The 57671-nt window shown below is 63.4% G+C and carries 53 protein-coding genes, 1 tRNA gene and 2 pseudogenes (1 of these 56 running past the window's edge); 36 read left to right on the forward strand and 20 right to left on the reverse strand.

The features are described from left to right. Positions 1 to 229 precede the first annotated feature (229 nt). The 24 genes from Q0A27_RS06175 to Q0A27_RS06290 all read left to right on the forward strand — a co-directional run bounded on the left by Q0A27_RS06175 (position 230) and on the right by Q0A27_RS06290 (position 26768). Positions 230 to 754: a bifunctional DNA primase/polymerase gene (locus Q0A27_RS06175; RefSeq protein ID WP_291474191.1), complete on the forward strand. Its 525-nt coding sequence runs from the start codon at positions 230 to 232 to the stop codon at positions 752 to 754. Between the two features lie 581 nt (positions 755 to 1335). Beyond that, positions 1336 to 1626: an HNH endonuclease gene (locus Q0A27_RS06180; protein ID WP_291474192.1), complete on the forward strand. Its 291-nt coding sequence runs from the start codon at positions 1336 to 1338 to the stop codon at positions 1624 to 1626. A 76-nt stretch (positions 1627 to 1702) separates the two neighbouring features. Then, a complete protein-coding gene (locus tag Q0A27_RS06185) occupies positions 1703 to 2083 on the forward strand; it encodes a hypothetical protein (RefSeq protein WP_291474193.1) in 381 nt (126 codons plus the stop codon). Between the two features lie 9 nt (positions 2084 to 2092). Next, on the forward strand, positions 2093 to 3778 hold the full coding sequence (locus tag Q0A27_RS06190; protein WP_291474194.1) for a hypothetical protein: 1686 nt from the start codon (positions 2093 to 2095) through the stop codon (positions 3776 to 3778). A gap of 10 nt (positions 3779 to 3788) precedes the next feature. Then, a complete protein-coding gene (locus Q0A27_RS06195; RefSeq protein WP_291474195.1) occupies positions 3789 to 5210 on the forward strand; it encodes a phage portal protein in 1422 nt (473 codons plus the stop codon). Between the two features lie 85 nt (positions 5211 to 5295). Continuing rightward, a complete protein-coding gene (locus Q0A27_RS06200) occupies positions 5296 to 6030 on the forward strand; it encodes a hypothetical protein (protein ID WP_291474196.1) in 735 nt (244 codons plus the stop codon). 123 nt (positions 6031 to 6153) lie between these two features. Continuing rightward, on the forward strand, positions 6154 to 6684 hold the full coding sequence (locus Q0A27_RS06205; protein ID WP_291474197.1) for a DUF4355 domain-containing protein: 531 nt from the start codon (positions 6154 to 6156) through the stop codon (positions 6682 to 6684). Positions 6685 to 6774: 90 nt separating this feature from the next. Beyond that, positions 6775 to 7668: a phage major capsid protein gene (locus tag Q0A27_RS06210; RefSeq protein WP_291474198.1), complete on the forward strand. Its 894-nt coding sequence runs from the start codon at positions 6775 to 6777 to the stop codon at positions 7666 to 7668. A gap of 667 nt (positions 7669 to 8335) precedes the next feature. Further along, positions 8336 to 8659 (forward strand): hypothetical protein, encoded by a 324-nt coding sequence (locus tag Q0A27_RS06215; protein ID WP_291474199.1) that lies wholly within the window; start codon positions 8336 to 8338, stop codon positions 8657 to 8659. Beyond that, on the forward strand, positions 8656 to 8835 hold the full coding sequence (locus Q0A27_RS06220) for a hypothetical protein (RefSeq protein ID WP_291474200.1): 180 nt from the start codon (positions 8656 to 8658) through the stop codon (positions 8833 to 8835). The genes Q0A27_RS06215 and Q0A27_RS06220 overlap by 4 nt, the downstream gene beginning before the upstream one ends. A gap of 304 nt (positions 8836 to 9139) precedes the next feature. After that, complete coding sequence (locus tag Q0A27_RS06225) at positions 9140 to 9430, forward strand: hypothetical protein (RefSeq protein WP_291474201.1); 291 nt, start codon at positions 9140 to 9142, stop codon at positions 9428 to 9430. 70 nt (positions 9431 to 9500) lie between these two features. Then, positions 9501 to 10124, forward strand: coding sequence for a hypothetical protein (locus Q0A27_RS06230; protein ID WP_291474202.1), 624 nt, complete (start codon positions 9501 to 9503; stop codon positions 10122 to 10124). Between the two features lie 358 nt (positions 10125 to 10482). Next, positions 10483 to 11625, forward strand: a complete 1143-nt coding sequence (locus tag Q0A27_RS06235; protein ID WP_291474203.1) for a hypothetical protein — start codon at positions 10483 to 10485, stop codon at positions 11623 to 11625. Between the two features lie 122 nt (positions 11626 to 11747). After that, positions 11748 to 12077, forward strand: coding sequence for a hypothetical protein (locus tag Q0A27_RS06240; protein WP_291474204.1), 330 nt, complete (start codon positions 11748 to 11750; stop codon positions 12075 to 12077). 398 nt (positions 12078 to 12475) lie between these two features. Continuing rightward, entirely contained in the window at positions 12476 to 17581 is a 5106-nt protein-coding gene (locus Q0A27_RS06245) for a tape measure protein (protein ID WP_291474205.1), read from the forward strand. Continuing rightward, positions 17578 to 18684: a hypothetical protein gene (locus Q0A27_RS06250; RefSeq protein WP_291474206.1), complete on the forward strand. Its 1107-nt coding sequence runs from the start codon at positions 17578 to 17580 to the stop codon at positions 18682 to 18684. The genes Q0A27_RS06245 and Q0A27_RS06250 overlap by 4 nt, the downstream gene beginning before the upstream one ends. A 14-nt stretch (positions 18685 to 18698) precedes the next feature. Then, positions 18699 to 20351: a phage tail protein gene (locus Q0A27_RS06255; RefSeq protein ID WP_291474207.1), complete on the forward strand. Its 1653-nt coding sequence runs from the start codon at positions 18699 to 18701 to the stop codon at positions 20349 to 20351. Continuing rightward, complete coding sequence (locus tag Q0A27_RS06260) at positions 20351 to 20734, forward strand: DUF2744 domain-containing protein (RefSeq protein ID WP_291474208.1); 384 nt, start codon at positions 20351 to 20353, stop codon at positions 20732 to 20734. Before Q0A27_RS06255 ends, Q0A27_RS06260 begins: the two co-directional genes overlap by 1 nt. Further along, on the forward strand, positions 20709 to 21521 hold the full coding sequence (locus tag Q0A27_RS06265; RefSeq protein WP_291474209.1) for a hypothetical protein: 813 nt from the start codon (positions 20709 to 20711) through the stop codon (positions 21519 to 21521). Before Q0A27_RS06260 ends, Q0A27_RS06265 begins: the two co-directional genes overlap by 26 nt. Before the next feature lie 15 nt (positions 21522 to 21536). Next, complete coding sequence (locus Q0A27_RS06270) at positions 21537 to 22883, forward strand: hypothetical protein (RefSeq protein ID WP_291474210.1); 1347 nt, start codon at positions 21537 to 21539, stop codon at positions 22881 to 22883. 2 nt (positions 22884 to 22885) lie between these two features. After that, a complete protein-coding gene (locus tag Q0A27_RS06275; RefSeq protein WP_291474211.1) occupies positions 22886 to 24298 on the forward strand; it encodes a BspA family leucine-rich repeat surface protein in 1413 nt (470 codons plus the stop codon). Positions 24299 to 24393: 95 nt separating this feature from the next. After that, positions 24394 to 25638 carry an N-acetylmuramoyl-L-alanine amidase gene (locus tag Q0A27_RS06280; RefSeq protein ID WP_291474212.1) on the forward strand — a complete coding sequence of 415 codons (1245 nt, stop codon included), beginning with the start codon at positions 24394 to 24396 and terminating at the stop codon, positions 25636 to 25638. Then, positions 25638 to 26009: a hypothetical protein gene (locus tag Q0A27_RS06285; protein ID WP_291474213.1), complete on the forward strand. Its 372-nt coding sequence runs from the start codon at positions 25638 to 25640 to the stop codon at positions 26007 to 26009. Before Q0A27_RS06280 ends, Q0A27_RS06285 begins: the two co-directional genes overlap by 1 nt. A 420-nt stretch (positions 26010 to 26429) precedes the next feature. Then, complete coding sequence (locus tag Q0A27_RS06290) at positions 26430 to 26768, forward strand: hypothetical protein (RefSeq protein ID WP_291474214.1); 339 nt, start codon at positions 26430 to 26432, stop codon at positions 26766 to 26768. Positions 26769 to 27116: 348 nt separating this feature from the next. On the opposite strand, the gene Q0A27_RS06295 is transcribed toward Q0A27_RS06290, so the two are convergent. After that, the gene (locus Q0A27_RS06295) at positions 27117 to 27737 is read right to left on the reverse strand and encodes a TetR/AcrR family transcriptional regulator (protein WP_291474215.1); all 621 of its coding nucleotides are present in this window, start codon (positions 27735 to 27737) and stop codon (positions 27117 to 27119) included. Between the two features lie 300 nt (positions 27738 to 28037). Here Q0A27_RS06295 and ctaD point away from each other — a divergent pair, with 300 nt between their 5' ends. Continuing rightward, complete coding sequence (gene ctaD / locus Q0A27_RS06300) at positions 28038 to 29741, forward strand: cytochrome c oxidase subunit I (RefSeq protein ID WP_367273307.1); 1704 nt, start codon at positions 28038 to 28040, stop codon at positions 29739 to 29741. Positions 29742 to 29775: 34 nt separating this feature from the next. On the opposite strand, the gene bcp is transcribed toward ctaD, so the two are convergent. Next, positions 29776 to 30243 (reverse strand): thioredoxin-dependent thiol peroxidase, encoded by a 468-nt coding sequence (gene bcp, locus Q0A27_RS06305; protein WP_291474216.1) that lies wholly within the window; start codon positions 30241 to 30243, stop codon positions 29776 to 29778. Between the two features lie 125 nt (positions 30244 to 30368). On the opposite strand from bcp, the gene Q0A27_RS06310 reads away from it, so the two are divergent. The 3 genes from Q0A27_RS06310 to Q0A27_RS06320 are packed head-to-tail and all read left to right on the forward strand — an operon-like array spanning position 30369 to position 32209. Beyond that, positions 30369 to 30647 (forward strand): DUF3618 domain-containing protein, encoded by a 279-nt coding sequence (locus Q0A27_RS06310; protein ID WP_014009284.1) that lies wholly within the window; start codon positions 30369 to 30371, stop codon positions 30645 to 30647. Then, positions 30648 to 31775: an AbrB family transcriptional regulator gene (locus tag Q0A27_RS06315; protein ID WP_291474217.1), complete on the forward strand. Its 1128-nt coding sequence runs from the start codon at positions 30648 to 30650 to the stop codon at positions 31773 to 31775. It abuts the gene before it with no gap. Positions 31776 to 31789: 14 nt separating this feature from the next. Further along, on the forward strand, positions 31790 to 32209 hold the full coding sequence (locus Q0A27_RS06320) for a phage holin family protein (protein WP_291474218.1): 420 nt from the start codon (positions 31790 to 31792) through the stop codon (positions 32207 to 32209). A 160-nt stretch (positions 32210 to 32369) separates the two neighbouring features. On the opposite strand, the gene Q0A27_RS06325 is transcribed toward Q0A27_RS06320, so the two are convergent. Further along, positions 32370 to 32442: transfer RNA gene (locus Q0A27_RS06325), tRNA-Lys, on the reverse strand. A gap of 345 nt (positions 32443 to 32787) precedes the next feature. Here Q0A27_RS06325 and Q0A27_RS06330 point away from each other — a divergent pair. Beyond that, positions 32788 to 33981, forward strand: coding sequence for an Ig-like domain-containing protein (locus Q0A27_RS06330; RefSeq protein WP_291474219.1), 1194 nt, complete (start codon positions 32788 to 32790; stop codon positions 33979 to 33981). Positions 33982 to 34028: 47 nt separating this feature from the next. Here the strand turns inward: Q0A27_RS06330 and Q0A27_RS06335 are convergent, their stop codons facing one another. After that, positions 34029 to 34565, reverse strand: coding sequence for a flavin reductase family protein (locus Q0A27_RS06335; protein ID WP_291474220.1), 537 nt, complete (start codon positions 34563 to 34565; stop codon positions 34029 to 34031). 67 nt (positions 34566 to 34632) lie between these two features. Here Q0A27_RS06335 and Q0A27_RS06340 point away from each other — a divergent pair, with 67 nt between their 5' ends. After that, on the forward strand, positions 34633 to 34947 hold the full coding sequence (locus Q0A27_RS06340) for a multidrug efflux SMR transporter (protein ID WP_291474221.1): 315 nt from the start codon (positions 34633 to 34635) through the stop codon (positions 34945 to 34947). Here Q0A27_RS06340 and Q0A27_RS06345 read toward each other — a convergent pair. The 10 genes and pseudogenes from Q0A27_RS06345 to Q0A27_RS06390 all read right to left on the reverse strand — a co-directional run bounded on the left by Q0A27_RS06345 (position 34944) and on the right by Q0A27_RS06390 (position 45131). Next, positions 34944 to 35942, reverse strand: coding sequence for an LLM class flavin-dependent oxidoreductase (locus Q0A27_RS06345; RefSeq protein ID WP_291474222.1), 999 nt, complete (start codon positions 35940 to 35942; stop codon positions 34944 to 34946). The genes Q0A27_RS06340 and Q0A27_RS06345 overlap by 4 nt on opposite strands. Before the next feature lie 36 nt (positions 35943 to 35978). Then, on the reverse strand, positions 35979 to 36584 hold the full coding sequence (locus Q0A27_RS06350) for an HdeD family acid-resistance protein (RefSeq protein ID WP_291474223.1): 606 nt from the start codon (positions 36582 to 36584) through the stop codon (positions 35979 to 35981). 87 nt (positions 36585 to 36671) lie between these two features. Beyond that, entirely contained in the window at positions 36672 to 37427 is a 756-nt protein-coding gene (locus tag Q0A27_RS06355) for an ABC transporter ATP-binding protein (RefSeq protein ID WP_291474224.1), read from the reverse strand. Further along, entirely contained in the window at positions 37424 to 38461 is a 1038-nt protein-coding gene (locus Q0A27_RS06360) for an iron chelate uptake ABC transporter family permease subunit (RefSeq protein ID WP_291474225.1), read from the reverse strand. Before Q0A27_RS06360 ends, Q0A27_RS06355 begins: the two co-directional genes overlap by 4 nt. Further along, positions 38451 to 39392: an iron chelate uptake ABC transporter family permease subunit gene (locus tag Q0A27_RS06365; RefSeq protein ID WP_291474251.1), complete on the reverse strand. Its 942-nt coding sequence runs from the start codon at positions 39390 to 39392 to the stop codon at positions 38451 to 38453. Before Q0A27_RS06365 ends, Q0A27_RS06360 begins: the two co-directional genes overlap by 11 nt. A 167-nt stretch (positions 39393 to 39559) precedes the next feature. Continuing rightward, complete coding sequence (locus tag Q0A27_RS06370) at positions 39560 to 40591, reverse strand: siderophore ABC transporter substrate-binding protein (RefSeq protein WP_291474226.1); 1032 nt, start codon at positions 40589 to 40591, stop codon at positions 39560 to 39562. A 310-nt stretch (positions 40592 to 40901) separates the two neighbouring features. Further along, entirely contained in the window at positions 40902 to 42305 is a 1404-nt protein-coding gene (locus Q0A27_RS06375; protein ID WP_291474227.1) for an ABC transporter ATP-binding protein, read from the reverse strand. 9 nt (positions 42306 to 42314) lie between these two features. Further along, positions 42315 to 42659, reverse strand: a complete 345-nt coding sequence (locus Q0A27_RS06380; RefSeq protein ID WP_291474228.1) for an ABC transporter transmembrane domain-containing protein — start codon at positions 42657 to 42659, stop codon at positions 42315 to 42317. Positions 42660 to 42664: 5 nt separating this feature from the next. Then, positions 42665 to 44401, reverse strand: coding sequence for an ABC transporter ATP-binding protein (locus Q0A27_RS06385; RefSeq protein WP_291474229.1), 1737 nt, complete (start codon positions 44399 to 44401; stop codon positions 42665 to 42667). A 386-nt stretch (positions 44402 to 44787) separates the two neighbouring features. Next, positions 44788 to 45131 (reverse strand): annotated as a pseudogene (locus Q0A27_RS06390) (PH domain-containing protein). A gap of 57 nt (positions 45132 to 45188) precedes the next feature. Here Q0A27_RS06390 and Q0A27_RS06395 point away from each other — a divergent pair. Genes Q0A27_RS06395 through Q0A27_RS06410 form a run of 4 tightly spaced genes read left to right on the forward strand, consistent with a single transcriptional unit; the run spans position 45189 to position 47801 of the window. Then, the gene (locus Q0A27_RS06395; protein ID WP_291474230.1) at positions 45189 to 45494 is read left to right on the forward strand and encodes a hypothetical protein; all 306 of its coding nucleotides are present in this window, start codon (positions 45189 to 45191) and stop codon (positions 45492 to 45494) included. 41 nt (positions 45495 to 45535) lie between these two features. Then, positions 45536 to 46360, forward strand: coding sequence for a MurR/RpiR family transcriptional regulator (locus Q0A27_RS06400; RefSeq protein ID WP_291474231.1), 825 nt, complete (start codon positions 45536 to 45538; stop codon positions 46358 to 46360). Next, positions 46357 to 47019: an ATP-binding cassette domain-containing protein gene (locus Q0A27_RS06405; RefSeq protein WP_291474232.1), complete on the forward strand. Its 663-nt coding sequence runs from the start codon at positions 46357 to 46359 to the stop codon at positions 47017 to 47019. Before Q0A27_RS06400 ends, Q0A27_RS06405 begins: the two co-directional genes overlap by 4 nt. After that, complete coding sequence (locus Q0A27_RS06410; protein WP_291474233.1) at positions 47016 to 47801, forward strand: ABC transporter permease; 786 nt, start codon at positions 47016 to 47018, stop codon at positions 47799 to 47801. The genes Q0A27_RS06405 and Q0A27_RS06410 overlap by 4 nt, the downstream gene beginning before the upstream one ends. 108 nt (positions 47802 to 47909) lie before the next feature. Here the strand turns inward: Q0A27_RS06410 and Q0A27_RS15020 are convergent. Both Q0A27_RS15020 and Q0A27_RS06415 read right to left on the reverse strand, forming a co-directional pair. Next, positions 47910 to 48176: pseudogene (locus Q0A27_RS15020) on the reverse strand (nucleotidyltransferase family protein); the annotation flags it as partial. A 264-nt stretch (positions 48177 to 48440) separates the two neighbouring features. Continuing rightward, positions 48441 to 49412: an iron-siderophore ABC transporter substrate-binding protein gene (locus Q0A27_RS06415; protein ID WP_291474234.1), complete on the reverse strand. Its 972-nt coding sequence runs from the start codon at positions 49410 to 49412 to the stop codon at positions 48441 to 48443. Between the two features lie 85 nt (positions 49413 to 49497). Between Q0A27_RS06415 and Q0A27_RS06420 the strand changes: the two genes are divergently transcribed. Then, positions 49498 to 51009: an AraC family transcriptional regulator gene (locus Q0A27_RS06420; RefSeq protein ID WP_291474235.1), complete on the forward strand. Its 1512-nt coding sequence runs from the start codon at positions 49498 to 49500 to the stop codon at positions 51007 to 51009. A 453-nt stretch (positions 51010 to 51462) separates the two neighbouring features. Then, complete coding sequence (locus Q0A27_RS06425; protein WP_291474236.1) at positions 51463 to 53139, forward strand: cytochrome b/b6 domain-containing protein; 1677 nt, start codon at positions 51463 to 51465, stop codon at positions 53137 to 53139. 249 nt (positions 53140 to 53388) lie between these two features. Here the strand turns inward: Q0A27_RS06425 and Q0A27_RS06430 are convergent, their stop codons facing one another. From Q0A27_RS06430 to Q0A27_RS06445, 4 genes are all read right to left on the reverse strand, one after another. Further along, positions 53389 to 54456 (reverse strand): biotin/lipoate A/B protein ligase family protein, encoded by a 1068-nt coding sequence (locus Q0A27_RS06430; RefSeq protein WP_291474237.1) that lies wholly within the window; start codon positions 54454 to 54456, stop codon positions 53389 to 53391. A 132-nt stretch (positions 54457 to 54588) separates the two neighbouring features. Further along, positions 54589 to 54933: a P-II family nitrogen regulator gene (locus tag Q0A27_RS06435; RefSeq protein ID WP_291474252.1), complete on the reverse strand. Its 345-nt coding sequence runs from the start codon at positions 54931 to 54933 to the stop codon at positions 54589 to 54591. A gap of 14 nt (positions 54934 to 54947) precedes the next feature. Beyond that, positions 54948 to 56171: an ammonium transporter gene (locus Q0A27_RS06440; protein ID WP_291474238.1), complete on the reverse strand. Its 1224-nt coding sequence runs from the start codon at positions 56169 to 56171 to the stop codon at positions 54948 to 54950. 232 nt (positions 56172 to 56403) lie between these two features. Further along, a protein-coding gene (locus Q0A27_RS06445; protein ID WP_291474239.1) for a RecQ family ATP-dependent DNA helicase crosses the window boundary here: on the reverse strand, positions 56404 to 57671 show its 3' portion. The gene runs 895 nt beyond the window's last position; only the last 1268 of its 2163 coding nucleotides appear in the window; the start codon falls outside the window, past its right edge; the stop codon is at positions 56404 to 56406.

The following is a 57671-nucleotide window of genomic DNA, read 5'->3' on the forward strand; positions in this document are numbered from 1 at the left end:
CACCCCATTCGAACACCGTTGGGGGATGCTCGAATAAAGGTGGGGGAACACCCCTCCCGCCGGGGGTTTTCGGCCACGGTTGGCATTGGCGCTACTCACGTGTACGAGTCTGGGCTAATTTTATGCACGATGTCCTGCTGGTTTGCCTGCATATTTCTCGGGCTTTATACGCTCCTTTCTTTATCGTGACAACTTGCAGGTCAGTGCCGTATCCGGTAGGGTTCTTGGTATGGAATGCAGTGTTTGCGGTAGGGAGTTCGCCTGGTCTGGCAGGGGCCGTCGTCCGGTGACGTGTGGGCAGCGGTGCCGTAAGCGTCGCAGTCGCGCTGTGCGCCCTTCTGCGGGCTTGTCGGAGGGTAGGTGGACTCGTGCTGATGGTAAGCGTCCTGTGACTGTCACGGGCCGTGCTGCGTCGTCTACGGACCCTTCTACATGGTCCACGTTCGCTGAGGTCCATGCCTCGTCTGCTGGTGATGGTTTCGGGGTGATGCTCGGGGGAGGTCATCTTGCTTGCCACGACTTGGATCATGCGCTCGACGGCGGTGTGTTGAAGCCGTGGGCGCGGGAAGTTCTCGACGGCATCACTGAGCCTGTCTTGTTCACTGAGGTGTCCATGTCGGGTGAGGGGTTGCACGTTTTCGTGGATGCCCCTGAAGGCCCGGGGAGTAAGCGTTCGGTCGGTGACGGCGGGCACGAGTTCTACAGCCGCGCACGGTTTATCCGGACTACGTTGAATAAGTGGGATTGCAGTTAACTCTGTGGTACGCTTTTAGGCACACAGACTAAAGGCCCGGCGACAGGTGCAACTGTCCCGGACCGTGGACGGATTGTTAGGAGCAACCCGACATGGCTAACGCTACACTAGTGACAACCACATGCAAAGTAGACGGATGTGACCGGGGGATTCATTCTCGCGGCATGTGTGGACCCCACTACGGCTCCTGGTACAGGGCCAACGTAAAGAAGCATTCCCACCTTTGCTCTAACTGTGGTAAAGAGTTTCGTACGGCGCGGACGAAGCAGACGGAAAGTGAACGAAGGTTTTGTTCGCGGGATTGCTCAATCTCTTGGAATAATAGATTCGCCAGTGATCGGGAATCGGTTACTCATGAAATCGAGTGTCCTCGTTGTGGAGACATTTTCGAGCATGTAGGTAGTGGTGCTCCGAAGTACTGCGGAAGCGAGTGTAGAGATGCTGCGCTAGCTGACCACTACAAGGGCGCGAGGGGGCCGCTGAGAGTTGCGTACGAGGACGGAGACACAAAGGAGTTCATTCGACTTGTAGGCGAGAAGGCAACCGTTGACAGTTATGGATGCTGGGTATGGCAAGGAAGATTGACCAAGGATGGGTACTCCGTCGCTAGAATCGGCGAGAAAACAGTACTTATCTACCGGGCTGTTTTGGAAGCGAAAGATGGTGCGCCGCTTGGTTCTCAGGCGGCGCACCATAAGTGCGGTAACTCACGATGTGTCAACCCGGATCATTTGCAGCCGGTAACGCATCGTGAGAATGCCGCTGAGATGCTGGCCCGTAAGTCACTTACTGCTCGTATTAGCGAACTTGAAGCTGCTTTGGGGGAGTTTGACCCGGAACATGAGTTGTTGAAGGTGATTCCAGTGATGTAGGGGGGTGGTGCTTATGGCGGGTCGCGGTCCCGCGCCGAAGGGGAACGCTATTCGGCGGAATAAGGATTCGCAGCCGTTGCATGTTGTGGAGGTTGAGCCTGGGGTTCAGCCTTCGCTGGAGGATCTTGTGGGTGAGGTTAATCCGGTGACGGGTGAGCCGTTCACTCCTATGACGTTGCGGTTCTGGGATGAGTTGTCGGAGTTTGCGACGTTGGGGCTCCTCATGAACGCTCAGTGGTCACTGCTGGCCCGTGCGATGGTTCTTGATGATGCTGTGATGCGCGGCGAGGCAAAGTGGGCTGCTGAGGCTCGTTTGCAGATGGCAAAGTTTGGGATTGCTCCGGATGATGTGTTGCGGATGCGTGTGCAGATTGTTCAGGCTGATGAGGCTGAGGCTAAGTCTGAGGTGGCTTCTGCCGCTTCGTCGGGGAGGCGTGGTATTCGCGCTGTGAAGTAGGGGGTGTCGATGCCGTTCAAGCCGTCTGAGCCGGGGGAGTTCCCTACTTTGGGGCATGATGTTGCGGAGTGGATGACCTACTATCTCGCGCAGCCTGATCGTGCTTCGTATGAGCCTTTCAGGCCGTACGATGAGCAGTATGAGTTCCTGCTCCGGTTCTACGAGCTTGACCCTGTAACGGGGAAGCGGAAGATCCAGCGGGGGTTGCTGGGACGGCCGCGTGGCTGGGGGAAGTCGCCGTTCTCGGCGGCACTGTGCGCGGCTGAGGGGCTTGGCCCGGTGCTGTTCTCCCATTGGGATGAGGATGGCCGCCCGGTGGGGAAGCCGTGGGCGGCTGTGCGGACACCGTTGATTCAGATTGCGGCGGTGTCGGAGCAGCAGACGATGAACACGTTTGAGCCGTTGTTGGAGATGTTGCGGGAGTCGCCGCGTATTGCGGAGGATTACCCGTCGTTGCAGGCGTATGACACGCAGGTTGTTCTTCCCCGGGGGCGTATCGAGCAGGTGACTGCTTCGCCGCGTTCGGTGAAGGGTGCCCGTGCTGTGTTCGCTGTGATGGACCAGACGGAGGAGTGGGTTCGGTCGAATCATGGCACGAAGTTGGCTCAGGTGATGCGGGCTAACGCGGCGAAGGTTGGCGGAGCTGTGCTGGAGACTCCGAACGCTTTCATTCCTGGCGAGGAGTCGGTGGCCGAGGCTGCGGCTGCCGAGTGGGATGCGATTGTGGCCGGTACGACGCCGAACAGGTCGTTGTACCGTGATCACCGCGAGGCTCCTGCCGATACGGATATGTGGGATCGGGAGTCTCTGGTTCACGGTCTGAGGGTGGCTTACGGGTGCTCGTCTGGGCACCCTGATGGGTGTCTTGTGCATCCTGAGGGGCACTCGGATGAGGCTCCGGCACGGGGCCATGTGGATCTTGATTCGATCATCAACACGATTTGGACGAAGGGGCAGGACGCGCAGCAGTCGCGTTCGGACTTCCTGAACCAGATCACCCATGCTTCGGATGCCTGGCTGTCTCAGCCGGAGTGGTCGGCGTGTGAGGATCGGGAGAAGGTTGTTTCCCCGGGGGATACTATCGTTCTGGGGTTTGATGGTTCCCGTGGTCGTGTTCGGGGAAATGCGGATGCTACGGCGCTTGTGGGGATGCGAGTCGAGGACCGTCACCTGTTCGAGATCCGTGTGTGGGAGCCCCGTGAGGGGGATCGTGATTGGTCTCCGAACGCTACCGAGGTTGATGCGGAGGTCCGTGCTGCGTTTGCCCGGTACAGGGTGGTCGGTTTCTATGCCGACCCTTCTGGGTGGCAGACGCATGTTGCCCAGTGGGAGGCTGATTTCGGCAGGAAGCTGAAGATCAAGGCTTCCGGCAATGAGCCTATTTCGATGTGGCCTCGGGGTAAGAACTCTAAGGTCACTCACATTACCGAGGCTTTCCATCAGGCGGTGGTCGATGGTGAGGTGTCTCACGATGGTGGGCCTAGTCTTCGTCGGCATGTTTTGAATGCGCGTCGGAGGAAGAGTCGGGGTGGTGGATATTTGCTGTATAAGGAGTATCCGGAGTCTCCTTCGAAGATTGATGCCGCTTATGCGGCGATTATGGCGTTTCAGGCTTGCATGGATGCTCAGTCTAAGCGTATTGGCACTAGGAAGAAGCGTTCTGGTAGCGGGCCGCGAATGATGATCATGAAGTAGGGGGTGGCTTATGGCCGGTTTCAATGAGGTGGCTGTTGCTGATGTGGCTCGTCTGCGGCAGGATTTTTCGCGGTTCCAGGGCGCGAATCTGGAGAAGCAAAGGTACTACGACGGTAAGCAGCGATTGAAGGATCTTGGGATCTCGTTGCCGCCGCAGATGCGGTTCATTGACACGGTGCTGGGGTGGCCTGGCACGGTTGTTGATGCTCTGGAGGAGCGCCTGGATTTTGAGGGGTGGGATTCGCCGGAGCTTGATTCGGTGTTCCGGTCGAATGATCTGGATGTGACTGCCCCGACTGCTCATTTGGATGCACTGATTTTCGGTACGTCTTTTGTGACGGTCACGACTGGTGGTGAGGGTGAGCCGGATGTGATGGTGAATGTGGTTGCGCCTACTGAGATGGTGGTGACGCGGGATAATCGCACGGGCCGTGTGGTTGAGGCGTGCCAATACATTGACGTGGATGATACGAACGGTTCGGTGCGTGAGCGGGCTATCCTGTTCCGCCCTGACGAGACGGTGTGGCTGTACCTGGATCAGCATGGTTGGCAGGTTTCCCGGGTTGATGAGCACCGGTTGGGGCGTGTGCCGGTTGCGCAGTTGGTGAATCGGCCTCGTGCGTCGAAGGTGGGCGGCAGGTCGGAGATCACTCCGGCTGTCCGGTCGCTGACTGATTCGGCTATGCGCACGCTGGTGGGCGCTGAGGTTGCCCGCGAGTTCTATGCGGTGCCGCAGCGGTATCTGATGGGTGCGCCTGAGTCGTTTTTCCTCGATGAGGATGGGAATCCTCGTGGTGCGTGGGATGCGATGATGGGGAAGATCCTGGCGATTGAGCGGGACGAGGAGACTGGCGAGGTTCCGAACGTGGGGTCGTTCGCGGCTAACAGTATGTCCCCGTTCTTTGAGCAGTTGCGGGAGCTGGCGAAGCAGGTTGCTGCGGAGGGTGCGGTACCGAACTCGTACATGGGGTTCTCGTCGGATGCTAACCCGTCGTCGGCTGACGCTATCCGTATGACGGAGAACCGTCTTGTGAAGCGAGCGGAGCGCCGGCAGGCGATGTTCGGAAAGGCGTGGACTGAGGTTGCCCGTCTGGTGATGATGGTCCGTGATGGGCGCGGGGTTGAGTCACTGTCGGATGATGAGTTGTCTGTGCGCCCGTTGTGGCGTGATGCTGCTACGCCGACTCGCGCTGCGGCTGCTGACGAGGTTCTGAAGATGATTCAGGCTGGGGTGTATCCGGCTCAGGGCGAGTATGCGTTGAAGCGGTTGGGGTTGTCTCCGATGGATCGTGAGATTCTTCGTCGTGATCGTGCTGCTGATACGTCGGGCGCTCTGGCGCGGATTGAGTCGCAGTTGTCGGTGTCTGATCCTGAGGCTGATGCTCTGGTGTCGAGGGGTGACGGTGCGGGCGCTGTGGCGGTCGTGGAGTAGGTGCAGGCAGGTCGTCAAGCGAAACCCTAGTGTGCCGTTCCTGCTCGCGTGGTACTGGGATCGAGGATCAAAATAGGGGTGGCACATGGCGTTGCGTGGTGTTGGCGAGATCGAGAAGGCGTTGCAAATGCTGTCGAAGTCTCACGCTCGGACGTTCCTGCGGATTTGGGCTTCGGTGCCGTCCGGGGATCGTGCGGCGATGCTTGCCTACTTGACCCCGTTGATTCAGGATCTTGTGGCAGCTGGTCATGCGGATGCGGTGGCGTTGGGCCTGGAGCAGTTGAACATGCAGCGCTCCGGTGTGGCGTTGCCGACCGTTGTTGCCGACCCTCCCGACCCCGAGGCGATAGCGGAGTCTCTGCGGTTCCTGCTGACAGCTCGCGGTGCTGATGTTCTACGCGAGGCGGTGTGGGACATGATCGACCGGAACGTTCTGTCGGGGCACCGGGATACGGTCATGTTGTCGTCGTTCGCTGCGGGGAATGGGTACGCCCGCAAGCCGGAGCCTGGGGCGTGTTCGTTCTGCCTGATGCTTGCTTCCCGTGGTGCCGTGTACCGGTCTGCCGCGTCTGCCGAGCGTGTAGGGGCACCGGGGGTTGTGATGCGCGGCAATGCCCGGGCGGGGGACAAGTTTCACGACAACTGCCGTTGCCACGCGGTCGAAGTGTCCGAGGGCGACGGACTGCCACCAGAAGCGGTGAAGTTGCAGAAGCTCTGGGACAAGACGTTCTACGACGGGGACCGCCCGAAGCTCTCTGTGATTGATTTTGAGTCCACGAATACGAAGTGGAAGGAAGCCGTTTCCGGTTTCCAGGTGTGATGGTTTCCATTGGGCCGGGTTCGATTCCCTGCCGCACCACAGCACCCCGCCCCTGACCGCGATGGTCAGGGGTTCTTGTTTGGGGGTGCAAGACGCGATGTCTTATGAAAGGGGACTAGCAAAATGAGCGAGACCGCCAATGAGGTTCAGGATGAGCAGCCGCAGGACGCTGCACCGACTCCCGCTGACGTTGCTGAGGCTGCGCAGGGCGACGCCCTGGGTGAGGCCGGCAAGCGTGCGCTTGATGCGGAGCGTGCCGCCCGCGAGGAGACGGAGAAGCGCCTGAATGAGGCGCTGGCCCGCGTTGAGCAGTTTGAGGACTCTCAGCGCACCGAGGATGAGAAGCGTCAGCACGAGCTGGAGACGCTTCGTGCGCAGGTTGCGGATGAGCAGAAGCGGCGCGAGGCCGTGGAGCGGGATCTTCTTGTGCGGTCGGTTGCTGCCGAGTATGGCATTCCTGACGAGCTGGCGGGGCGACTGTCTGGCGATGATCGGGAGGCTTTGGCTGAGGATGCGAAGACGCTTCAGAAGCTCATCGCACCGTCCGGCCCTCGCAAGCCGTCTCCGGTGCCCGAGGCCGGTACCGCTTCTACGCCGAAGGGTTCGAAGGGGGAACTCTTTGAGAACGCTTGGCGTGGTGCCTTTGGCGGCTAGTTCCCTCCCCTAAACCATTCAACCGTCCTGGAAACGCCGGGGCGGTTTTTCTGTGCCCGAATGAGGGCGACATGTCGAAAGGAATAGCACATGGCTATTGATGTTAACCGGAATACTACTGGTGTTCTGAATCTTCCGTCCACTCTCTCCCAGACCATTTGGCAGGAGACTGAGGCGCAGTCTGTCGTTCAGACTCTCTCCCCGAAGATTGAGCTTCCGGGTGGTGGTGTTGATATCCCGATCATCACCGGCGACCCTGAGGCTGAGTGGGTTGCGGAGACTGAGGAGAAGAAGGTTGATCGCCCGTCGTTCGCCAACAAGAACCTGAAGGGCTACACCCTCGCGGTTATTGTCCCGTTCTCCAATCAGTTCCGCCGCGATCTGCCGTCTCTGTACGCTGCTGTTGAGCAGAAGCTCCCGCAGGCACTTGCGAAGAAGTTCGATCGTACTGCGCTTGGTTTCGCCGCTTCGCCGGGTACCGGCTTCGACACTCTCGCCGACGCCCCTGAGGTTGCGCTGACCGGCAAGTACGCCGATTACCTTGCGGCTCTGTCCGCTGTCGGTGCCGCGTCTGATGACGCTGACATTACCGCTTGGGCACTGTCCAAGCAGGCCGAGGTTGACGCTCTCGGTATTGCCGATAACGCTGGTCGCCCGCTGTTGGTCAACGATCTTCAGCGTGAGGGGTCCATTGGCTCTATTCTTGCGCGCCCGGTCCACAAGTCCAACTACGCTGCCGATTCCACCTCTGGAGTTATCGGCGTTGCCGGAGATTGGGCTTCCACCGCGTGGGGCTTCGTTGAGGGCATTCAGATCTCCGTCTCTGATCAGGCGACCCTGAATGATGGCGGTACTGCCCTGAACCTTTGGCAGCGCAACATGTTCGCCGTCCGCGCCGAGGTTGAGGTCGGATTTGCCGTCCGCGATCCTAAGCGTTTCGTTCGCCTTACCAAGGGCAACGGCGGGGCCGAGGGAAACGACTAGGTGGTCCCCTGCCCCTCACTCTGGGGTAGGTGACCACCATTCCTGATAGGGGGTGATTCAATGACTGACCGTGTGACTCTAACTGCCGGAGAGGTAACCGTTCGGGTTGTTCCTGGTGATGTGGAGTGGTTTAAGGCGTTGGGCTATGTCGAGCCTGCCCCCGCTCCGAAGGCTCCCGCTCGTAAGCGCCGTACCGCGAAGGCTGGTGGTGAGTAGTGTTCACTATTGGTGATTTCGCTGATGCGAACGAGATCCCTGTCGAGGAGATCGACGAGCGGCGCTTCTCATGGCTCCTGACGGAGACTGAGGCGCTGATTCGTGCGTACCGTCCGGGCTTGCCTGAGGATGTGAACGAGTGGCCGAAGGCTGCTGAGGTTGTGGCGATGCGGGTCATGTCCCGGTCGTACAATGCTGGCGATGTTCCGGTGGGGGCTTCGCAGCAGCAGGTGACGGCTGGCAGCTTCTCGCACTCTACGTCGTTTTCGTCTGATTCGACGGGTGGCGGGGTGTGGTTGACGAAGCAGGACCGGATTCTCCTGCGTGGTCGGGGTGGTGGCGCTTATGGTGTTGACACTATGCCGACTGATAGGCCGTATCGTTCTGCCGCGTTGCGTCACGGTGACGTTTGGGGGTGGTGACCGTGGGTAGGGAACTTTACCCTCTGACGGTGCCTGTTACCCGTTTTCGTCGTGGTGTGACGGGGCAGGATCAGCTCGGCAACGATGTTGTGGGGGAAACCTCGTCCGAGGTCCTGGTGTTCGGCTACTACAGTTCGTCGCCGGATGAGCCTCTGGAGGCTGGGCATGAGCGCCTGACTCTGGATGCTCGGATGATCACGGCGGTGGGGGACTTCGTTGCCGATGATGCTGTGATCCTCCCGAGCTTCGGACAGGAGCGATTCGAGATCGTGGGCGAAGCCGAAAACTACAACGCTAACCCGTGGTGGTCCCCCGGTCGGGAGATCGTGAACCTTAGGAGGTCGCAGCGATGAACGTCGAAGTTGAACGCTACGACCCACGTGAGGAACTTGGCGTTGAACGCCTGGAGCTGACGTGCGGCTCGTTCGATGTGGACGCCGGCACTCTGGTTGTCTACTCCGGCAAGGACGGAGACGGTCCTTGTGCCGTGTTCGCCCCTGGGGAATGGAGGTCGATGCTGTGGCTGTGAGGTACGAGCCGAAGAGTGCGGGTCTGGAGGCTCTGTTGCGCGGGCCGGTCGCTACTCAGCTGGTCAATTCGCATTCCGCTGCTGTCGCTTCCCGTGCTGGGAGTGGGTACACGTATCGGGCGGTGCAGGGCGCTTCCCGCTACCGGTCGATTGTCTTCGCGGACACGATTGGGGCGAAGCGTCGTGAGGCGAAGCAGAACAACCTACTGCGGGCGTTGGGGTGATGTGAGTGCAGTCATATAGTGCAGCACCTCCGGCCCAGGCGGTTGTGGTGAAGGCGTTGGGGGACGCTTTGGGGGTCCGAGTGTCAACGCAGAAGCCGGAAACACTGGGGGACCGGTACGTGATCGTGTCCCGTATCGGCGGCTCGTCTGGCACGTTCGCCACCTCCGATCCTCGGTTCCTAGTCGAGTGCTACGCCCCGACCGAGTATGAGGCGGAAGTGTTCGCGGAGCAGGTCGCTGCTACGTGGCGGCGACTGCGCACGGGGGGGATTGTGCGCGGCTACGACGATCAGAACATTGTTCCGAACCGTGATCCGGATACCACTCATTCCCGTTTTCAGTTCACTGGCGGAGTCAAGATCAAGCTCTGATCCGCTGAAACTTTCCTAGCCCTGGCCGTTCTGGTCGGGGCTTTTCTATGCCCTTTGAAAGGGGAAACACATGGCTATTAACGTCAAGAATGCGTTCGTCGGTTCTCCGGCGATTGATGGCGGCGTGCTGTTCCGTGCGCCGCTCGGCACTGCCCTGCCGACCGATTCCACTACTGCGATTGATCGTGACGTGTGGGAGGACCACGGCGCGGTTTCTGAGGACGGAGTTTCCGTTGTCCAGGATCGTTCCACCTCCGACATCAAGGCCTACGGCGGTGACACGTTCATCACCGTGCAGGACAACTACGATGAGCAGATCGAGATCACCCTCCTGGAGGATGACAACGATGCTGTTCTGCGTTCCGCGTTCGGTGAGGCCTTTGTCGAGAAGACTGAGGCGACTTCCGCCGAGGGCACTAAGCGGACCATTTACCACACCTCGCAGCCGCTTCCGATCTCCAGCTTCGTCGTCCACTCGGTGTACGGCGACAAGACGAAGCGGTACGTCATTGAGCGTGGTCAGGTTGTCTCCGTTGGTGACACTGTTGACGTTCACTCTGACGTGACGAAGAAGACCCTCACCATCAAGACCTACAAGCCCGCTGATGAGGCTCTGAAGGGCGGCAATGTTGTTGAGTACCGCAACGATGGCGAGGCTAACGCTGGCGCTGGCACTGACCCGGAAAACCCCTAGTCGGGCGGGTGGGTGGTCCTCTGCCGCTCGTCCTGACGTGATTGGAGGGTAGATGACATCATCTCGTCTTGACCGAATCGTCTGTTACGGCGATTCGCAGACGGCGGGTTTCTCGTGGGGGCCGCGCATGGTCGCCCTGTCCGACACTCTGACCGAGGCTATCGGGCGGGGCGTGTCTGGGCAGGAGGCCGGGTCGGTAGCAATCCGTCAGGGCGGTATCGTCCTGACTACTACCGCAGCCTGCGCGATCCCCGCCGCCTCTGATGGTGTCCTGGTGCCGGTGCAGGCTTCGGTCACACCGTGCAACATTCGGTCGTCATCGTCTGCTACGCCGATGGTTCTCGCCGGAGTGCGAGGCGTGGCGACTGTCGTCAACGCCGACCTTCCAGAGGGGATGCCTTCCGCGAACCGTGCGGCCGGCGCGTTCACTATCAAGTTCGTTCCGGACCGTGCCCCCGCCGCTGAGGTGGCGGTCCCGTCCGGAACGTCGTTCGTTTCACAGGATGTGGCAGATCACCCCGACTGGGGCGATTCCCTCCACCTGATTTGGGTTGGGGGTAATGATTCCGCATTTGCGGGAAATACCCGCGTCACTGGCGTTGTCTCCGCTGTACAGGCAATGGTTGACCGACTCCGAACAATCGTAGACGAGCCTAAGTTTCTTGTTGCTTCACGCACTGTGTATGCCTCGGAAGTAGAGGGGACCACCGCTTATGCGACTGCTGTTGCACAGCGCGACGCACTCGCCGAAGCATTCCCGGACAATGCTATCGACATTTGGGGACACGTCCGAGATAACGGGCTTAGCATTCTGGGGATAACCCCGACTGAGGCTGATCTTTCAGCCATTTCGGGTCAGTCTATGCCGCCTTCTCTCACCACCGACAATATTCACTACAGCACTGCAACACGCGAAGGCGTGCTCGCACCGTTCCTCGTTTCTGAGATTGCTTCTCGGGGCTGGGGTTCTGAACCTGAAACGGAGGTGCCCACCGTGGCATTCACACCGAAGAGCGACTGGAAGGCTGGCGACGACTACACCGCCGCCCGCATGATTGAACTAGAGGCCGCAGTGGCCGTGGGCGAATCGGCATCGGCTACTGCAACTGCCGCAAGCGAGGCGGCATCCGCTGCTGCGCAGGGCGTCTCTGATGTTCGCGACACTGTATCAGCTAAGGCTGATAAGGTCACAGGAAACAATGTCGTGTGGACGAATAATGGCAGTGGGGCGCAGGCAACTATTGCGTATTCTGCGACAGCCGCAACGTCTAACACCATTCCTGTCCGCTCATCAGGCGGGGCAATTATGGCCGGGACGCCGACGAATGATCAGCATCTCACGACAAAGAAGTACGTGGACGATGCTCTCGCATCGAAGGCGAATACCGCTGCCATCCCGGATATTTCCGGTAAGGCGAACACTGCCGACGTGCCAACTCTCACCGCCTTCAATGCACTTGTCGCGCGAGTTGAAGCGCTCGAAACCCCTGCCGGGGAGTAGGCGCAATGCCCCGTGGGTGACGGGGCAATACAAATAGTCGCCCGGTGCGGTGTGCTCTCCGTGTGTCGGAGCGCACCCACCGACAAACTTATTCAAGACACACACGCCGAAAGGACACACACATGGCATTCCGAATTGAATCCGTCAACAAGCCCGAGTTCTACGTCGATTTCGAACTGGAGCAGAACGACGGGAAAATTGTCGAGTTCAGCATCCCGAAGTCCGACTGCCTCCCGCCTTCCACTCTGAAGAAGCTCAACGAGTTCATCGCGGCGCAGGACAGTGCCGCATCCGTCGTGGAGGTTAACCGGGAAACGCTGAAGATCCTCGTCCCCGCTGAGAAGAAGACGTTCGACAATCTCACTCAGCACCAGATGGAAGCGATCTTCAAGCACTGGAATGCCGAGTCCGGGGTGACCCTGGGGGAATCCGAGGCCTCTACGACCTCCTAATTGGGGATCGGGGGGCGCGGGACGCACTCACTGTAGACCTGATGGACCGGGGGTGGACCATCAGTGATATTGGACACCGGCTGTCGTGGACTGAGGTGTCTGCTTTCGTTCGGGCATCGCCGCCCGATTCGGCGTTACAGCGCCACTGGCACCCGGAGCGGTACTTGCGGTACGTGTTGTTTAAGCCGGAGAATCAGATTCTTGGCGCGATTCATGATCGGCTCATGGCTTACCCGTTCATTAGAGCGGGGAAGGTGAAAGACATCCCCCCCGGAATTATTGAATCGTGGCTCGACGGCCAAGAGCAACAGAAGCGTGAGGCGGAGAAGAAGCATCTTTCTTCGTCTGAGATTCGTGCTCGTGTGGCGGCGTCGATGCGCTAATTTTGAGGGGGTAGCATGGCAGAGCTCGGCGTTGGGTACATCAGTATTGTTCCTGAGGTTTCTAAGATCTCGCCGGGGATCGCTAAGGCACTGAAGGCGTCCGAGGGGGCTGCTGACAGTACCGGCGACTCTATGGGGTCGAAGATCTCCAGCAAGCTCGGCGGGGCGCTGAAGAAGGGCGCTATCGGTGCCGGAGTGTCCGCTGGCGGCGTGCTCGCCGCGTCGATCACTAAGGGCCTGGGCCGTCTGAACTCGATTGAGCAGGCCGAGGCGAAGCTGAAGGGCCTGGGCAACTCGACGCAGCAGGTCGGCTCCATCATGGAGAACGCCCTCGCATCGGTCAACGGGACCGCGTTCGGCCTTGAGGAGGCCGCGACTACCGCAGGTTCACTGGTCGCTGCGGGCATCAAGCCGGGGCAGGAACTTGAGGGTGTCCTGACGACCGTTGCGGACACGGCGACTATCGCGGGCCGGTCAATGTCGGACATGGGCTTGATCTTCGGTTCGGTTGCTGCTAAGGGCAAGTTGCAGGGCGATGACCTGATGCAGCTCATGGCGGGCGGTATCCCGGTCCTGCAGCTCCTTGCGGATGAGACGGGCAAGACTTCCGCCGAGATCTCCGACATGGTGTCTGCTGGCGAGGTCGATTTCGCACTGTTCGAGCGTGCGATGAAGCGTGGCATGGGCGGCGCAGCACTGGAGGCAGGCAACACTGTCCAGGGCGCGTTCAAGAACATGGGCGCGGCTGCGGGCCGTCTCGGTGCGACTATCGCCGGTCCGTTCTTCACTCAGGCTGCGGGCGGTTTCAGTGGCGTCACGAAGGCGCTGGATGATCTGAATGGTCGGATGAAGCCGGTCATGGCGGATATGGCTTCGTGGCTGACTGGTACGGCTATTCCTGCGCTGAAGGATTTTGGTCAGCAGGGTGCTGAGGGTCTGCGGAATGTGTGGCAGGCGTTCAAGGATTCCGGGGCGATTGAGGTCACGGTTGATGCGTTCAAGCAACTGTGGGCGGCCGGTAAGGCTTTGGCCCCGGCGTTGGCGAGCATTGGTAAGAGTGTGGGTGCTGCGACTGCGGCGTTGGGCGTGTCTTCGTGGACGGCGTTTGTTGCTGTCTTGAAGGCCGCTGGCGTGGTCGCTGAGGCGCTTGCTGGCCCGTTGCAGTCTGTTGCTGATTTCATGGAGGCGCACCCGGGCCTGGTGGTTGCCGCTGTTGCTGCGTGGGCGGGGTTCAAGACGATCCCGGGGGTTGTCGGGAAGGTCACTGCTGTCACTGACGCGCTGAAGACTTCCCTGGCTGGCATGGTCGCTAAGACTGCTGGGGCGCAGTCCACGGTGAAGGCGATCACGGGTGATTTCCGTACGCTGTCGCCGGAGATTGGGCGTTCTGGTGCCGCGATGAAGGCGTTGGGGAACAATGTTCCGACGATTCGTAACATGCAGGCCGCGTTTGTGAATGCGGAGTCTGGCGCGAAGGGTTTTGCCTCTTCGATGAAGGTCGGCGTGGCGGGCGCTGCCTCCAGTGTGGGCGGCGCTCTAAAGGGCCTCGGGACCAACATCATGAATGCGTTTGGCGGGCCTGCGGGTCTCGTTATCGCCGGAGCTACTGCGATGTTCATGGCCCAGAAGTCTGCTGCGGCGCAAAATAAGGCAGCACATGACAAGATGACCGCATCGGTTATTGCGGGCGAGGCTGCGCAACGGGATCTTCAGACGGCACTTGTTTCGACCAATGGTGCCCTCGATGACCAGTCACTTGCTACAGCGGCAAAGGTTGTTGAGGGCGAACTGGCGGGAATGGTTGAGGCCGGAGAAAAGTCTTCCGGCATGTGGGCCAATATGACTAGCGCCTTTTCCGGTTCCATGGCGAGTCTCGAAGGGGCGATGAACTGGATTCCGGGCGTAAATATGAGCGTTGCTTCAAGTGCTCAGGCTGCGGATGATTCAAATCAGAAGCTCAAGGAGTCGTATACTCAGCTGGAGTATTCGATGAAGGCAGTGGGCATTCCTGCCGAGAAGCTGAATGAGGTTGTTGCTCAGGGCGGACCTGAGTACGAGAAGCTGATTCAGAATCTTCGTAATGCTGGCGATAATGGTATAGCCGCCGCCGATAAGCTGGAAGAGGCGCGGGCGCAGGTTCAGGGCATTGCCGATGTTGCTAAGAACGTTTCCCCGGCGATGGCAGAAGCGGCTGACGGTGTTGCGATTCTTGCTGATGCGTCTTCGTCTGCTGATGACAAGTTGTCGGCGCTGGAGCAGACGATGCAGGCTATGGGGCTTGCCCCGAAGGATGCTCAGCAGGCGATGATGGACGCTGCTGCTGCGGTGGATGAGGTTGCACAGTCCGCGCTTGAAGCTGCTGACGCTTCGGGCGGTTTGGGCGACCAGCTGTTCAACATGGATGGGCAGCTGGAGCCGACGAGCGCGAATGCTCGTGAGCTGGCGGACACGCTGAATGGGATGCGTAGCGAGCTTCAGAATGTGGCCGTCAATGGCGGCGACACTCAGAAGACGTTTGAGCAGATGGGGCCGGTGCTGGATTCTCTTCAGCAGAAGTATGGCCTTACTGAGGAGCAGATGGCTTCTCTGCGGCAGGAGTACGGCCTTGTCCCGGACACCATTGAGACTCTGGTCGGCCTGGAAGGTGCGGACGAGGCGACGCAGCAGTTGGCTTCGATTGCTGCGGCCATCAATGGCGTTCCGCCCGGAAAGGATGTCAATGTTGGTGTCCTCGATGAGGTCGCCAAGACGAAGCTGGAAGAGTTCGGCTTCAAGGTTAAAACCCTGGAGGACGGTTCTTCAACCATCAATGTTGAGGATCAGGCGGCGCTCGACAAGTACAATTGGTGGATGTCCGCCGGGTTCCCGGCTATCGACATGTCCAATCCGACCGCTACTGCGAATCTGGACACCAATGGTTTGATGTTCAGTGCGGACTATGCACGTATGCAGCTTGCGACGCTGGATTTGGAGCGTCCTACACCGCTGGCGAGTATGGACATTTCGCAGCTGGATGCTTTCGCTATTCAGGCGTTGAATAGTGTGGGCCTTCTGGATGGTCAGAAGCCTACGCCGGATGCGTACTTGAATATTGGGGATCTCCAGTCTCATCAGCAGATGGCTATTGCGCTGCTGTTTGCTCTGGATAGTGAGAATCCGACTGCGGTCGCTAGCCTGCTGACTGGTGATCTTGACGCTGGCGCTCAGCAGTCGAGCGCGAAGGTCGATGATCTGGATAAGCAGAAGGCTGATCCTAAGGTTAGTCTTGATCCGAAGCCGGTTGTGGACGGGGCGGCTCGCGCTAATCAGGCTATCGCCTCGATTACTCCCCGCAAGGATGTTGACGTTGTTTTCACCGCGTCATATGCGGGAGATTGGGATCGGGCTAACCAGTCTCGCCGTGCGACAGGTGGCTACTGGCGTGGCCCGTCGTACGCTTCGGGCGGTCGTCATGGTGGCTACCAGCTGCCGACGACTGGCCCCGGAACGGATGTGACGGATGGGTTCTTGGCGTTCGACCAGAACAACATTCCGGCTGCCCGGCTCGACGCTGGCGAGTGGATCATCAACGCCAGGTCTTCGAAGAAGTACGGTAAGGAACTCCGTGAGATCAACAACGGCACCTTCCAGAAGTTGCCGGGGTATGCGGATGGCGGTATCGCCCACGCGGACGATATTGACAAGTTCGCTCGCGGGCTGGAGGGGAAGCCATACGTTTTCGGTGGCATTAACTGGGGTGACTGCTCCGCGGCAATGTCCGCGATTGCCCGCTACACGGTCGGCATGGACCCGTTCGGCGGGCGATTCACCACCTACACTGAGCGCGATGCTCTTTTGTCTATGGGCTTCAAGCTCGGCAGGGGGTCGCAGGGTGACCTGCGGTTCGGGTGGATGAATGGGGGGCCTGGCGGCGGTCATACTGCCGGCACTCTTCCGAATGGCGTGAACGTGGAGATGGGCGGCGCTGGCGGCAACGGGCAGTACGGCGGTATTGCCGCTGGCGCGTGGGACGCACAGTTCACGGACCATGCGTACCTTCCCGTGCCGACTACCTGGACTTCGAACCTCGATCCGATTGATACGAGCGGGTTTACGGTGAGTAGTTCCGGCACCACGTCATCCGCGTCCTCTTCGTCTTCGTCCAGTTCGGACACTTCTCCCACGTCGTGGTCTGATGTGGCAGGCATTGCCGCTTCCAGCTTCGCTAAGGGGCAGGTGCAGGACATCCTTGGCGTGTTGGGGATTCCGGACAGCCCGCCCGCGCTGGCGGCGAAGCAGCAGTGGGAGGAGGAGAACGCACGGTACCAGGAGGAGATCAGCGCTTCTTCCGCCACAGCATCGGAGACGGGGCAAACCTCGTCTACGAGCACTTCTCGGGAGCTTGACGTTCCGGTGGTGCATGACCCGTCTAAGGGCGCTTCGCAGTGGTCCTCCACTGTCGAGGAGGCGCTGAACCGTGTGGGGTTGGCGGCGTCGAATGTTTCGCGCACTGTGGAGCAGATCGACATCGAATCCGGTGGTGACCCGAACGCTACGAACAACTGGGATTCTAACGCTGCAAACGGTGACCCGGCTAAGGGTCTGTTGCAGGTGATTGGGTCCACGTTCCGGGCGTTCCGGGATAAGGATCTGCCGAATGATCAGACGCACCCGTTGGCGAATATTGTTGCGGCGCTGAATTATGTTGTGGACCGGTATTCCGGCCCTGAAAGTATCTGGCCGACCAGGGCCGGGTACAAGCGGGGTGGGTACACCGGCGACTTCGGAATTGATGATGTTGCAGGTGTCGTTCACGGGCGCGAGTTCGTGGTGAATGCAGCGAACACCGCAAAGAACCTGGGGCTTCTTCAGGCAATGAACAGCGGACTCCCTGTTGCGGACATGGTTTCCGCAGCGTCGGATGTGATGTCTCTGATGTCGTCCGAGGGGGACGTGTTCGCGGGCCTGGGGAAGACTTCACTGTCCGGGCTGGATGCGTCTTCGTCTACGTCGTCCTCGACTAGTGACCGGGGTTCCGTGTCGGTGACGAACAACTTCACCGCCGCTAATCCGGATGAAATGTACAGGCAGTATCGCCGTGCGGCTGCGAAGTCGCATGGGGGGAGGATTGGTGCTAGGTGAGTGATTTGTTCACGCTGACGATTGAGGGGGCGAACGGCTCGGAGTGGGTTGTTCATGGCCCCGGCTCGGAGTCATCCCCTGTTCGGCTGGAGGAGGGGGATGTGGGTGAGTTCTACGACGCGCCTGTTGCTGTCACCTCGAAGGCTCGTGTGGGTCAGCCGGGATCGTCGTATCGGGGACACCGTGTTCTGGAACGGAACATTGTGCTTCGTCTGACGACGTTTGACACGTCCTCTTCACTGAATTGGTCGCGGGTCGATTCTGATCTGCGGCGGGCGTTCTCGTATGACGAGGATGTGACCCTGCGCGTGTCCACGGAGCTGTCCGGTGAGCGGTACATCAAGGTCCGTTTGGCTGAGGAGCCGTCGCTGAATTCGGATCATGACCCGCTGGGGCATCGTGTGGGCCGGTGGGTGTTTTCCCTGACCGCCTATGACCCGTTCTGGTATTCCGACACGTACACAGACGAGTATGTGTTCGATGGCCTGAACTGGTATGGGGGCGGGGTGTGGGTGGACAACCCTACCGATGTTGAGTGTTGGCCGTCGTGGGTTCTCACAGCCCCGGCTAAGTTCATTCTCCCGGATTGGGACGGGTCTCGGCAGATCGTGATCCCGTTCCAGCCTTTGGGCCGTACTGCGGTGGTGCAGTCCGATCCGATGGAGGAGATGGTGGTGGCGAATGACGACACACTGTTGTGGGCGGAGATGAACGGGCAGTTCTTCATGAATCCCGTTCCTGCCTATACGGATCGTACGTTTGTTCCGGTATGTGTTGACCCTTTGCCGAATCTGCCGATTGTTCTGCCGGACGGGTGGCGCGAGTGGATCGCGTCGGAGATTGCAAAGTGGGCTAAGGCGTTGGGCGCTGAGGGTGTTTTTCAGACCACGCCTGCGCAGTTGGGTCAGAAGATTCGAAGCATTATCACCGGGGTGACGCCTGACTGGCTGGAGGCGTTGTCCCCTACGATTCTTGGCACGTTGGTTCCGAACTTCATTGCTGACAGGATTGTTGAGGCGTGGGGTTCGGTGGGGAACATGGCGGGGGCTACGGCCCAGGTTCGTTTGAATCGGCGTTGGTCGCGCCCGTGGGGGCTTGAATAATCTAAGGGGGTTGCATGGGGGCGTCTAAGGCTGAGCTGGATTCTATTTGGGATGCGGCGGTTGAGCGTAAGGAGTCTAGGGCGAGGAAGCGTCGTGAACCGCCGTTGGTTCGCCTGTGGGATGGTGATTGGAATCTGCGGGGCAGGGTGACGGGCGAGTATGCCGCCGAGTTTGAGTTCAAGTTGAACGATACGGGGTCGGGGAAGGTTGATCTTCCGTTCGATCATCATCTGGCGCGGTGGGTTTCCCGGTATTGGGAACGTGATGTGCAGAACGTGTTCATTACGGTGGATAAGGATGGTGCTCGCTGGTCGGGGATGCTGGATAAGTGTACGACAGATCAGGATGAGTCTGGTCTGCGTGTTACCCATCTGGATTTTTTGCACGACTATGAGCAGTTGAAGCATATTGACGTGTGGCCGAATCCGTTCACCCCCGCTTCGGTGCAGTTCCCGAAGCAGTTCATTCTTGCAGGGCCTTCCGTCTACACGCTGAAGACGGCTCTGTTTCTGAACTTGTTCCGCATCCAGGGAAACCTGTGGCGACTGCCGGATGACCCCCTTTCCTTCAGTGGCTGGTTGCAGGGATTGAACTACAAGGAGTGGCCGATTCTGGTCACTCCTTCTTCACTGCTGCTGGATGATTCGCAGTGGACTATCGTGTCGTCCCGGTTCAAGACGTGGCACGACATGGCCTCTACGACTCTTGGCGATGGTCAGCTGTATGTGGAGTGCCGCCGGTGGATGCTGGGCGACGAGCAGCCGTGGCCGGGGGCAGGCCTGAATCGCAACGGGCAGCTGATCATCGACATCAAGGACAAGTCCGGATGGTTCGAGCAGACAGCTATCGGTGGCACTATTGCGGGCGGTTTGATCCGTACCGGAATCGACATTGCGGACAACCTGATTGATGAGGTGCGCTACGACCTCGAAGCTGTTGTGGATGCGGACGAGTACAACATTCCGGGGTTTTTGGGGATCGTTCCGAAGCAGCCGTGGGTGGTGTACCGGACGGATGACAAGGTGAACACGGCGGAGTCCACGAGCTTCACTTGGCAGCCGGCGACGGTCGCTCAGGTGAATGTGGGCGGCAAGTCGATGCCTGGCGTGAATGAGGGCATTAGCGCTGCGGTGCAGTTGGCGTTCAATGCGCTGTCCACGTATTTGTTCTTGCCGTCTATGGGCGGGCCGGTGGATACTCTTCTGAAGCCGATTTATGAGGACACGATTCTGGCGTTTATGTCGCTGAAGTCGCCTTTGCGTACAACGTCTTTGGGATGGTCGCATTATTACGAGCGGTTCCAGGATGGTGGGGATCAGGCGTGGACGTTGAGCGCTATTATTGCTCTGCGTAATGGCTTCTGGGCTACTCGTCAGCGCACGTCGCACACGATGAAGATTGGTGATGGTGCGCCCTATTTGGTGGGGGACCGGGGCGAGGGGCATTTGTTCCTCGGTGATCGTGTGGGCGGTCAGATTCCGGGTGCCCCTACTGGTCGTGTTGTGGTGGAGCAGGTTGCTTCGTTGTCGTTGTCGTGGGATGCGGACACGCCGCACGAGTGGGAGATCACTACGGGTGATCCTGATGCTGATACTGATCCGCTGGATCATGCCCTGTCCAGGGTGAAGGATGCTTTTGCTGCTATACACGATTTGGGGGTGATCTGATGGGTATCCCGTTGCAGTCTGAGATGGATTTTTCGGACCCTGAGGAGCATTTGCTGTGGGGTTTGGTCAACATGGGCGAGCGTATTGGTGCGCCGCTGCTGATGCCGGAGAAGTTCATGCGCGAGTTTTCGAAGCATTTGTACCGGTGCGGATTCCGGCACGATGCTTCGGTGCAGGAGATTTGGTACAAGCCGCCTGGTGAGGGCGATTCGATTTGGCATGGTACGGGCGGCAAGTGGCTGGAGGGGCCGGAGCCGGGGGTTCCGCCGAAGCTGCTGAGTGATGATGAGGTTGCGGAGCGCGTGATTGCGTCGTTGCCTCCGGAGATTTTGGCGAAGATCCGTGGGGGTGATGGGCATGGCGGTGATACCGGGGTCGAGTAATCCTGTTCCTGATGGTGGCAATACGTCTGATTTGGGCGGCGTGTCGTGGATGCAGGATGTGACTGAGGGTTCTGTTCGGCAGAATGCTTACAATCAGGTTTTTCCGTCGATGCAGGGGGCGAAGGAGTCTCTTCTGGGAAACCTGTTGGGCGGGTTTTTCAGCGTGCTTACCGGTATCTTTACTGGGGCGTTGTCTGTTATTCCTTCTTGGTTCCCTAGTGGCGCTCAGCAGTTTGCTCAGCAGGTGCGTGACGGTCAGCTTGATCTGAATGATCGAACTGATCTGTTGTCCCCTCTTCTTGACTATTGTTCGGTGTCATCTAATCCTGGTTCCGGCGAGCATCGTGTGAGTAATAACAGGTTTCCGTTCACGTATCAGATTGGCCCCGCCCGTGGCGTGACGAATATGGGTGATGGTCGGCTCCGGCTCGATGATAAGGGCTTGTGGGATTTGCGGGCAATGGTCACCGCGTCTTGGATGGGACTCCTTGGCGATTCCCAGATGCAGGTGTTTCTTCGTGTTTTGAAACCTGACGGCGCTCTCCATTCCGTGTACTCGGAGCAGGGCTACTACATGAAAACCACGAACAACGTGACAATGACTTTGGTGTCTTCCGTGGTCATCCCCGAGCCGGGGTATTACGTTGACGTGTACATTATTGGCCCTGGTGATCGTGGTTATTGGGTGGGGCCTAAGTGGAATCGTCTGACAGTTCAGCATATTTCGCGTGACGTTGAGAATGGTACGGGCGGTGAGGATTCATCAACCCCGACCGATCCAGACTAGGGAGGGGAGACTTTTATGCCTGTTGTTTTTGGCAATGTTGTGAACGTTGCGGGGATTCCTTTGGAAGGCACCTTGTGGGTGTCGTCCCCGGATTGGCGTCCGGGCGGTACAGCTGTTGTGTCGATGAACCGTAAGACGTATCTGGTTGAGGCTGGTCATTTCCGGACGGATGATTTGGTGCCGGGTAAGGTGCTGTTCGAGTTCCGTGGTGATGGCGATGGCCAGGTTCGGCGGAAGTCGTATGAGTTTGTTGTTCCGGATCAGGATGACGATCTGGATTTCTTGGATTTGTTGGATACGCAGTATGAGTATCCGAATGAGGTTGTGGGGCAGGCTCAGCAGGCGGCGCGTGAGGCTCGGGAGTCTGCGAATGATGCCGCTGCGTCTGCGGCCATTGTGGGGTCGGCTGAGGCTGTGTTGGCGGCTGAGGCTGCGTCTGAGGCTTCTCGTGTGGCGGCCGAGTCGGCGCGTGATGCTGCCGCGTCTTCTGCTGCTGCGTCTGCTTCTTCCGCGTCTGATTCTGCGGACGCTCGTGACGCTGCGGTGGCGGCGCAGGGTGTGGCGGAGTCGGCACAAGATGGTGCGGAGTCGGCCCGTGATGCGGCGGTGGTTGCTCAGGGCGCTGCGGAGTCGGCTGAGGATGAGGCTAAGGCGGCTCAGTCTGCTGCGGAGTCTGCCCGTGATGCTGCTGCGGGGTCCGCGTCGGACGCTTCCTCGTCTGCCATTGTCGCTGACGGTTCCGCTACCGCTGCCGCACAGTCCGCTTCGGACGCTGCGGGTTCCGCATCTGCCGCTGCTGCGTCTGCCGCGTCTGCCGCGTCGGATGCTGCGGACCTGGTACGCGCCGATCTTGAGGCGGCGGTAGCCGCGTCCGCGACCACCGCCGAGGACGCCGCGTCCACGGCCACCACCGAGGCTGACCGTGCAAAAACTGAGGCCGACCGGTCCGAGTCGGAGGCCGACCGTGCTGAGGCTGCGGCGGATGGTGTTGAGGCGACGGTGGGCGATGCTGCCACAACTGCGGCGACTGAGGCTGCGGATGGTGTGCGCGATGAACTGTCCGGCCTCGTGTCTGCCGCGTCGGGTCATGCTGCTGGTGCTGAGGCGTCTGCTGTGCGTGCTGAGGCGGCTGCGGATAGTGCGGCTGCTGATGTGCGTGATGAGGTGTCTGATTTGTCGTCTGCTGCTGCGACGTCGGCGGCGAATGCTGCCGTGTCGGAGTCTGCCGCGTCGGGCCATGCGGCTACTGCGGCGGATGAGGCGGATAGGGCTGCGGCGCAGATCAGGATGTTTCAGGTGGTGGATGAGCTGCCTGATCCGATGGAGGATGGCGTGATTTACGCGGTCCGTAAGGGGGCGTAGTCATGGCTTTGGAACCGTCTTGGACTCCTTGGGTGGAGGTCACTGCGACGGGGAGCACGCTTGCCCCTGAGCGGTCGCTCAAGGCCCAGCTGGTGGCGGTCGGTGGTGGCGGTGGTGGCCGTGGTGGCTGGTACAACAATGGTGGCCGGGGTGCTGGTGGGCGCGCCGGTCAGTGGGCGTCCGCCGAGATTGACGTGTCACCCGGCCAGACCATATCGGTGACTGTTGGATTGGGGGGCTCGGGCGGTTCAGGCGGAAACATTGCGAACAATCAGCCGGATGGCCTTCCCGGTGGCGCAACCACGATTGGTTCGGTCACTGCCGCTGGCGGCGCAGCCGGACCCGCAGGACGCAACTACGAACCCGGGCAGTCCCCCGGCACCTACACCGCGTTCGGGAGTGATTTCGTCGGCGGTGCCGAACGGGCCGGTGACGGCAATTATGCGGGCAACGCCCCAGGCGGGGGTGGCGCACCCGGCGCAGCCGGCGGTTTCCTCGGTGGCGGCACCTACGGTGGCGAGGGGGCGCGGGGCCGGGCCTGGTACCGGTTCCTCGTCACCCCGCCCCTGCCCGCCGACTGGGGCGCGCCCGGGGCGATCACCGTCGATGACAGTGTGATCGAATCCCTGCATTTTGAGGGGTCGGAGATCGAAGAATTGTGGCTGGATGGTGTGCTCGTGTGGGACGGCGGTGCTGCTGTGGACATTGTGACGATCACCCCCGGCACTGACGCCGGTGCTCAGCTTCGGGCCGCGTTGTCCGCCCGTGGGCTTGATTACCGGACGGTGGAGGAATTGCCTTTCCGTCTGGACACGTCAGCCGTTACGAGCATGACCCGCATGTTCGACGGGTGTGCTGCCTTGAAGAGTGCCCCTGAGATGGACACGTCAAATGTTACGACCATGGCCTACATGTTCTACGGGTGTTCTTCTCTGTTGAGTGTTCCCGAAATGAACACGTCAAATGTTACGTACATGTACCAGATGTTCTACGGGTGTTCTTCTCTGTTGAGTGTTCCCGAAATGAACACGTCAAATGCTACGAGGATGGACTACATGTTCTCCGGGTGTTCCGCATTGACGAGCGTGCCGGACATGAACACGTCAAATGTTACGTACATGAACTACATGTTCTACGGGTGTTCTTCTCTTGTGAGCGTGCCCGAAATGGACACATCAAAGGTTGTGTACATGAACCGCATGTTCCAGGACTGTTCCGCATTGACGAGCGTGCCGGACATGAACGCATCAAAAGCTTCGAAAATGAGAAACATGTTCGACGGGTGCGTGGCACTCACGGACGGGAATGTGAAACTCATCGGCAAAAATCCCTACGCCGATATGGCCAACATGATCGACAATTCCGGTCTCACCAAATTGCCGTTCTACGATGCCAGCGGAAACTGGACAGGGTAGGGGGCATTTTGGACGCAAGCACGCTATCTAAAGCAATGGGCGGCAGATTGTCGCTCGCACGATACGAAGAACTACTGCCCCACTTCAATGCCGCAATGATCGAAGCAGGGGCCACAACCCCCCTCCGTGCCGCACACTTCTGTAGCCAAGTAGGCCACGAATCAGGCGGACTCTACTACTTCCGTGAAATCCACGACGGGTCAAACTACGAGGGTCGAACAGACCTGGGAAACACCCAAACCGGCGATGGAAGACGTTTTCGCGGCCGAGGAATTATCCAACTGACCGGGCGATATTGGGCGACAGAGTTCTCCAAATGGGCCTACAGTAAGGGGCTGGTCAACAGTTCCACTTACTTTGTGGATAACCCTGAGCAGATGGAAACGGACGAGTGGGGCTGCAAGACGGCTTCGTTCTACTGGACCGTCGCCCGGCCTGGCCTGAACGCGCTGTGCGACGCGGACGACGTTACCGGCGTCACCAAAGCAATCAACGGGGGAACGAATGGCATCGCAGACCGCAAGGCTCGCCTAGCGACCTGCAAAGCACTAGGCGCAGCACTACTGCCAGGCACAACAACAGAGGGGGGAACGACATTGAGCTACTACGATCTTGACTGGTCCAGCCGATTCGGCTTCGGCGGGTCGCGGTCACTGTCTGGTATCCAGCGCATCGTCATCCACACCACGGAGAACACGGCGGGCACACCTGCCGAGAACGTGGCAACCTACCAGATCAACTCACAGTCCGGCTCGTACCACGTTTTGGTGGACACCACAGGCAAACGCCTGCGGGAAAACACGGACGACTGGATCACCTGGTCCACCGGAAACAACGCAGGCAACGTGCAGGGCGTGAACCTGTCGTTCGTCGCACAGGCCGCATGGACCCGCGCACAATGGCTCGCGCAAGAAAAGATGCTGCGGGCCGGGGCAACCGTTGTTGCGTACTGGTCGAAGACGCACAACATCCCGGTGACGAAGGTGACCACCGGGCGGGGAGTGTGCGGGCATGGTGACCTCCGGGCATTCGGCGGCACTGACCACACGGACCCGGGGGTGAACTTCCCGTGGGACATCTTCTTGTCCTACGTCAATCAGGTGCTCGCCGGCACCACCACCACTACTACTCAGGGGGATACTTTGAGCGCACAAGCTGAAAAGCGAATCGAACTCATGCTCGACCAGATCGCAGGACCGGAGAAGGACTCTGCCGGTAACTACAAGTTCACGGGCTGGCCGCAGCTCGGGGGTAGCACCCTCGTGGACTTCCTCGTGAAGCAGGACAAGAAGATCGACGCGCTCACCGCAGCCGTCGCAGACCTGAAGGGTGGCAAGTAATGAAGACCAAGAAGTTCACGCAGCCGTGGTTCATCCGCCGCGCCGTCTACGCCGTTGTCGGTGTGGTGTTGCTCGTCGCCGCAGGCTTCGGCCTGATTGATGAGGGGCAGATCGACACGATCACCGCATCCCCGATTCTGGGCGCGCTGGTCGCGTTCCTTGCATCCGCGAAGACCAACGCCGGATCTGACTCCACGGTCACCGCGCAGGACGTTGCAGCAGCCGCGTCCGCGAACCACGGTGGCCCGTCCGTCGAGGCGATTGTTGCTGAGGCACTGAATCAGGTGCAGTCCTACGGTGAGCACGCCGCAGAGGTTGTGAAGGACAAGGCCTCGCAGACCGTTGCGGACTACTACAACGGGATGAAGTAATGCCCACGGTGATGCGCCGCGCACGGCGCTTCGCCACTTCCGATGGCATGGGCCTCCTCATCGTCGGCATCGTGTCCCTGGCCCGTGGCGTGTCCTACGCGCCCGGGGTCATGCCGGACGAAACGCGAGGATCGCACGTGGCCGAGACGTGGCTTCCGATGGATGCTTGGGCGCTTGTGTGGGCGCTCGTCGGTGTCCTCTGTCTCGTTGGCGCGTTCCGCTGGTGGACGCGCTTAGCGGCAATGGCCGTTGGTCTCGCAGTGGCCCTACACTTCCTCTTCGCTAGTTCGTTCCTGTGGGGATCTCTCCACGGGGATATGTCGCGGGGATGGGTTTCGGCCCTGTCCTACTTCGCGGTCAGCTTCCTCGTCCTCTGGGCTGTAGGTCGTGGCCGTCGTGAGGATGGTGAGGTGATGCCGCGTGACGATCCCGCCTGAGGTGTGGCCCGTCGTCGGAGTGATCGGCGCGGCCATTCTGGGATTCTTCGGCACGAAGGTGACCTCCTCGTCGCAGAAGGCGATTGCCGACAAACCGGATTGGCAGGGGTTCACTGACCAGATTCAGGAGTGGACGGAGCAGCGTCTAGCGGAGCGCGATGAGAAGATTGAGCGGCTGCAGAAGGATGTTGGCGAACTTCGCACTGAGGTTAGTGTTCTGCGCCGGAAGTACAATGCGGCCCTACTGTTCATCCGTGATCTGGTGCGGAAGTCTCCGGAGGTTCACGCGGAGCTTCCTGGTGAGATTGTGGATGATTTGTGACATGTTGAGACCCCCTCTGGGCTGCGGCCTGGAGGGGGTCTTTTTGTCGTTTGCGGGGTGCTGGATTTGACGCACATTTGACGCACGTAGGTCCAGAACAGTGCGTACAGGTGCGGAAATTTGCGGAAACTAGTGCAGTGTGCATGAACCATGTAACTGCACGTCAACGCCGCATTCCCGCAGGTCAGAGCCACAACCCCGAACGGGGGTGAAAAACCGCCCACATCAGGTTTAGGTCCTGGTGTCTACGGACGTGGGAGTTCAAGTCTCCCCGGGCGCACAGAGTCGGCAGAAGATCAGCAGCGGGTCGGCAGCGGGTCATCATAGGGTCGGCACAGGGCGGTCCCGCTACCTGGTCCGGTGGGGGTCAGTCCGGTGCTGGGCGTTCCGGTGGGGCCCGGTCAGATCTGCGATGACGCCGGCCGCGATGTCCCGGGCCCTGCGCATGGCACGGCGGTCACCGCTGGTGATCATCTCGGCATGGGCGCCGTCGATGAGCAGGGCGAACAGTGCGGCGTAGCTCTGCGCCTCGGCCGGGGAGCCGGCGATCCCGTCGTCAAGGGCCATCCTGGCCAGCGCGTCCTGCAGCCAGGTCTTGTATCCGGCGATGGCCACGCGGGCAGGGTGTCCCGGGTCGGGCAGTTCCGCGGCGGCGACGGTGAACGGGCAACCGCGGAAATCCGGTCTCGCATAGTTGCGCAGGAACCGGTCGAACAGGGCGAGGACCTTTCCGTCCGGCCCGGGGGACTGGTCGAGGATCTCCCTGGTGATGCTCTTCCGCCGGATGTCACTGCGCCGTTGCAGTACCGCCGCGACCAGCTCCGCCTTGGTGCCGAACTGTGCGTAGAGCGTCGGTTTGGAGACGCCGGACTCCTCTGAGATCCGGTCGACCCCGACGGAGGTGATGCCGTCGGCGTAGAACAACCGGGACGCGGTGGACAGGATCCGCTCTCCCTTGGTCGAGTACATACCCCGAAACTACTGACAGGTCTGTCAGGTGACAAGGATAGAGGCGGTCGCAGACGGACCGTGCCGCCGGGGTCTCCGGACACTGTATGTCCTGCTCTGATGCCATCCGTGACGGTCATGCACAGCCACCATCTGCAGTCAACGGTCGGTTCACAGGTCGTCCGGCTCGTCCTACCCTCGCACGCATCACCCCGGAGTGTCCGGGGCACGGGCCCGACGACCCGCGTTCACTGTTGCCGGGAGGCCGACATCATGACTGCTGTACCTGACTCTCCGTCATCGCCGACGGGTGCGCTCGCCGTGCCCGGTGGGTCCACCGCCGACGGGCACGCTGTTGCTCATTCAGGGCGTCCCCCCGCCCACGGCGGACGCTCCGCCAAGGGTGGACACGCCTGGGACCTGCTGACCACCACCGACCACAAGAAGCTCGGGATCATGTACATCGTGATGTCCTTCTGCTTCTTCTTCGCCGCAGGACTCATGGCCCTGTTCATGCGTGTGGAGCTGTTTCACCCTGGCATGCAGTACCTGTCCAATGAGCAGTTCAACCAGATGTTCACCATCCACGGCACGCTCATGCTGCTGCTGTTCGGAACCCCGATCGTCTGGGGATTCGCCAACGCCATTCTGCCGCTGCAGATCGGTGCCCCCGATGTGGCCTTCCCCCGGCTCAACGCCTTCGGCTTCTGGATCACGCTGTTCGGCGGTCTGATGGTCATCTCCGGGTTCCTCACCCCGGGCGGCGCAGCCGACTTCGGCTGGACGATGTACATGCCGCTGGCGGACGCCATCCACAGTCCCGGTGTCGGATCGAATCTCTGGATCGTCGGCGTGGGGATGACCGGTGTCGGCACCATCGCCTCGGCCATCAACATGATCACCACCACGCTGTGTCTCCGCGCACCGGGCATGACCATGTTCCGCATGCCGATCTTCACCTGGAACATCTTCATCACCGCGCTGCTGTCGCTGCTGATCTTCCCGTTGCTCACCGCGGCTGCTCTCGGCGTCCTCTATGACCGGCTGCTCGGCGGTCACATCTACGATCCGGCCAACGGCGGTTCGCTGCTGTGGCAGCACCTGTTCTGGTTCTTCGGTCACCCTGAGGTTTACGTCCTGGCCCTGCCGTTCTTCGGCATCGTCTCCGAGATCTTCCCGGTGTTCAGCCGCAAGCCGATGTTCGGTTATGTCGGCCTGGTCTTCGCGACCCTGTCGATCGCCGCCCTGTCCATGGCCGTGTGGGCGCACCACATGTTCGTCACCGGTGCGGTCCTGCTGCCGTTCTTCTCCTTCATGACCTTCCTCATCGCGGTGCCGACCGGAGTGAAGTTCTTCAACTGGCTCGGCACCATGTGGAAGGGCCGGATCACCTTCGAGACCCCGATGATGTTCGCCATCGGCTTCTTCTGCACGTTCCTGTTCGGTGGTCTGACCGGTGTCATGCTGGCGTCCCCGGCCCTGGATTTCGCTCTGTCGGACACGTACTTCGTGGTCGCGCACTTCCACTACACCGTCAGCGCGACCGTGATCTTCGGTGCCTTCGCCGGCGTGTACTTCTGGTTCCCGAAACTGACTGGGCGGATGCTCAACGAGAAGCTGGGCAAGATCCACTTCTGGTTGACCTTCATCGGCTTCCACACCACGTTCCTCATCCAGCACTGGCTGGGCAACATGGGTATGCCGCGTCGCTACGCCGACTACCTTGACTCGGACGGGTTCACACTGCTCAACCAGGTCTCCACCATCGGTGCCATGATCCTGGGAGTGTCGATGATCCCGTTCATCTGGAACGTCGCCAGCTCCTGGCGCTTCGGCGAGGTCGTCACCGTGGATGATCCGTGGGGTTACGGGAACTCCCTGGAGTGGGCGACCAGCTGCCCGCCCCCGACCCACAACTTCGAGTCTCTGCCGAAGATCCGTTCGGAGCGGCCTGCCTTCGAGCTGCACTACCCGCACATGGTGAAGCGGTTACGCGAGGAGGCGCATGTGGGACGCCACTTCTAGGCGTCCGGTGTGATGCCCCGTCCCCGGATCCCGCCTAGAGTACGTCCTTGATGATCCGGGCGACGTGCCCGGTGGCCTTGACGTTGTACTTCGCCAGGGCGATCTTCCCCTCTTCGTCGACCAGGAAGGTCGAGCGGATGACACCCTGCACGACCTTTCCGTAGTTCTTCTTCTCGCCGAAGGCGCCGTAGGCCACCAGCGTCTCCTTCTGTGGGTCGGAGAGCAGCGGGAAGGTCAGGTCGTGGTTCTCCCGGAATGTCGCGAGCTTCTCCGGTTTGTCGGGGGAGATGCCGAGCACGTCGATGTTCGCGTCGTTGAGCTGGGTCAACGAGTCACGGAAGTCGCAGGCCTCGGTGGTGCAACCGGGGGTGTCGGCCTTGGGGTAGAAGTAGACGACGACCTTCTTCCCGTGGAAGTCGGACAGGCTCACGGAGCCGCCCTTGTCGTCGGTGAGGGTGAAGTCTGGGGCCGTGTCACCCACGGCGAGCCGGATGTCAGTCATGCTGGCCAGCATACGTACGTCGTCTTTCGTCGGGGGTTCACCTGCGCAGGTGGGGGAGGACGCCGTACAATGGCGGATCGATACCGACCGTTTCCCTTCCCTTTCCACTCACGAGGAGATCTTCCGTGGCACGTAGCACCGACGCCATCCAGCGCGACATTGAGCGCACCCGTGACCAGCTCTCCGACACCCTCGAGCAGCTCAGCACCCGGGTCGCCCCGTCCGCACTCGCCGACGAGGCCAAGGGCAAGGTGCAGTCCGCACTGTCTGACCCGAAGGTCCAGCTGATCCTCGGTGGCGTCGCCGCCGGAGTCGTTCTCCTCGTCGCCCTGTCGGTCAACGGCAAGCGCAAGGAGAAGAAGCAGATCAAGGAGATCCAGCGTCTCCTCGCCAACGCCCGCTAGGTGACCCCCGGCAGCCCTACGGCGAGCCACGACCCCGGTCGGTTCCGCGACACAGCGGAACTGGTCGGGGTCGCGGTCGTTGCGGTCCTCGTCGGCTGGTGGTGCACCGCGGCAGGCATTCCCGCGTCCTGGATCTTCGGCTTCCTCGTCGTCTTCGGCCTCTACTCGCTGCTGCGCAACCGTACGGTCTCGCCGCCGTCATCGACGATGCAGCCCGCCCAGGTGCTCATCTCGATGGTGTGCACCACCCCGCTGATGGAGCTCGACGGTCCGACGGTGCGCAGCTTCCTGCTGCCGACGACGCTGTCGGTTCTGGTGATGCTCGTGGTCAGCACCGTCGCAGGACTCGTCCTGGCCCGGTTCGGACGCACCGACCCGGTCTCCGCGATGATCTCCACCCTGGCCGGCGGCGCCAGCGCGATGACGCTCATGGCCCGGGAACTGCACCTTGACGTGCGTTTCGTGGTGCTGACGCAGTACCTGCGACTCACCCTGGTGGTGCTGACCCTGCCGCTGTTCGTGCACCTGCTCAGCGGGGAGGACGCCGGCAGCGTGGGTGGCGGCTCCTCCGACTGGTGGGAACCTGACCTGCGTCCCGTGGTGGGCGCGGCGGCAGTCTGGGCGGTGACCTGGGCCTTCGTCCGTCTGACGCGGCGATTCTTCAGCGTCCCCGCCCCGTACCTGCTGGTGCCGATAGCGGTGACCTGGGTCTTCTCCGCGGCCGGGGTCCCTGCTGAATGGCTCACCCCGCACGGTGCGGTGCTCACCGTGGCCTACGGCATCATCGGCATCCAGGCCGGCGGCACGCTGACGATCGGTGCACTGCGTCAGCTGTCCCATGCCCTGCCCATCATTCTCACCGCGGTGACGGTCATGGTCGCCGGCACCGTGGGCGCCGCGCTCGTCATCGCCCAGGTCACCGACATCAGCAGGTTGGACGCCTACCTCGCCACGGTGCCGGGCGGGATCTACGCGGTCCTGGCGTTCGCCCACGAGTCCGGAAGTTCAGCGGTGGTGACGGTGGGACAGGTGCTGCGCACCCTCGTGATGATCGTGGTGGGGGCCTATCTTCCGACGATCGTCCGGACACTGACAGGTCGACGGCAGAGTGGGGACGCCGAGGACTGATACCGTCTACAGGTGTGATCGGAACACTGTGGAACCTTCTCGTCCGGGCGGCCGGAACAGCCGTGGCCCTGTGGGTCGTGGTCAATGTCGTCGGCGGGGTGGACGTGCTCACCCCGTCGTCCCCGTTGGTCGGTGACGGCTCGAATGACCGCGTCATCGTCTACCTGCTGTCCGGCCTGGTGATTCTGCTGCTCAATATGACGGTGCGCCCGGTGCTGCACCTCATCGGGTTGCCGGTGTCGATTCTGACGCTCGGGCTGTTCGCCCTGGTCATCAACGCGGTGGTCTTCATCCTCGCGGCGACGGTGACCGAGGCACTGGGGATGGGACTGGTGGTGCACACCTTCGGCGCGGCGTTCTGGGGTGCGATTCTCATGGCCCTGGTGAACTGGGTGCTCGGCCCGTTGGTCGCGATGCTGCAGACCCGGCGGTGATCCCCGGGATCTGTCGCCCCCGCCGGACTGAGGGCGTACACGATCATCACGTTTCGGGGAGACCGGCACAACGCTGAGCCTGGAAACGTCATGATCGTGTACGCCCGGAATCCGGCAACGCGAAACCCCCGACCGGACGAACCCGGTCGGGGGTGTGTTGTGCGTCATCAGGGACTCGAACCCCGAACCCGCTGATTAAGAGTCAGCTGCTCTGCCAATTGAGCTAATGACGCATGCTCGGTTGCTCTGTGCAACGAGGTAGAACTATAGGGCACCGGTACGCGCACCGGCAAACTCGCTGTTCACGTGAGGTTGTCGGGGTGGTGTCGCCGTGCGTCGGACAGTCGGTGGACAGTCGGTGGACAGTCGTTGGACAGTCGGTGGACAGGCGGGGTGCGGAGGTGAGCGCGATGAATCGCACGCACGGTAACGATTGGGGCACAATTTCGCGAAGCCGTCGTTTCGGGTTCGTCGGCGGGAGTCCGGTGGCTAAAGTTGTCGGGTAGCGACGGGCAGGAATGTTCCCACCACGCCGGCTGACCCCGTTCACCACACGACGAAAGTGATGTCTTACTCCCATGCAGTTCCTTCCGGGCCGTTCTGTGCGGTCCTTGCGGTCCATCTTCGCTGCCGCAGGCGCGGTCACCCTTCTGGCGACCGCGGCGTGCACCATCGACAATGACGATGACGACGACACCGAACACGCTGCGTCGGAGACCACCTCCGCGGAGGAGATCGACAGTGAACTCGCGGCGAGCGTCAAGGACAACGCCACGGGTGTGAAGGTCGACAAGCCCATCACCGTCACCGACTCTGACGGGATCGACTCGGTCTCGCTGACCGACGGCTACGGGACCGAGATCGAGGGTGAGTTCAACGACGACAGGACCGAGTGGACCTCCACCGACCACCTGGAGTACTCCAGCAACTACACGCTGGCGGCGAAGGCCGGCAAGGAGAAGCTCAACCAGAGCTTCACCAGCTTCAGCCCGAACCTGCTCACCGACGGTGCGATGTCGCCGCTCGACGGCGCCACCGTCGGTGTCGGTCAGACCATCTCGCTGCGCTTCGACGAGGTGCCCTCGGACCGCAAGGCCATCGAGGACGCCATCACCGTCGAGACCGAGCCGAAGGTCGAGGGCGCGTTCTACTGGATCACCTCCCAGGAGGTCCGCTGGCGTCCGAAGGACTACTGGACCCCGGGTACCGAGGTCCACGTCAAGGCCGATCTGTTCGGTAAGGACCTCGGCGACGGCATGTACGGCCAGCAGGACCGCGAGGCGGATTTCACCATCGGTGACGATCTCCGTGCCGAGGCCGACGACAACACCAAGCAGGTCGTCGTGAAGAAGAACGGCGAGGTCATCAAGACCATGCCGACCTCGATGGGCATGCCCGGCCACGAGACCCCGGTCGGCGTCTACACCATCGGTGACCAGTACGACACGCTGATGATGGACTCCACCACCTACGGCCTCGCCCTGGACGCCGGTGGCTACCAGACCGACGTCTCCTACGCGACGCAGATGTCCTACTCCGGCATCTACCTCCACGCCGCCCCGTGGTCTGTCTGGGCCCAGGGCAACACGGACACCTCCCACGGCTGCCTGAACCTGTCGATGGCGGACGCCCAGTGGGTCTACGAGAACTTCAAGCGTGGCGACATCGTCACCGTGAAGAACACCGGTGGGGAGACCCTCAACGGCTCCGACGGTCTCGGCGACTGGAACATCCCGTGGGAGACCTGGTCCGCCGGTAACACCGAGGGGTAGAACACCCGGGGTTGGAACGCCGGGGACTGGACCGCAGGAGCAGGGGGTCAGCCCTCGTCCGGGGCGGAGGGCTCCGGCGTGCCGGACGGGCGCAGGTAGAAGGTCCGGTCCACGTAGAACAGACGGGGTAGGGCGCCGGCGAGCATCTCGGGGGACGCCGTCACCTCGACCACCTCAGCGGCCACCAGTGTCGCCGGGCCGACCGGGACAGTGCCGACCGGCCTGATGCGCAGCACTGCCGGCGCGCCGGCGAGCAGGGGTTCACCGGTCGGGGCGGTGGTCCATCCCTGCTCGTCGGTGAAGTGACGTCCGTCCCAGGCGGCGAACTCGCGGGCAATGTCGACCTCGTCGGGTCCGAGGAAGTGCACCAGGCAACTCTCGGCCTTGAGGATCTGACCGGGCCGGCCGGTGGACTTGGCCAGTGAGAAGGAGACCGCCATCGGGTCGATCGCCAGGGAGGACAGGCTCGACAGGATCAGTCCGACCGGCTGATCCTCGACGGTGGCGGTGATGAGGACGACTCCTGCCGGGTGGTGCCGGAACACGGTCCGGAAGTCGTCGACCTGCTCACTCTGCGAAACCATGGCTGCCAGGATACGCTTCCCCTACTGACGTTTTTCAGGAAACGAAGTTAACGGAGAGTGGACTGGTATGGCGTGGTTCGTGTTGGTGGTGTCAGGTCTGTTCGAGGCCGTGTGGGCGACGGCACTGGGCCGGGTCAGCGGCTGGGGCGATGTGCGGAACATCGGCGTCTTCACCGTCGGTCTGGCGGTCTCGATGACCGGTCTGGCCTGGGCGATGCGCTACCTGCCCACCGGCACGTCCTATCCCGTGTGGGTCGGGATCGGGGCCGTCGCCACGGTGGGCGTCGCCGCACTGCTCGGCGATGAGCACCTCAGCGTGGCCAAGGTCTTCTTCCTTGTCGTGATCATCGGCGGCGTCATCGGGGTGAAGACCGTCAGTTAGCGCATCCCCCAGGCGTCCGCCAGGATCGACATGGATTCCAGCGATTCGGCTGTGGTGGGGGACTGCAGCGAGATCATCAGCTCATCGGCGTCCGCGTGGCGGGTGAAGCCCTCGAGGTACTCGGCGACCTGCTCACCGGTGCCGACCGCGTGGTACCGCAGCATCGACAGGATCATCTCCGCCGCCGGCGAGGACATGAGCAGGTCGAGGTCCTCCTCACCGACCTGGCGTCCCCGCAGCGCCATGGACTCCACGCGCCGACGACGCACGATCTCGCTCTGCCGCACCGCCTCCGCCTCCGTGGCAGCGGCGGTGACATTCACCGCGGCGATGACATAGGGCTCCGGGCAGAGCTCCGAGGGCTGGAAGTACTCGCGGTAGGCCTTCACTGCGGGCACCAGGGAGTCCGGCGCGAAATGGGAGGCGAAGGAGTACGGCAGGCCGAGCTGCGCGGCGAGCGTGGCACCGAACATCGAGGAGCCCAGGATGTACAGCGGGACATTGGTGTCCGCCCCCGGGATCGCCTCCACCCCCTGGACCTTCGATCGTCCGGCGAGGTAGCCCTGCAGTTCCAGCACGTCCTCGGGGAAGTTCTCGGCATTCTGCGGGGAGCGGCGCAGAGCGGCGACCGTCCGGGCGTCCGTCCCCGGGGCGCGCCCCAGCCCCAGGTCGATCCGATCCGGGTAGAGCTCGGCGAGCGTGCCGAACTGCTCGGCGATGACCAGGGGCGCGTGGTTCGGCAGCATGACGCCGCCGGCGCCGAGCCGGATCCGCTCCGTCTTCGCCGCGACGTGGGCGATGAGCACCCCGGGGGAGGAGGACGCGATGGAGGTCATGTTGTGGTGCTCGGAGTACCAGACCCGGGTGTAACCGAGCTCCTCAGCCTTCTGCGCCAGGTCAACGGACCGGCGGAAGGCGTCCCGCGGAGTCTCGCCACGGTAGACCGTGGCGAAGTCAAGCAGGGACAGTGGTGCGTGGGACTCGGCTGCGCTCATAGTCCCCGAACCTACCCCCGTCCCCCGTGGTCCGCTCTACTTGTCGAGGTTGCGCAGCTTCACCGCGAAGACGATGAGGGAGATACCGAGGGCAAGGGCCGCGATACCGGCCAACCAGGACAGGGTGACGACATTGTCCACCGGGTTCGTGATGGCGAGGACGCCGAGGAGGACGCCGAAGAGGATGTTGACGATGCCCACGGCGATGGTCCAGCCGCTGCGGTTCTCGACCGGGGCGGCCAGTTCCACGACACCGGACAGCACCATGCCGATCGCCATGAATCCCAGGACGAAGAAGGCACTGACGATGGCGAATGTCACCGGGAACAGGAGGACCAGCAGGCCGAACAGGGTCTGGATGATGCCGTCGGTCAGCACCCACCCCCAGGAGGTGTTCTGCTTCTTCAGGTCGAAGGACAGGCCGACGGTGGACAGACCGTCGACCACCATCCAGGCACCGACGATGATGCCGAAGACGGTGGCGGAGCCGAAGGGGGAGATCAGCAGCAGGATGCCGACGAGGACGGCGAGGATGCCCCGCCAGAGGAGGAACTGGAAACCGCGCTTCTGAAGGGCCGCCAGGAGGTCGGCGGCAGGGTTCCCGGCGGGCGTGCCGGCGGGTGACTGGGAAGGTGTGCTCATGCTACCGAGCGTACGCCGTTCACCCCCTCTGCACTGGGAAGGGACGCCGTGTCCGGTGACCGGTCCGGTGCCAGGTCGGGCACCCGCTCAGAAGTAGCTCGCGAGCGGGCCGTCGTCGGTCTCCAGGACCTTGACCGGAGTGCCGAAGATCCCGGTGAGCACCTCGTCCCGGATGACCTCGTCCGGGGTGCCGAAGACGGTCACCTGTCCGTCGGCCATCGCGCAGATGTGGTCGGCGTAGCGGGCGGCGAAGTTGATGTCGTGGAGCACGATGACCACGGTGCGTCCCAGTTCGTCGCAGGCCCGGCGCAGCTGCTTCATCATCTGGACCGAGTGCTTCATGTCCAGGTTGTTCAGCGGCTCGTCGAGCAGGACGTAGTCGGTGTCCTGCGCCAGCACCATGGCGACATAGGCACGCTGACGCTGTCCGCCGGAGAGCTGGTCGAGGTACCGGTTCTCCAGCTCGGTGAGGTTGAGGAAGTCGATCGCCTCGGTGATGTGCTTCTCGTCCTCGAGATTCAGGCGACCGTGCGAGTGCGGGTAGCGTCCGAAGCCGACGAGCTGACGCACGGTCAGGCGGGTGACGAAGTGGTTCTCCTGACGCAGGATGGACAGTTCCTTGGCCACGTCCCCGGAGGGGGTTTTGAAAACGTCCTTCCCTGCGACGGTGATGGTGCCGGTGTCCGGCTTCTGGAGGCGTCCGACCATGGTCAGCAGGGTGGACTTGCCGGCACCGTTGGGTCCCACCAGTGCGGTGACGCCACCGGCGGGGATGTCGAAGGTGACGGGGCCGATGGTGACCTCGTCGCTGTAGGAGCGGGAGACATTGTCGAAGGAGATCACAGGCGGCCTTTCCGCAGGATGAACAGGAGGAACACGGATCCTCCGATGAGCTCGATGATGATGGTCACGGCGCCCTCGGCGTCGAAGAAGTTCCGCATGATGAAATAGGAACCGGTGAGGAAGACGTAGCCGATCAGTGCGGCGACCGGGAAGATCAGCCGGTGGTCGTAGGTGTCCGTCAGCTGGTAGGCGATGGTGGCGACCAGGAAGCCGAGGAAGGTCATCGGTCCGACCAGGGACGTGGTCATCGCCATGAGGATGGAGATGAGCAGCAGCAGGATCATCAGCTCCCGGCGGTGGTTCACCCCGAGGTTGTTGGCGGTGTCGTTGCCCAGGGCGACGACGTTGAGCCGGCGACTACGCAGGTACAGCAGGATGCAGACGACGAGGACGACGGGGATGACGATACTGAAGTTGTCGGTGTTCGCGTTGCCGATGTTCCCGAAGGTCCGGGCCGTGAGGATGTCGAACTCATTGGGTTCGAGCAGTCGCTGCATGAAGGTGGACAAGGAGCGCAGGCCCCCGCCGAGGACGATGCCGACCAGCAGCATCACCTGGATATTGCCGAATTTGCCGGAGAGCAGCCAGCTGAACAGGGCGACGGCGAAGAGCACCATCAACCCGGACTGCAGAAGGAAGGCCGGGGTGCCGTCGAATGTCGCCAGCCCGACGGAACCGAAGAAGAAGATGACGCTGGTCTGCACCGCGACGTAGATGGACTCGAAGCCCATGATCGACGGGGTGATGATCCGGTTGTTTGTCGCGGTGTGGAAGGCCACGGTGGCGAAGGCCTGGCAGAGGGCCACCAGGGCGATGGCGGTCAGCGCGTCCCGGCGCAGGTTGACGATCCGCCAGAATCCCTTCTCCCCGAAAGGGACCGGGTTGCCGTAGGTCATGTGCAGGACGGTGAACAGCAGGGCCAGGGCGACCAGCACTGTGACGAGCACGATGTACTTCGTGCGCTGGGCGGTGGTGGCGAACGGGCCGCTGGTCCGCGTGGCGAGGGGTGCGGAGGTGGTGACGTCAGTTGGCATGGCGGCGTCCTCTCACGAGCAGGAACACGAAGACGACCGCACCGAGGATGCCGAGGATCAGGGACACCGGGACCTCGAAGGGGGCGATGACGGTGCGGGCGAAGATGTCCGCGAGGATGAGGATCCACATGCCGAGCATGACGACCCAGGGCAGGTTGGAGCGCAGATTGTCGCCGCGGAACATCGAGATGATGTTCGGGACGATGAGACCGAGGAACGGCAGGCTGCCGACGACGACGACGACGACGACGGTGACGGTGCCGGTGACCACGGCGACCATGCCGATGCCGAGCAACTGGACGCGGCCGTAGTTGAGGCCGACGTTGGTGGCGATGTCCTTGCCGAGGCCGGCGACGGTGAAGCGGTCGGCGACGATGAAGATGAGCACAAGGACGATGAGCACGAGGTAGAGCAGCTCGTAGCGTCCACGGACGATGCCGGTGAACGAGCCGGTGAACCAGATGCTGAGCTGTTGGAGCATGTCGGTCTTCAGGGCGACGAAGGTGGAGACCGAGCCCACGACCGCGCCGAGCATCATGCCGACGATGGGCACGATGAGGGAGGACTTCAACCGGACCTGGCGCAGGAAGAGGAAGAAGATGCCGGTACCGACGAAGGAGAAGATGATCGCACCGATCATCCGGGTGGTCAGGGACGCACCGGGAATGAGCACCATCGTCGTGATCAGCCCCAGCCCGGCCCATTCGGTGGTGCCGGTGGTGGTCGGTTCGACGAACTTGTTCTGGGTGAGCAGTTGCATCACCAGCCCGCACATGGCCATCGCCGCACCGGCCAGTGCCAGTGCGACCGTGCGGGGGACACGGGTGATGAAGAACATGTCCCAGCCGTCCTCACCACCGGTGATGTTGTAGACGCCGGTGAAGAGTGACGCGATGAGGAGCGCGGCGGTGAAGAGAATGCCGAGGAGCATCGGCCAGGTGGTGCGCCACACTCTGCGCGGTGGTGCGTCCTCCGGCGGGGCCGGGGTTGCGACGGTCATGTCGGTCCTGTCCTGAATCGTGCCGAAGCCCGGCCAGCGGGACTGACTCGGGGGAGTCGGTCAGCAGGCCGGGCGTGGGGCGGGCGTGGTGCCGGGAGTTACTCGGCAGCCTCGAAGGCATCGGCGACGGTGTTGAGGACCTCGGTGTAGGCGATGATGTCCTCGGTGGTGTAGAAGTCGTTCGGCAACAGGATGATCTGGTCGTTCTGCACGGCCGGGACGTTCTTCAGGGCCTCGGAGTCGGCGATGAGCTCCTGGGCGGAGTGGTACTCGGGCTCGTCGGCGGAGACGGCGGCGTCACGGTCCAGGACGATGATCCAGTCCGGCCTGGAGTCGGCGATGGCCTCGACGGAGATGTCGTCACCCTGGTGGTTGGTGGAACCCTCGTGGTCGTAGGACGGGGTCAGATCCAGCATGTCGAAGATCGGCCCCACGGAGCGGCCGGTGGACGGGGCGGCGTAGTTGATGTCGCCGCCGGAGGTGACCAGGCCCATGACGGTCTCGTCGGAGTTGTAGGCCTCCTTGGCGCGGTCCTTGGCCTCGTCGAAGGCGGAGACCAGATCCTCGGCCTCGTCGTCCTTGTCGAAGACCTCACCCATCAGGTTGGTGATGTCCTTGAGGGTGTCCTCGGTGGACTGGGTCGCCGGGGCGTCCTCGTCGGTACTCTCGAGGTCCTGGTCGAAGCTGAGGTCCAGGATCGGGGTGTCCGGGAGCAGTTTCTTCATCTCGTCGTACTGGGATGCGTAGCGGTAGCCGGTGATGATGAGGTCCGGGTCGGCGGCGACAAGCTCCTCGAGGTTCGGCTCGCGGTGGGAACCGGTGTCGTGGATCTCGGTGTCCTCGTGGTACCTGGTGATGGAGTCCGGGATCAGGGTGACCGGGGCGGAGACCAGGTCGATGTCCCAGTCGGAGAGCACCTGGAAGATGCGGTTGTCGAAGGCGGCGACGCGCTCCGGGTCGGCGGGGATCTCGACCTCGCCGCGGGCGTCGGTGACGGTGCGGGTGTCTCCGTCGGAGCTGCTGCCGTCATCGTCGGAGCAGGCGACGAGGGAGCCGGCCGCCAGGAAAGCGGTGGCAGCCAGGGCGACGGGTGCCAGGCGGCGGCGGTTGCCGCGGAAAAGGGTGCGCATGTTTACGGGGGAGTCCTCTCGGAACGTCAGGTTCGGAAATCTCTTTCTGCACCCTAGCCAAATGGGAGCAGCATATGCCAAGCGCAGCCTAAGTAGAGATATGGGACGCCTCACCGCGACATGGCCCGAGAAACGCTGTCGCCCCAGTTCGTGCAGGGGTTACAGCGCTTCCCTGTGAACCGGCAACGGGGGTGAGATTTGGGGGTGATGAGAGAGTATGTAGTGAGAGCTGTGTTCTTCACTACCTGCGGTTACATGGTAGTGATTCTGATTCACCCGTTGCGTCGGATGCCGGACGGGCCGGTCGCTCTCAGGCCGCCCACGCCCGCCACAGTGTCGCGTACCGGCCACCGGCGGCCACGAGCTGCTCCTGCGTCCCGCACTCGACGATCCGACCGTGCTCCATCACGGCGATCCGGTCACAGGACGTCGCCTGGCTCAACCGGTGGGCGATGACCACCCCGGTGCGTCCTTCCAGTACCGCCGCGGACGCCCGGTCGAGGACATCGGCATGGGTGGAGCCGGCGTCCGCCGTCGCCTCGTCGAGGATCACCAGGTCGGGGTCGGCGACCAGCACCCGGGTCAGCGCGAGATGCTGCGCCTGCGCGGCGGTGAGGTCCACCCCCTGCAGGCCCAGCGGGGTGTCGAGACCCTTCGGGAGCTGGTCCAGCAGATCGTCCGCACCGGTGACTGTCAGCGCCTCCGTCAGGGCACTGTCGGGGACGGCCGCCGGGTCGGACGCACCGAGCACCAGGTTGTCCCGCAGGGTGCCGGCGAAGACATGCGTCTCCTGGGAGATCAGCATGGTGCGCTCAGGCGCCTGCAGTGTTCCGGTGGTCACCGGGTGGATACCCGCCAGCAGTGCGGCGACCGTCGACTTCCCCGCCCCGGACGTGCCGACCAACGCGACATGCTCGCCGGGAGCCAGCGTCAGTGAGACATCGTGGAGGACATCGCCCGCGTCAGGATTCTCCGGGGCATAGGAGAAGGACACGTCCCCGAGGACGACGCCGGCGTCCGGCGAGGTCGGGGTGGAAAACGCCCTGGCGTCCTGCGCGGGAAGATCGGTGACCCCGATGATGCGCGCCAGCGAGGCCGTCGCGGACTGCAGCACGTCGATCTCGCGCATGAGCATGCCCAGCGGTGCCTCGATACGCAGGAAGAACAGCACCGCCGTGGTGACCGCGCCGATGGTGGGAGTGCCTCCGCCGGAGACGTCACCGACCAGCACGTACCCGATGAGCAGCACCGCGGTGAGCATCGCCAGGAAGGCCGCGTCGACCCGCCACATGAACATCGTCTGCACCGTGCGCGCCCGCAGGGACCACCGGTTGACCTGCCAGGACGCCTCCGCGATCCGCCCGGAATGGCGACCCGACAACCGGAAGGCCAGCACTGTCGGCAAGCCCCGCAGCGAGGACAGCAGGATGTGGGCGCGGTCGCCGAATGCCGCCCGCTCCGCGGCGTACATCGGCGGGGCGAGTCGCAGGTACCACTGCACAGTCCACCAGTACAACGGCAGCGCCACGGCGATGACCAGTGCCAGGCGCCAGTCGAGTGCGGCGACGCCGACCAGTGTGAGCACGATGGCGAAGAAGGTCTTGGTCAGCGAGGGCACGACCTGGGAGAGTGCCTCGGAGACCTGCGCGACATCGTCGCTGGCACGGGAGATGAGGTCGCCGGTGCCGGAGCGTTCGACCCGCTGCTGCGGCATCGACAGCGCCTAGCGGATGAGCTTCTCACGCAGGGTGGCCAGCAGACGCTCCATCACCCGTGACGCCACGAGGATCCCGAGGACGGCCAGGACCGCCGCGCCGACCGCGGACCCGAAGATGAGCAGCCCGTAGAGCCAGAGTGACGTGGTGCCGTCCCCGTCGGCGGCGCCGGCGACATCGTCGACGATGCGTCCGAGAACCGCCGGGGTCACCAGTTCCAGACCCGCACCGGCGGCGGCGAGGACCGCGGAGATCAGCAGGAGGACGCGGCGTCCGCGCAGTTCCCGCCACAGGGTCGTGGCGGTGCGCTTCCCGGTGGCGATGGGCAGGCGGGCGTCGGTGTTGTTCTTCACGGCGCTCACAGTTCCACCACCCGGTCGCAGGAGGCGAGCATCGTGCGGGACGCGGTGACGATCACGGTGGTGCGTCCGGCACGGAACGGGGCGACGCGCTGGGCGACGGCGGCGCCCGTGACAGAGTCCACCGCCGTCGTCGGGTCATGGAGCACCAGGACCGGTGGGTCGGCCGCCAATGTCCTGGCCAGGGCGATGCGCTGACGTTGTCCACCGGACAGGCGCGTCCCACCGTCGCCGACTCTGGTGTACTCACCCTGGGGAAGTGCCTCGAGGATGTCGTCGCAGGCCGCGGCATGCAGCGCGCCGGGGATACGCCCGGGTTCGGCACCGGGGACATTGATGTTTTCGGCGACGGTGCCGTCGAAGAGGTCGGCGGTGTGTGGAGCCGTGAGCACCTGCGACCTGTAGTCGTCGATATCGAGCTGCTCCGCGGCCGTTGTCCCGAGCAGGACGCCGCGTCCGTGGGCGAGACGGTCAATGAGTTCGCGGGCGGGGCGTCCTTCCGCGTTGACGCCGACGCACTCGCCGGGTTCCACGGTGAGGTCGCCGACGGTGAGGGAGGTGGCGTCCTGCGCGGTCGCGGTGGTGGCGTGCTCATCGGCGTAGGGGGTGCGCAGTAGGTCGAGGACGCGTCCGCCAGAGGCGACGCCGGTGGCCCACGGCGCGCCGATCATGTTCGGCAGGCCGGTCAGGGGTCCCAGGAGGAACTGTGTCAGACCGACGACGGAGATCAGTTCGCCGACGGTGAGGTGACCGTTGAGTGCCAGGGATGCGGCACCGAGGCTGAGCCCGGCGATGAAGACACCGGTGACGGTGTTCATCGAACCCGTGTACAGCGCTCGGGAGTTGCGGGCCTTCAGCGCGCCGTCGAGGGCGTCGGCGCTGACGGACTCGTAGCGCGTCGCGGCGTTGGTCTCTGCGCGCAGGCCCTTGATGACGCGGTAGCCGGTGATGATGTCGCTGGCCTGGCCGGTCGCCCGGGCTACGAGGGCCTGTTGTCTCTGGCTGCGTTTCTGCAGGGGACGCCCGGCTTTCGTCATGATCCAGAGCGTCACCGGGGCGCCGATGATGAGGGCCAGACCGAGCGGCCAGGAGATTATGGTGAGGGCGACCGCGCAGGCCACGACGGCGGCGAGTTCGCCGACGGGGTAGATGGAGAGTTGCATGGTGCCGGCGAGGCGGAAGACGTCTCCGGTGGCGATGGAGAGCATCGCGCCGCCGAGGTGGTCGGTCTTCATGCCGGCGGGGTGGAGCAGGCGGTCGGTGACGTCCATGCGCAGCCGGTGCTGGACCTGCTGCATGCCGTAGAACCCGGTGCGGGAGCCGAAACGGAAGCAGAGGGACGCGGCGACGGCCGCTGCGGTGAGGGCGATGAGCCAGGTGATGAGCTCGCCGAGGCTGTGGTGGGCGATGGCCTTGTCGACGACGAAGCCGGCGCTCACCGGGACGGCGGCGGAGCACAGCTGACTCAGCGCGAGCAGGAGGCCGCCGGGGACCGTGTACTTCGTGGCACCGAAGATGACGCGCCGGGTGAACTGTTCCGGCGTGGTGTATTCGTCATAGGGGATCGGTGGGCTCTTGAGCTGGTGCTCAGGGGCCTGGAGCAGCAGTGGCCAGCGGATGCCGAAGAGGTGGCTGCGCAGGGTCTCGTCGGTGAAGGCGTCCTGCGGCCGGGGTGCCTGGGCACTCGTGTCGGCGTCGGCGGTGTCGTCTGCGGCGCCAGGGGGAGGTGTGGTCACGGTCACTGAGACTACGGGGTGGGTGACGCTACGTGTTGTCCTGAAGTGACAGATGGTTAGCGGGAGGGGACAGTGTGTGCGCTGCGTCAATGGTGCGGGTCGGGTGCTCCTGGGCGGTTCAGAAGCCTGGTCCGACCTGGAGCACCCGACCTGGAGGGCTTCAGAACTGTGGCAGGCACAGATCCGCGATTCTGTGCCACAGAATCCGCGATTCGTGCCTGACGCAGATGTGCTGCACGCATCGTCGAGCAGTCGGTCCACGAGGAGACTGCGCCGGCGGACACGGTCCTGTTCGCCAAGGCGCTCACCGAGATCGCGGACGCCGAGGCGGTGCTCACGCTGCGGAAAGCGGCCTCCTCCCTGGCCGACGGCGGCCAGCGTCCGCGTCAGTGGTTGCCGAGCAGGATATTCGCGATGAGCTGGTCGAGTCGCCGGACATCCACATCGCGACCGGGACCGGTCTTGATCTTGCCGGCCCGGGTCCACAGTTCCAGCTCTGCCGTGGAATCCAGTGTGCCGGCGTTCTCCGAGGACCACATGTTGATCGAGGAGTTATGGCGGTATGGCAGGGAGTACATCTCGCTCTTCCTGCCGCGGAGGCCCTGCGCGTCCCTGACGATGAGTCGACGGTCGGTGAGACGGCGGAATCGCGGCAGGTCTTGTAGGCGGCGATGGGCGTTTCACCCGGGACGAGGATCGGACCGATGTCCTCGGGGATCGGCACCTCCATCTGGAAGGGCCAGGAGGTGATGACATTGATTTCAGTCGGCAACTGCCGGCGTCTCCGGTGGGGGAGATCCCGGACGCCGTCCTCCTCATCCATGACCTCAACCAGCTGCCGGACGCGGATGCGGTCCACCGGCTGCGTCACCTCGCAGCAGGAGCGGGAAAGGTCCTGGTCGTGGAGGACACCTTCGACATCTCCGGCACCATCGACGAGCACGCCGCCGAGAACGACGTCCTCTCCCTGGCTGCCTGGGGATCGGGCTTCCGCACCGGTACGGAACTGGCGACGGTTTTCGCGGACGCCGGAGTCACTGTCATTGTGACCGGGAGGTTCGGCTGGGACCGGACGGTGTACACCGTGGTGTAGCACACACTACATCCTTCGGCGAATCCTGTAGTGTTCACAACATGCAACTGGTTGACCGCATTGCCGCCCACCGCAGTGAACTCACTCCCGCGGAGGTCCGCGTCGCAGAATTCATGACCGACAATCCGCACAGTGTCGGCTACCTCTCCGCACTGAAGCTCGCCGAGGCGTCCCGCACCAGCGACGCCACGGTCGTGCGCACTGTCCGCAAGCTCGGCTTCGACGGCCTTGATGACCTGCGTGAACAGCTCGCCGTCGAGCTGTCCCGGGCCGGCCGGATGGAGAGTTCCATCCAGGCGCTCGTGTACGAGCCGGAGAGCGAGGTCACCCGGCACATCGCCGGGTCCGCCGACGCGGTCGGCGTCCTGCCGGAACGCATCGGCCAGGACGCCCTCGCCGGGGCCGTCGAGGTCATCGCAGCCGCCGGCCGAGTAGTCATCGTCGGTTTCGGCCCGGCCAGGTCCATCGCCGACTACGCGGCCCACCGGTTCCGCCGTGCCGGGGCACAGTCCGTCGCCGCCGGGTCGAGCGGACGCGCCTTCGCCGACGAACTCGCCGCCCTTGCCGACGGTGACGTTGTCGTGCTCATGTCCTACGATCGTGCCACCGTGGAGGTCAGCGTCCTCTATGCGCGGGCCGCGGCGCTCGACATCCCGGTCATCCAACTCAGCGAAGGCGTCCACACCGTCGATCCGCGATGCGCGGTGGTGCTCGGTGTGGGGCGCGGCAATCCGGAGTACAGCCCCAGCTATGCCCCGACCGTGGTGGTGCTCGAGGCGCTGGTGCTGGCGGTCGCGGCGTCCGACCCGGACCGTAGCGCGGCGGCCGGCGTGGTGCTCGACGACCTGCGGGACCAGCTGTCATGAGCGAACCGTTGTTCTCCTTCGGGAACGTCACCCTGGTCCGCGACGGGCGCCCCATCCTCGACCATGTGACCCTCGACATCCCGACCGGCGGCATCACCGCGGTGACCGGACCGTCCGGCTCCGGCAAGTCCACACTGCTGCGCTGCTGCAATCTGCTGGAGACCCCCACCTCCGGACGCATCCTCTACCGCGGGACCCCGTTGACCGGCCCCGGTTCCCTTGACCCGCTGACCCTGCGCCGGCGGGTCGCAATGGTCTTCCAGCGGCCTACGGTCTTCGCCGGCACCGCCCTGGACAACCTGCGCGCCGCCGACAGGTCCCTCGACGGGGACGCCGCCACGGCTCTGCTGGCCGAAGTCGGACTGGAGGCGTCCTACCTGCACCGCGAGGCGGACACGCTCTCCGGCGGCGAGTCACAACTGCTCTGCCTCGCCCGGGCCCTGGCGACCGAGCCCGATGTGCTGCTCGCTGACGAGGTCACCTCCTCCCTCGACGAGGACGCCACGAGCGTCCTCGAATCACTTGCCCGACGGCTCGCCGCCCCGGACGCACAGGGAGGACGTGGCCTCTCGGTGCTCTGGGTCTCTCACGACCCGGCGCAGGTCGAGCGGATCGCCGGCCGGTCCATCCGGATCGACGCCGGGCAGGTGACCGCATGAGCGGGGACGGAGGTGCCGTCGGCTGGGTCGGCCTGGCGGTCTCGCTGATCTTCATCGCCGTGGCCATGGCGGTGACCAGTGGATTCCACCTGAAGCTCAACCGGCCGATCGTCGTCGCCGTGGTGCGCTCCCTGGTGCAGATGGGCATCGTCGGCTATGCCCTGGTGCTGCTGGTGGACCCGGATACGTCGATCTGGTGGTCGTGGGCGTGGACGGTGGGCATCATCGTCTTTGCGGCGGTGACGGTGACGCGTCGCGCCCCGCGGGTACCGGGTCTGTTCCTTATCTCGATGACCGCCTGTACAACGATTGCTGTGACCTCGCTGGCCGTCATCTTCGGCTTCGGGATCTTCGAGCTGACCAGCCGTGCTCTGGTGCCGGTGGCCGGGATGGTCGTCGGCAACTCGATGAAGGTCGGTGTGGTCGCGACGACCAGGGTCTCGGAGTTCGCCTCCGACCAGCGGGCCGAGGTCGAGGCCGGGCTGGCGCTGGGGATGAGCGTACGCAGGGCGTCCTCCCGGCTGCTGCGTTCGGCGCTGCGTACCGCGATCTCGCCGCAGGTCGAGCAGACCGCGGCGCTGGGTATCGTCTTCCTGCCGGGCGCGATGACGGGTCTGATCCTGGCGGGCATGGACCCGCTGGAGGCGGTCGCCACGCAGCTCGCGCTGATGTACGTCATCCTCGCAGGGGTGGTCATTGCCGCGGTCATCACCGGGATCGGGACGCTGCGGGCACTCACCACCCCCGGGCAGACACTGGCGCAGCTGGCGCGGCAGGGGTAGCGGAGCGGTCAGTCCGGGTCGCCCAGATCCGCGCCCGGTCGGCGTCGAACAATCGGGCCTCCAACTCTCCACTTGCCGTGCGGAGAGATCGAAGAGCCCGAACCCCTCAGGCAGGTCCACCAGCAGCTCAATGTCGGAGTCCTCGTGGTCCTCGCCGCGGGCGACGCTGCCGAATACCCGGGGGTTGGTCACGCCCACCCTTCTGAGGATCTCCAGGACCTGTGGACGGCGTCGTTGGAGCCGTTGGCCCGATGGGGTGGTGCTGTGGAATCGGAGTAACCGGGAGACCTCCGGTTGGCTTCGGCCGATGGCGTCCGCGATCTGTCGTCGGCTGAGACCTGCTGCATGTCCGGTGCGGACGGCGGACACCAGCATCTCGGCGGCGTGGGCCCGGAGCTCGTCCGCGTTGTGCACTTCGCTGCGGATCTTGTCGATAGATGCTTCTGTAGTGGTCGTATAGTAGATGCCGTCAACGTGGGCAATGCGCGGATACCCCTTGTCTGTGCTGGCCCCTGACCGGCTGCCCGTCCTTCGACGTCGGTTCTGTGTTCCCTGTCAGGAGCTGACCCGGATCTGTAGATTCTGTCCGGTCGGATCGACAGAATCGGGTCTGCTCATGACAACGGAGAAGTCCTGCTCCTACTCCACCGCAGCGGTGAGCTCCGGAGTGATCTGCTCGACGGCCCAGTCGAGGCTCATCGGGCCGGACGCGGTTGTCACCGCATAGCCGAGCGCCATGTCCTGCCAGATCAGCGCGCCGTTCTTCACCGACGGCAGGGCGGCGAACCGGGGGTTGTTCTCCAGCTGAGACTTCTCGCCGGCCGGGTCGTAGATGACCAGGACATCGCCGTCGAGCTCGTCGAGCCGCTCCAGGGAGACCGTGCCGCGGGCACCGGCGGCCTGCTGCTTCTCGTTCTGGATCATGCCGAGGTCCTCGAACATGGAGTTGGTGGAGTAGACCAGCTGGCCCTGGTTGAGCATCGCCGAGTTGTAGGTCAGTTCATCGATGCCGGGGAACTTGTCCCGGATCTCGGCGATCCGGTCGTTGTACTTCTCCTTGACCTCGGCGGCCTTGTCCTCCAGTCCGGTGGCCTCGGCGACACCGTCGAGGATCGGCTGCCACGCCGGACCGTCGGCGGGCCAGTCGTAGACGAGGGTCGGGGCGATCTTCTCGAGTTCAGACCATGTGGCGTCATCCGTGTAGACATCGCCGACAATGACGAGGTCGGGGTCGTAGGACGCGATCGCCTCGGGGTTGGCGGTGCGGTCGGCGGTGAGGGCGGCGTCCTCCGCCCAGTCGATCTTTCCCTCCAGCCACGGCATGCTCCCGTCGCCACCCTGGATCTCGAACATGGCGACCGGCTCGAGACCGAGGGAGAGCACGGGGTCGATGCCGGCCTCGTGCAGCACGACGATCCGCTCGGGCTTCTCGTCGATGGTCGAGGACCCGAGGGTGTGCTCGACGGTGACGGGCCAGGACGCGCTCTCGGATGTGGTAGCGCCGGTGGTGTCCGTGGCATTGTCATCGGCATCGTCGGAGCTGCAGGCGGTCATGCCGAGGGCGAGGAGCGCGCCCAGCAGTGCGGCGGGAAGGGTACGGGACAGTTTCACTGGTTCTCCTGGGATCCTGAGGTCATGTAGTCAAGAGGACAGGCTATGCTTCGTTCCATGTCTCTCTGTCGTCCCGGACTGCCCCGTGCTTGACGATCTGACACCCTTCCGGACCACCCTGGCCTCAGATTCCCGGTACCTGCTGCTGTGGTGCCACACCGGTACGGTGGCCGTGCGCTGCGGCACGGTGGAACGACTGACCGCCGGGCAGTGCGTCCTGATCCCTCCCGGGAAGGACGCCACGCTCGTCGTCGCGCCGGGCGCCGTCGTCGTGCCGGTGCGGATCGCGGTCGAGGAGGTCGCGGAAGGTATGGCAGGTCCAGTCGGTCCAGTCGGTCCAGTCGGTCCAGGCCGTTCGGACGCCCCACAGGTCTTCACTCCGGGCGAGGAATGGAACGACTGGCTGCTGCACCACTTCACCGCGTCCATCGCACCGATCCGGGAGCCGGGGTACCGGGCCGCCGAGATCGTCGAGCGGTTGCGGGGGAGTGCGGGTGCGGTGGCCGCGCAGCCGATGCCGACGATGCTGACGATGCCGCGCAGTCCTGAAGCACGGCAGGTGGCCCGCGCCCTGGTGAAGGATCCCGCGTGCGGGTGGACTGTCGCCCAGTGGGCGTCCTCCGCGCAGGTGGGGGAGAGGACGTTGCACCGTGCCTTTGTCGCGGAGACCGGGCTGACCATTGCCGCGTGGCGTCGGGAGGTCCGGTTGGACGCCGCCCTGTCCCTGCTGCGTGACCCGGAGAAATCGGTGGCGCAGGTCGCCGAGGCTGTCGGATTCCGGACGTCGACCGGGTTCATCCGGGCGTTCAGCACCCGGTCCGGTCTCACGCCCACGGCGTGGCGGAACGGTCAGGACGCTGCGGACGCGCCGGGCGTCCTCCCGTCGGAGCTCCCGGTGTGGGCGGCGGCATCTGCCCCGCCGAGCCTGGACCACGGCTTCCACCTGCTGCTGTGGGTGTACCGCGGGACAATGCGGCTCACCGTCGGTGAGCAGGTCATCGATGTCACCGAGGGAGAGGTGGCGTGGATGCCTGCCTATCGCGGGCACGGGGTGCAGCTGGGGCCGGGGTCGGTGGTCCTCCCGTTGACGTTCACGGTCGCTGAGGTGGAGATCGGGGAGAAGGTCGGACCGGTGACGGTGCCGGCGTACGAGGTTCCGGCACTGCTGCAGCACGTCATGGCGAACCAGTGTGGTGTGGGGCCGACCGGGTACGACAGGACGGTGGTGCCGGGTCGGGCCTGGGTGCCGGGACAGGTTGTCGCTGCGGACGTGTCCGGCTCATGGACCTCGGTCGGAGCTGCGACTGTGGCGGACGCTCTGCTGGCTGACCTGCGTGACCGGCGCACCCCGGCGCAGTGGGCGGCGTCGGTGGGGCTGACCGTCAGGGCGCTGAACGAACGGTTCCGGGAGGCGACCGGGATGACTCTGCTGCAGTGGCGCACGACGGTGCGTCTCCAGGCGGCCATGCGGATGCTGTCGACCGGAGCGACACCGTCGACGGCCGCCCATGCTGTCGGCTACCTGCACCTGTCACAGTTCAGCCGTGACTTCGCGGCCCGGTACGGGATGGGGCCGCGGGAGTTCAGGGGGAAGTGAGTCGGAGGGTAGGCACTGCCGGTGGTCACCGGCTCCGAGGAGGCGGTCGGCGGCAGTACAGGACTCCCGGTGTGTAATACCATGAGACGTGACATCGCAATAGGAAACAGATAGGCGTACCGCTTTCGCTTCATGCATGAGAGTGGTTTGTGTCTCGCCATCTGCCTGGTGCGATTTTCGACACAGTGCACCACGGTGGGTTATCCTCTGTGCGATGTAGTTATCAATTCAGATTGGTTGAGTTGAAGGGACATCGTTCGCAGAACAAAAGAAGTTTTCTACGCACTACCTACCGGGACTTTCCGAAAAATGGGAAGAACCGGCAGGTGGTCGCTATGATCTTCAACGTCGTGAACGCCGACTTTGACGCAGTTCGGTTCACAGTTCAAACACAACTCAGCAGTGCCACAGACGAGCAGCTACAGACGAGTAAAAGCAGGAGGAGACCAGACAATGTCGACCACACCCCCGCCCCCGGGCGCGCCCGGGCAGCCTGACGGCGACGCCGCGTCGACGGCATCGGCGCCCTCGGGTGCTCCGATCAAGCTGACTGCCCCGGGTGCGCCCGGTGCCCCCGGAACCCCGGCCGCGCCGGCCACTCCCGCTGCGCCTGCCGAGCCTGCTGCTGCCGCAGAGTCGACGGCACCTGCTGCGCCGGCCACCGAGCCCGCTGCTCCGGCCCCGGCCGCGCCGTCCGGTCCGATCAAGCTGAACGCGACCGCACCGGGAGCTCCCGGTGCTCCGGGTGCGCCTGCCGCACCTGCGACTCCCGCAACCGCAGCTCCGGCGGCCCCGGCTGAGGCTCCGGCCGCCGCTGCGCCTGCCGCACCTGCGGCCGAGCCGGCTGCCCCGGCCGCTCCGTCCGGTCCCATCAAGCTGAACTCCGGCGCTCCGGGTGCCCCGGGTGCGCCTGCTGCCCCGGGTGCGCCTGCCGCACCTGCTGCGGCGCCCGCCGCACCGGCGGCTCCTGCTGCTCCCGGTGCCCCTGGTGCACCCGCCGCCCCTGGTGCCCCGGCTGCACCCGCCGCTGCCGCACCTGCTGCTCCCGCAGCCCCTGCAGCCCCCGGTGCTCCCGCAGCCGGCACTCCTGCTGCCGCGGCGACGACGACCGCCGCCAAGCCCAAGCCGAAGCCGAAGCCCGAGAAGAAGGAACCCTTCACCATCTTCGGCATGGAGGTCGCTGACCTCTGGGGCATGGCTGTCGCCGGCGTCGGTGGCGTGGCCGCCAGCGCCTGGGCCGCCGTCAAGGGCCTCGGCAAGAAGGGTGCGATGATCTTCGGTGCCGCCCTGGTTGCCGCCATCATCATCGTCGTGGCTGTCCGCTGGTTCATCCACCTCGACTTCATGGAGAGCTGGATCGAGCAGTACCCGGGTGAGTACGAGCCCGCCGAGTCCATCGCCCCCGATGAGGGCTTCCCGATCTGGGCCCGGTGGCAGCACTACCTGAACTTCCTGTTCATGGCCCTGATCCTGCAGTCCGGACTCCGCGTCCGTACCCAGCAGAAGCCGCCGGCTGTCTGGCAGCCCAAGAAGGGCGGCAAGAAGATCAGCATCAACCTCTGGCTCCACACCTCGCTGGACCTGTTCTGGATGCTCAACGGTCTGATCTTCATCGTCCTGCTGTTCGTCACCGGACACTGGGCCCGTATCGTCCCGACCAGCTGGGAAGTCTTCCCGAACGCCATCTCCGCCGGTCTGCAGTACGCGTCCTTCGAGTGGCCCGCCGAGAACGGATGGACGAACTTCAACTCCATCCAGCAGATCATGTACTTCCTGGTCATCTTCGTCGCCGCCCCGCTGGCCATCATCTCCGGCCTGCGCATGAGTGAGTGGTGGCCGTCCGAGGCCAAGAAGCTGAACAAGCTCTACCCGGCCCCGGTCGCCCGGAAGATCCACTTCCCGACGATGATCTTCTTCGTGTTCTTCGTCTTCGTCCACGTCTTCCTGGTCTTCACCACCGGTATGACGCATAACCTGAACCACATGTTCGCCGGTAACGACTCTTCCAACCTCGGTGGCTTCGTCTGGTTCGTGTTCGGACTCGCCGTCGTCATCGCCCTGGTATCCGCGGCGCGTCCGCTGGTCATCCAGCCGATCGCCGGCAAGTTCGGTCAGGTCAGCGCCCGCTAGTCACTGACGACAGGTACTGACCGGCACAAGCCGGGCAGCCAGAAGGGCGGCACCGTCACGGTGCCGCCCTTCTGTCATGCCCCGGGGAGGACACCTGCCGCCGAGTTTGCGTCCCCGATTCCGGACTACCGTGGCAGCAGATCAGGGAAACGGTGCCGCAAAACCCGGGGACCATCGTGGGTCGGTCGCTGCAGGCCGGTCTGACGGTCTCGGACCAACATGGGGCGCCCGACCGAGGTGAACTTCCGTCTACGGCAGCCGGTGCGTCCACTCCTCGGTGTTGAACTTCTCGTCGCAGCGCTGGCGGGCGACGGCCAGGTCGGCGTCCGAAATGGTCCCCTCGGTCGCGCTGTACTTCTCCTTGAAGGTGTCGTGGAAGACCTTGAGGATCTCCTCCCGCGGCAGTTGCGTCTGCGACCGCATCGGGTCGACCCGCTTCACCGCCGACCGGGTGCCCTTGTCCTTCATCTTCTCCTTGCCGATACGGATGACTTCGAGCATCTTCTCGGCGTCGATGTCATAGGACATGGTCACATGGTGCACCATCCACCCGTTGGAGAACCGCTTCTGTGCCGCACCGCCGATCTTGCCCTGGTCCGAGGAGATGTCGTTGAGCGGGATGTAGTGGGCGTTGATACCGACCTTCTTCAGCGCCTCCATCGTCCACTCGTCGAGGAAGGGGTAGGACTGGGCGAAGCTCAGCCCGTCGACCAGCGCCTGGGGGACGACCAGGGAGTAGGTCACACAGTTGCCGGGCTCCATGAACATCGCCCCACCACCGGTGACGCGGCGCGAGACCGTGATGCCGTACTTGTCCACGCCCTCCTGGTTGATCTCGTTGGAGTACGACTGGAATGACCCGATGACGACCTGCGGGGCGTTCCACTCCCACAGCCTCATGAACGGCTTGCGGCGTCCGGCGGCGACATCGTCGGTGAGCGTCTCATCCATCGCGACATTGAGCATCGGGTCGATCGCGGGACCGTAGATGACATCGAAGTCGATGTCGTCCCAGTCGATGGCGTGCCCCAGCGCCCGGCGCACCGCGATACCCACGCCCTCGGCGGTGATGCCGAAGAGGACGTCGGTGCGCAGCAGCGAATCTGCGACGCGTTCGGTGTAACCCTCGGCGGACAGGTCAGCCGGTGCACCCTCCAGGGCGGAGGTCATCCGGATCAGTGCCTCATCGGGTTCGAGGAAGAAGTCACCGGCGATCCGCACCCCGGTCAGGACGCCGGGGTCATCCTCGGTCACCGTCGTCACCTCCAGGTCGACGACGATGAGCTTTCCTCCGAGGACTTTGTATTCTCCGTGCACGTCAACGGGCCTTTCTGATAGCGGTGTAGTCGACCGCCCAGTCTAGCCTTACCGAGCACCCGTCTGTACCGGTCAGTGCCGGTCAGTGCCGGTCAGTGCCGGTCAGTGCCGGTCAGCGCCTGCCACTACCCGTCAGAGAGCGTCGGTACCGTGCTCGCCGGTGCGCACCCGCACCAGCCCGGTGAGCTCGCTCGCCCACACCTTTCCGTCGCCGATCTCGCCGGCGCCGGTCCGGGCGGCCTGCACGATGGTGTCGATGATGTCCTCGACGGTGTCGGCGGGAACGATCACCTCGATCCTGGACTTGGGCAGGAAGTTCTCGGTGTACTCCCTGCCGCGGTAGACTTCCTTGCGTCCTCCCTGGTTGCCGTATCCGAGGACTTCGGTGACCGTCAGGCCTCCGATGCCCTTGTCGGCGAGTGCGGCGGTGACGGCGTCGAGCCGGGTGCCTTTGATGACTGCGGTGACGAGTTTCAGCATGGCCACTGTCCTTAGTTGTAGTCGTAGGCGGTTTCGCCGTGGAGCTTGAAGTCGAGGTCGTCCTCGTCCTCTTCCTCGACCCGGATATGCATCGTCTTGTCCATGACCTTGGCGATGATCCAGGTCATGCCGAAGGAGAAGGTGCAGGTGACGGCGATGGCCGCGAGTTCACCCCACAGTAGCGAGATGTCCCCGCCGAAGAAGATGCCCCGGATCGGTTCGGCGTTGGTGTATGTCGCCCACCCGAAGAACACCACGAAGAGTGCGCCCACGATGCCGCCGAGCCCGTGCACGGCCCAGGCGTCCAGCGATTCGTCGATCCCGAGCTTCGTCTTCCAGGTACATGCCCAGGCGACGAATGCTCCGGCGATGAGTCCGAGAGCCAGCGCACCGAAGGGGTCCACGGCGTCGGCGGCCGGGGTGATGGCGACCAGCCCGGCGATGACCCCGGACGCGAGGCCGAGCACGGTGGACTTACCGTGGCGGAACTTCTCGTAGAGCATGAAGCCGAGCATGCCGGTTCCGCCGGCGTACAGGGTGTTCATGATCGTGTACTGGGCGACGTAGTTCGCGCCGCCGGCGGTGCCGCCGTTGAACCCGAACCAGCCCATCCACAGGATTCCGGCGCCGAGCAGGACCAGGGGCATACTGTGCGGGCGGCTCGCGGTCTTCTTCCGCGGGCCCAGCACCAGCGCCAGCGCCAGGGCGGCGAAACCCGAGGCCATGTGCACCGCAGTGCCACCGGCGTAGTCGTGGAAGTCGAGGACCTCACCCATCCAACCGTCGCCGAACACCCAGTGTCCGAGAGGGAAATAGACGAGGGTGACCCAGACCATCGAGAAGACGATCCAGGCGGAGAACTTCATACGCCCGAGTGCGCCGGACGCCACGATGGCCACGGTGATGCAGGCGAACATGGTGTAGAACGCCATGTCCGCGGTGACGGAGAAGCCGCCGTCCACGCCACTGTCCTCATTGCCGACGAGCCCGAAGTAGGAGGTCGGGTCGCCGATGACGCCACCGAGCGAGTCGCCGAGCACCAGGCTGTGGCCGAACAGCACGTAGAGGACCGTGACCGTGCCGAGGGTCGACATGGTCATCGCGAACATGTTGAGGACATTGTTCTTGCCCGACATGCCGCCGTAGAACAGTGCGATTCCGGGAAACATGAGGAGGACGACCGTCATGGCCGCCAGGATCCAGGCGACGTCCGCCAATTCCTGTGGATCAATCATCAGCGCAGGGCTCCATTCGTGACGCGGTCATGAGAAACAGCACGGATGCTCGGAATGAACACCGTGTCCTCACGGTAAACAGCGCTGATGTCGGTCCCGTGTCCCCACTGTAAAAGCAGGGGTCGTGGTGCCGACCCTCGATGACACGTCCGGTTGCGGGAGGTTACGGCCTGACTACAGGTGGGTTACCCGCATTAACTCCGGTCCCGGTCAATGTCGGCCCTGACCAGCATCACCCCCGCAGCGCCAGCGCGAAGGGAAGCACTGCCGCCGCACCGGCCTGACGCAGTGCACGTCCCGCCACGGTCATCGCCCACCGCGACCCGATCTCGGTGTCCACCAGCAGCACGACCTGCCCCTCGACTGCAGCCGCGGTCTCCGGGGGCACCGTGAATGCTCCGGCGAGGTTCTTCACCCGGAAGGCGCTGTTGACGTCGGGAGTCCCCGGATCGCGGGTGAGTTCCAGCGACCCGGCGTCCACCATCCGCCCGATCGACGCGAGGCCGGACGCCAGGTCGCCCGTCGTCGTCGGCCGCGTCACGGAGGGCATCCCGACGACCACGGAAGGACGCTCATCCCAGCCCCACTCCTTTAGAACCTGGACACACCAGTCGGCGATGTTCTTCGGCACCGGCACGTCCTCGGCCCCCTCGGCGAGGAAGGTCCGCAGCACCTGGCCGGCGCCGAGATCGGTGAGGCGGGCGATGGCGCGTCCCTCCGCGACCCGCTCGTCGGTCGGGATCTTCCCCTTGAGCTGCACGCCGACCTTCTCCATGCCGGAGGGCCACTGGCTCCGTGGGTCGACAGGCACACCGATCCCGGAGAGCACCTTACGCGCCCCGGACTCGTTGTCGGCGCTGACGGTGGCGTCCCACCAGACCCCGGCACAGACATCGCAGCGTCCGCAGTCATGGGCGGTCGGGTCATCGAGAGCCTCGGCGAGGAAGCGCATCCGGCACATCTGACCTGCCTCGTAGTCCAGCATCGCCTGTGCCTCACGCTTCCGGGCCTCGGCGACAGCGTCGTAGCGTGGCGTGTCATAGGACCAGGGTGCGCCGGTGGTGACGAAGCCGGAGCCGGCCCGGTCCACCGCGCCGTCTACCTGCAGGGTCTTGAGCAGCAGGGTCAGCTTCGTGCGCTTGATACCGACCAGAGGTTCCAGCGCGGGGACGGACAGGGGAGTGGGGGAGTCCGTCAGGGCACCCAGTACTGCCAGTGCGTCCTCCTCCTCGGGCATGGAGGCGGTGGCGAAGTACTCCCAGATGTCCGGGTCCTCGTCGCCGGGCAGCAGCAGGACGTCCGCGGACTCCGTGGCACGACCGGCGCGTCCGACCTGCTGGTAGTACGCCACGGCGGAGCTCGGCGCGCCGAGGTGCACCACGAACCCCAGGTCAGGTTTGTCGAAACCCATACCCAGCGCGCTGGTCGCCACCAGCGCCTTGAGACTGTTGTCCTTGAGCGCCTGCTCCAGACGGGCGCGGTCCTCGGCGTCGGTGCGTC

Origin of the sequence: Corynebacterium sp., assembly GCF_022712275.1 — a bacterium.
Taxonomy (GTDB): Bacteria; Actinomycetota; Actinomycetes; order Mycobacteriales; family Mycobacteriaceae; genus Corynebacterium.

Coding starts and splice junctions, on each gene's coding strand:
- Q0A27_RS06175 (WP_291474191.1), top strand. CDS start 230: ATGGAATGCAGTGTTTGCGGTAGGGAGTTCGCCTGGTCTGGCAGGGGC.
- Q0A27_RS06190 (WP_291474194.1), top strand. CDS start 2,093: ATGCCGTTCAAGCCGTCTGAGCCGGGGGAGTTCCCTACTTTGGGGCAT.
- Q0A27_RS06195 (WP_291474195.1), top strand. CDS start 3,789: ATGGCCGGTTTCAATGAGGTGGCTGTTGCTGATGTGGCTCGTCTGCGG.
- Q0A27_RS06200 (WP_291474196.1), top strand. CDS start 5,296: ATGGCGTTGCGTGGTGTTGGCGAGATCGAGAAGGCGTTGCAAATGCTG.
- Q0A27_RS06205 (WP_291474197.1), top strand. CDS start 6,154: ATGAGCGAGACCGCCAATGAGGTTCAGGATGAGCAGCCGCAGGACGCT.
- Q0A27_RS06210 (WP_291474198.1), top strand. CDS start 6,775: ATGGCTATTGATGTTAACCGGAATACTACTGGTGTTCTGAATCTTCCG.
- Q0A27_RS06220 (WP_291474200.1), top strand. CDS start 8,656: ATGAACGTCGAAGTTGAACGCTACGACCCACGTGAGGAACTTGGCGTT.
- Q0A27_RS06230 (WP_291474202.1), top strand. CDS start 9,501: ATGGCTATTAACGTCAAGAATGCGTTCGTCGGTTCTCCGGCGATTGAT.
- Q0A27_RS06240 (WP_291474204.1), top strand. CDS start 11,748: ATGGCATTCCGAATTGAATCCGTCAACAAGCCCGAGTTCTACGTCGAT.
- Q0A27_RS06245 (WP_291474205.1), top strand. CDS start 12,476: ATGGCAGAGCTCGGCGTTGGGTACATCAGTATTGTTCCTGAGGTTTCT.
- Q0A27_RS06255 (WP_291474207.1), top strand. CDS start 18,699: ATGGGGGCGTCTAAGGCTGAGCTGGATTCTATTTGGGATGCGGCGGTT.
- Q0A27_RS06260 (WP_291474208.1), top strand. CDS start 20,351: ATGGGTATCCCGTTGCAGTCTGAGATGGATTTTTCGGACCCTGAGGAG.
- Q0A27_RS06265 (WP_291474209.1), top strand. CDS start 20,709: ATGGCGGTGATACCGGGGTCGAGTAATCCTGTTCCTGATGGTGGCAAT.
- Q0A27_RS06270 (WP_291474210.1), top strand. CDS start 21,537: ATGCCTGTTGTTTTTGGCAATGTTGTGAACGTTGCGGGGATTCCTTTG.
- Q0A27_RS06275 (WP_291474211.1), top strand. CDS start 22,886: ATGGCTTTGGAACCGTCTTGGACTCCTTGGGTGGAGGTCACTGCGACG.
- Q0A27_RS06280 (WP_291474212.1), top strand. CDS start 24,394: ATGATCGAAGCAGGGGCCACAACCCCCCTCCGTGCCGCACACTTCTGT.
- Q0A27_RS06285 (WP_291474213.1), top strand. CDS start 25,638: ATGAAGACCAAGAAGTTCACGCAGCCGTGGTTCATCCGCCGCGCCGTC.
- Q0A27_RS06295 (WP_291474215.1), bottom strand. CDS start 27,737: ATGTACTCGACCAAGGGAGAGCGGATCCTGTCCACCGCGTCCCGGTTG.
- bcp (WP_291474216.1), bottom strand. CDS start 30,243: ATGACTGACATCCGGCTCGCCGTGGGTGACACGGCCCCAGACTTCACC.
- Q0A27_RS06330 (WP_291474219.1), top strand. CDS start 32,788: ATGCAGTTCCTTCCGGGCCGTTCTGTGCGGTCCTTGCGGTCCATCTTC.
- Q0A27_RS06335 (WP_291474220.1), bottom strand. CDS start 34,565: ATGGTTTCGCAGAGTGAGCAGGTCGACGACTTCCGGACCGTGTTCCGG.
- Q0A27_RS06340 (WP_291474221.1), top strand. CDS start 34,633: ATGGCGTGGTTCGTGTTGGTGGTGTCAGGTCTGTTCGAGGCCGTGTGG.
- Q0A27_RS06345 (WP_291474222.1), bottom strand. CDS start 35,942: ATGAGCGCAGCCGAGTCCCACGCACCACTGTCCCTGCTTGACTTCGCC.
- Q0A27_RS06350 (WP_291474223.1), bottom strand. CDS start 36,584: ATGAGCACACCTTCCCAGTCACCCGCCGGCACGCCCGCCGGGAACCCT.
- Q0A27_RS06360 (WP_291474225.1), bottom strand. CDS start 38,461: ATGCCAACTGACGTCACCACCTCCGCACCCCTCGCCACGCGGACCAGC.
- Q0A27_RS06365 (WP_291474251.1), bottom strand. CDS start 39,392: ATGCTCCTCGGCATTCTCTTCACCGCCGCGCTCCTCATCGCGTCACTC.
- Q0A27_RS06370 (WP_291474226.1), bottom strand. CDS start 40,591: ATGCGCACCCTTTTCCGCGGCAACCGCCGCCGCCTGGCACCCGTCGCC.
- Q0A27_RS06375 (WP_291474227.1), bottom strand. CDS start 42,305: ATGCCGCAGCAGCGGGTCGAACGCTCCGGCACCGGCGACCTCATCTCC.
- Q0A27_RS06400 (WP_291474231.1), top strand. CDS start 45,536: ATGCAACTGGTTGACCGCATTGCCGCCCACCGCAGTGAACTCACTCCC.
- Q0A27_RS06405 (WP_291474232.1), top strand. CDS start 46,357: ATGAGCGAACCGTTGTTCTCCTTCGGGAACGTCACCCTGGTCCGCGAC.
- Q0A27_RS06410 (WP_291474233.1), top strand. CDS start 47,016: ATGAGCGGGGACGGAGGTGCCGTCGGCTGGGTCGGCCTGGCGGTCTCG.
- Q0A27_RS06425 (WP_291474236.1), top strand. CDS start 51,463: ATGTCGACCACACCCCCGCCCCCGGGCGCGCCCGGGCAGCCTGACGGC.
- Q0A27_RS06440 (WP_291474238.1), bottom strand. CDS start 56,171: ATGATTGATCCACAGGAATTGGCGGACGTCGCCTGGATCCTGGCGGCC.